The sequence below is a fragment of the Nonomuraea candida genome, from assembly GCF_000725485.1.
Classification (GTDB): domain Bacteria; phylum Actinomycetota; class Actinomycetes; order Streptosporangiales; family Streptosporangiaceae; genus Nonomuraea; species Nonomuraea candida.
This window is the reverse complement of sequence record NZ_JOAG01000024.1, coordinates 57087-107855: the sequence shown is the minus strand read 5'-3', so window position 1 is coordinate 107855 and position 50769 is coordinate 57087. Positions and strand designations below refer to the sequence as shown.

At 73.6% G+C, this 50769-nt stretch carries 53 protein-coding genes and 1 pseudogene (1 of these 54 cut by a window edge); 34 read left to right on the top strand and 20 right to left on the bottom strand.

Annotated elements, in window-relative coordinates; genetic code table 11:
• The coding region (locus IO39_RS54695) for a hypothetical protein (protein ID WP_211267131.1) at positions 1–214 on the bottom strand (214 nt) is incomplete at its 3' end.
• Positions 215–375: 161 nt separating this feature from the next.
• Here IO39_RS54695 and IO39_RS23620 point away from each other — a divergent pair.
• Positions 376–1770, top strand: a complete 1395-nt coding sequence (locus tag IO39_RS23620) for an FAD-dependent oxidoreductase (protein ID WP_084773363.1) — start codon at positions 376–378, stop codon at positions 1768–1770.
• A 62-nt stretch (positions 1771–1832) separates the two neighbouring features.
• Positions 1833–2213: an ArsR/SmtB family transcription factor gene (locus IO39_RS23615; RefSeq protein ID WP_043627180.1), complete on the top strand. Its 381-nt coding sequence runs from the start codon at positions 1833–1835 to the stop codon at positions 2211–2213.
• On the opposite strand, the gene IO39_RS23610 is transcribed toward IO39_RS23615, so the two are convergent.
• Both IO39_RS23610 and IO39_RS23605 read right to left on the bottom strand, forming a co-directional pair.
• Positions 2203–2622, bottom strand: coding sequence for a hypothetical protein (locus IO39_RS23610; protein ID WP_043627177.1), 420 nt, complete (start codon positions 2620–2622; stop codon positions 2203–2205). The genes IO39_RS23615 and IO39_RS23610 overlap by 11 nt on opposite strands.
• A 120-nt stretch (positions 2623–2742) precedes the next feature.
• Positions 2743–3558, bottom strand: a complete 816-nt coding sequence (locus IO39_RS23605) for an FHA domain-containing protein (protein ID WP_043627176.1) — start codon at positions 3556–3558, stop codon at positions 2743–2745.
• Between the two features lie 144 nt (positions 3559–3702).
• On the opposite strand from IO39_RS23605, the pseudogene IO39_RS57950 reads away from it, so the two are divergent.
• The 6 genes and pseudogenes from IO39_RS57950 to IO39_RS23575 form a co-directional block, all read left to right on the top strand.
• A pseudogene (locus IO39_RS57950) lies at positions 3703–4425 on the top strand (serine/threonine-protein kinase); the annotation flags it as partial.
• 8 nt (positions 4426–4433) lie between these two features.
• Positions 4434–5711 (top strand): WD40 repeat domain-containing protein, encoded by a 1278-nt coding sequence (locus tag IO39_RS57945; RefSeq protein ID WP_245642169.1) that lies wholly within the window; start codon positions 4434–4436, stop codon positions 5709–5711.
• 72 nt (positions 5712–5783) lie between these two features.
• Positions 5784–6125 carry an ArsR/SmtB family transcription factor gene (locus IO39_RS23590; RefSeq protein WP_043627170.1) on the top strand — a complete coding sequence of 114 codons (342 nt, stop codon included), beginning with the start codon at positions 5784–5786 and terminating at the stop codon, positions 6123–6125.
• A 16-nt stretch (positions 6126–6141) separates the two neighbouring features.
• Positions 6142–7248, top strand: a complete 1107-nt coding sequence (gene arsB / locus IO39_RS23585; protein ID WP_043627168.1) for an ACR3 family arsenite efflux transporter — start codon at positions 6142–6144, stop codon at positions 7246–7248.
• A complete protein-coding gene (locus IO39_RS23580) occupies positions 7241–7642 on the top strand; it encodes an arsenate reductase ArsC (RefSeq protein ID WP_043627165.1) in 402 nt (133 codons plus the stop codon). The genes arsB and IO39_RS23580 overlap by 8 nt, the downstream gene beginning before the upstream one ends.
• 361 nt (positions 7643–8003) lie before the next feature.
• Entirely contained in the window at positions 8004–8855 is an 852-nt protein-coding gene (locus IO39_RS23575; RefSeq protein WP_245642167.1) for an alpha/beta hydrolase, read from the top strand.
• On the opposite strand, the gene IO39_RS52880 is transcribed toward IO39_RS23575, so the two are convergent.
• A complete protein-coding gene (locus IO39_RS52880) occupies positions 8804–9292 on the bottom strand; it encodes a TetR/AcrR family transcriptional regulator (RefSeq protein WP_084773361.1) in 489 nt (162 codons plus the stop codon). The genes IO39_RS23575 and IO39_RS52880 overlap by 52 nt on opposite strands.
• 177 nt (positions 9293–9469) lie before the next feature.
• Here IO39_RS52880 and IO39_RS23565 point away from each other — a divergent pair, with 177 nt between their 5' ends.
• The 7 genes from IO39_RS23565 (at position 9470) to IO39_RS23535 (ending at position 15997) form a co-directional block, all read left to right on the top strand.
• Entirely contained in the window at positions 9470–9829 is a 360-nt protein-coding gene (locus tag IO39_RS23565) for a DUF1801 domain-containing protein (protein WP_043627159.1), read from the top strand.
• A gap of 258 nt (positions 9830–10087) precedes the next feature.
• Positions 10088–10747 carry a TetR/AcrR family transcriptional regulator gene (locus IO39_RS23560; protein WP_084773359.1) on the top strand — a complete coding sequence of 220 codons (660 nt, stop codon included), beginning with the start codon at positions 10088–10090 and terminating at the stop codon, positions 10745–10747.
• 331 nt (positions 10748–11078) lie between these two features.
• Positions 11079–11483 (top strand): GntR family transcriptional regulator, encoded by a 405-nt coding sequence (locus tag IO39_RS23555; protein ID WP_043627156.1) that lies wholly within the window; start codon positions 11079–11081, stop codon positions 11481–11483.
• A complete protein-coding gene (locus IO39_RS23550) occupies positions 11480–12370 on the top strand; it encodes an ABC transporter ATP-binding protein (protein WP_043627154.1) in 891 nt (296 codons plus the stop codon). The genes IO39_RS23555 and IO39_RS23550 overlap by 4 nt, the downstream gene beginning before the upstream one ends.
• Positions 12367–13422 (top strand): ABC-2 membrane transporter-related protein, encoded by a 1056-nt coding sequence (locus tag IO39_RS23545; protein WP_043627153.1) that lies wholly within the window; start codon positions 12367–12369, stop codon positions 13420–13422. Before IO39_RS23550 ends, IO39_RS23545 begins: the two co-directional genes overlap by 4 nt.
• A complete protein-coding gene (locus IO39_RS23540) occupies positions 13419–14834 on the top strand; it encodes a S41 family peptidase (protein ID WP_043627150.1) in 1416 nt (471 codons plus the stop codon). Before IO39_RS23545 ends, IO39_RS23540 begins: the two co-directional genes overlap by 4 nt.
• Before the next feature lie 11 nt (positions 14835–14845).
• Positions 14846–15997 (top strand): alpha/beta hydrolase family protein, encoded by a 1152-nt coding sequence (locus IO39_RS23535; protein WP_043627148.1) that lies wholly within the window; start codon positions 14846–14848, stop codon positions 15995–15997.
• A gap of 214 nt (positions 15998–16211) precedes the next feature.
• On the opposite strand, the gene IO39_RS52875 is transcribed toward IO39_RS23535, so the two are convergent.
• The 4 genes from IO39_RS52875 to IO39_RS23520 all read right to left on the bottom strand — a co-directional run bounded on the left by IO39_RS52875 (position 16212) and on the right by IO39_RS23520 (position 18770).
• Positions 16212–16445, bottom strand: coding sequence for an NADPH-dependent FMN reductase (locus tag IO39_RS52875; RefSeq protein ID WP_281200126.1), 234 nt, complete (start codon positions 16443–16445; stop codon positions 16212–16214).
• Positions 16442–17605, bottom strand: coding sequence for a DUF418 domain-containing protein (locus IO39_RS23530; protein WP_043627145.1), 1164 nt, complete (start codon positions 17603–17605; stop codon positions 16442–16444). Before IO39_RS23530 ends, IO39_RS52875 begins: the two co-directional genes overlap by 4 nt.
• A 434-nt stretch (positions 17606–18039) precedes the next feature.
• Positions 18040–18297: a hypothetical protein gene (locus IO39_RS23525; protein WP_157548800.1), complete on the bottom strand. Its 258-nt coding sequence runs from the start codon at positions 18295–18297 to the stop codon at positions 18040–18042.
• A 179-nt stretch (positions 18298–18476) separates the two neighbouring features.
• Entirely contained in the window at positions 18477–18770 is a 294-nt protein-coding gene (locus IO39_RS23520) for a hypothetical protein (protein WP_169789104.1), read from the bottom strand.
• A 1-nt stretch (position 18771) separates the two neighbouring features.
• On the opposite strand from IO39_RS23520, the gene IO39_RS23515 reads away from it, so the two are divergent.
• The 5 genes from IO39_RS23515 (at position 18772) to IO39_RS23495 (ending at position 23584) form a co-directional block, all read left to right on the top strand.
• Positions 18772–19323: a hypothetical protein gene (locus tag IO39_RS23515; protein WP_169789103.1), complete on the top strand. Its 552-nt coding sequence runs from the start codon at positions 18772–18774 to the stop codon at positions 19321–19323.
• A 106-nt stretch (positions 19324–19429) separates the two neighbouring features.
• A complete protein-coding gene (gene otnK, locus IO39_RS23510) occupies positions 19430–20665 on the top strand; it encodes a 3-oxo-tetronate kinase (RefSeq protein WP_043627135.1) in 1236 nt (411 codons plus the stop codon).
• 299 nt (positions 20666–20964) lie between these two features.
• Positions 20965–21759: an ABC transporter permease gene (locus IO39_RS23505; RefSeq protein ID WP_245642166.1), complete on the top strand. Its 795-nt coding sequence runs from the start codon at positions 20965–20967 to the stop codon at positions 21757–21759.
• Positions 21756–22544 carry an ABC transporter permease gene (locus tag IO39_RS23500; RefSeq protein WP_245642164.1) on the top strand — a complete coding sequence of 263 codons (789 nt, stop codon included), beginning with the start codon at positions 21756–21758 and terminating at the stop codon, positions 22542–22544. Before IO39_RS23505 ends, IO39_RS23500 begins: the two co-directional genes overlap by 4 nt.
• A gap of 71 nt (positions 22545–22615) precedes the next feature.
• Positions 22616–23584 carry an ABC transporter substrate-binding protein gene (locus IO39_RS23495; protein WP_043627236.1) on the top strand — a complete coding sequence of 323 codons (969 nt, stop codon included), beginning with the start codon at positions 22616–22618 and terminating at the stop codon, positions 23582–23584.
• Positions 23585–23750: 166 nt separating this feature from the next.
• Here IO39_RS23495 and IO39_RS59005 read toward each other — a convergent pair whose 3' ends face one another.
• A complete protein-coding gene (locus tag IO39_RS59005) occupies positions 23751–26546 on the bottom strand; it encodes a helix-turn-helix transcriptional regulator (protein WP_281200125.1) in 2796 nt (931 codons plus the stop codon).
• A gap of 102 nt (positions 26547–26648) precedes the next feature.
• Here IO39_RS59005 and IO39_RS23485 point away from each other — a divergent pair, with 102 nt between their 5' ends.
• From IO39_RS23485 to IO39_RS23475, 3 genes are all read left to right on the top strand, one after another.
• Positions 26649–27263, top strand: a complete 615-nt coding sequence (locus IO39_RS23485; protein ID WP_052423278.1) for a LysE family translocator — start codon at positions 26649–26651, stop codon at positions 27261–27263.
• A gap of 5 nt (positions 27264–27268) precedes the next feature.
• Positions 27269–27856, top strand: a complete 588-nt coding sequence (locus IO39_RS23480; RefSeq protein WP_043627132.1) for a TetR/AcrR family transcriptional regulator — start codon at positions 27269–27271, stop codon at positions 27854–27856.
• A 134-nt stretch (positions 27857–27990) separates the two neighbouring features.
• Positions 27991–28221 carry a hypothetical protein gene (locus tag IO39_RS23475; RefSeq protein WP_342671438.1) on the top strand — a complete coding sequence of 77 codons (231 nt, stop codon included), beginning with the start codon at positions 27991–27993 and terminating at the stop codon, positions 28219–28221.
• Here IO39_RS23475 and IO39_RS23470 read toward each other — a convergent pair.
• The 6 genes from IO39_RS23470 to IO39_RS23445 all read right to left on the bottom strand — a co-directional run bounded on the left by IO39_RS23470 (position 28218) and on the right by IO39_RS23445 (position 36421).
• Entirely contained in the window at positions 28218–29414 is a 1197-nt protein-coding gene (locus tag IO39_RS23470) for a hypothetical protein (RefSeq protein ID WP_043627130.1), read from the bottom strand. The two genes, IO39_RS23475 and IO39_RS23470, sit on opposite strands and share 4 nt — an antisense overlap.
• A 9-nt stretch (positions 29415–29423) precedes the next feature.
• Positions 29424–29804 carry a RidA family protein gene (locus IO39_RS23465; protein WP_043627126.1) on the bottom strand — a complete coding sequence of 127 codons (381 nt, stop codon included), beginning with the start codon at positions 29802–29804 and terminating at the stop codon, positions 29424–29426.
• A 9-nt stretch (positions 29805–29813) separates the two neighbouring features.
• Complete coding sequence (locus IO39_RS23460) at positions 29814–30890, bottom strand: alanine racemase (RefSeq protein ID WP_245642162.1); 1077 nt, start codon at positions 30888–30890, stop codon at positions 29814–29816.
• Positions 30891–30922: 32 nt separating this feature from the next.
• Positions 30923–32455, bottom strand: a complete 1533-nt coding sequence (locus IO39_RS23455; protein ID WP_043627123.1) for an N-acyl-D-amino-acid deacylase family protein — start codon at positions 32453–32455, stop codon at positions 30923–30925.
• Between the two features lie 8 nt (positions 32456–32463).
• Positions 32464–35661: a DUF4153 domain-containing protein gene (locus IO39_RS23450; protein WP_043627121.1), complete on the bottom strand. Its 3198-nt coding sequence runs from the start codon at positions 35659–35661 to the stop codon at positions 32464–32466.
• Positions 35662–35737: 76 nt separating this feature from the next.
• A complete protein-coding gene (locus tag IO39_RS23445) occupies positions 35738–36421 on the bottom strand; it encodes a response regulator transcription factor (protein ID WP_281200124.1) in 684 nt (227 codons plus the stop codon).
• A gap of 72 nt (positions 36422–36493) precedes the next feature.
• On the opposite strand from IO39_RS23445, the gene IO39_RS23440 reads away from it, so the two are divergent.
• The 3 genes from IO39_RS23440 (at position 36494) to IO39_RS23430 (ending at position 38784) form a co-directional block, all read left to right on the top strand.
• The gene (locus IO39_RS23440) at positions 36494–37348 is read left to right on the top strand and encodes an arylamine N-acetyltransferase family protein (RefSeq protein ID WP_043627118.1); all 855 of its coding nucleotides are present in this window, start codon (positions 36494–36496) and stop codon (positions 37346–37348) included.
• 51 nt (positions 37349–37399) lie between these two features.
• Positions 37400–38470, top strand: coding sequence for a protein kinase domain-containing protein (locus IO39_RS50895; protein WP_157548794.1), 1071 nt, complete (start codon positions 37400–37402; stop codon positions 38468–38470).
• 122 nt (positions 38471–38592) lie between these two features.
• Positions 38593–38784 carry a tail-anchor membrane protein gene (locus IO39_RS23430; protein WP_043627116.1) on the top strand — a complete coding sequence of 64 codons (192 nt, stop codon included), beginning with the start codon at positions 38593–38595 and terminating at the stop codon, positions 38782–38784.
• A 37-nt stretch (positions 38785–38821) separates the two neighbouring features.
• Here the strand turns inward: IO39_RS23430 and IO39_RS23425 are convergent, their stop codons facing one another.
• Positions 38822–39133 carry a DUF3817 domain-containing protein gene (locus IO39_RS23425; protein ID WP_043627113.1) on the bottom strand — a complete coding sequence of 104 codons (312 nt, stop codon included), beginning with the start codon at positions 39131–39133 and terminating at the stop codon, positions 38822–38824.
• 2 nt (positions 39134–39135) lie between these two features.
• Positions 39136–39921, bottom strand: a complete 786-nt coding sequence (locus IO39_RS23420; protein ID WP_043627111.1) for an SURF1 family protein — start codon at positions 39919–39921, stop codon at positions 39136–39138.
• A 106-nt stretch (positions 39922–40027) separates the two neighbouring features.
• Between IO39_RS23420 and IO39_RS56100 the strand changes: the two genes are divergently transcribed.
• Both IO39_RS56100 and IO39_RS23415 read left to right on the top strand, forming a co-directional pair.
• Complete coding sequence (locus tag IO39_RS56100; RefSeq protein ID WP_169789102.1) at positions 40028–40204, top strand: hypothetical protein; 177 nt, start codon at positions 40028–40030, stop codon at positions 40202–40204.
• Between the two features lie 137 nt (positions 40205–40341).
• Positions 40342–41796 carry a flavin-containing monooxygenase gene (locus IO39_RS23415; RefSeq protein WP_043627109.1) on the top strand — a complete coding sequence of 485 codons (1455 nt, stop codon included), beginning with the start codon at positions 40342–40344 and terminating at the stop codon, positions 41794–41796.
• A 95-nt stretch (positions 41797–41891) separates the two neighbouring features.
• Here the strand turns inward: IO39_RS23415 and IO39_RS23410 are convergent, their stop codons facing one another.
• Positions 41892–43667 carry a gamma-glutamyltransferase family protein gene (locus IO39_RS23410; RefSeq protein ID WP_439331480.1) on the bottom strand — a complete coding sequence of 592 codons (1776 nt, stop codon included), beginning with the start codon at positions 43665–43667 and terminating at the stop codon, positions 41892–41894.
• A gap of 47 nt (positions 43668–43714) precedes the next feature.
• On the opposite strand from IO39_RS23410, the gene IO39_RS23405 reads away from it, so the two are divergent.
• The 6 genes from IO39_RS23405 (at position 43715) to IO39_RS23380 (ending at position 49409) form a co-directional block, all read left to right on the top strand.
• Entirely contained in the window at positions 43715–44842 is a 1128-nt protein-coding gene (locus tag IO39_RS23405) for a sensor histidine kinase (RefSeq protein ID WP_043627217.1), read from the top strand.
• On the top strand, positions 44839–45486 hold the full coding sequence (locus IO39_RS23400; protein WP_043627106.1) for a response regulator transcription factor: 648 nt from the start codon (positions 44839–44841) through the stop codon (positions 45484–45486). Before IO39_RS23405 ends, IO39_RS23400 begins: the two co-directional genes overlap by 4 nt.
• A gap of 210 nt (positions 45487–45696) precedes the next feature.
• Complete coding sequence (locus tag IO39_RS23395) at positions 45697–46461, top strand: class I SAM-dependent methyltransferase (protein WP_043627104.1); 765 nt, start codon at positions 45697–45699, stop codon at positions 46459–46461.
• A 199-nt stretch (positions 46462–46660) separates the two neighbouring features.
• Complete coding sequence (locus tag IO39_RS23390) at positions 46661–46957, top strand: SHOCT domain-containing protein (RefSeq protein ID WP_211267130.1); 297 nt, start codon at positions 46661–46663, stop codon at positions 46955–46957.
• Positions 46958–47077: 120 nt separating this feature from the next.
• Positions 47078–47971 carry an urease accessory protein UreH domain-containing protein gene (locus tag IO39_RS23385; RefSeq protein ID WP_052423274.1) on the top strand — a complete coding sequence of 298 codons (894 nt, stop codon included), beginning with the start codon at positions 47078–47080 and terminating at the stop codon, positions 47969–47971.
• 55 nt (positions 47972–48026) lie between these two features.
• Entirely contained in the window at positions 48027–49409 is a 1383-nt protein-coding gene (locus IO39_RS23380; protein WP_043627101.1) for a tetratricopeptide repeat protein, read from the top strand.
• Between the two features lie 61 nt (positions 49410–49470).
• Here the strand turns inward: IO39_RS23380 and IO39_RS23375 are convergent, their stop codons facing one another.
• Both IO39_RS23375 and ald read right to left on the bottom strand, forming a co-directional pair.
• Positions 49471–49839 carry a VOC family protein gene (locus IO39_RS23375; RefSeq protein ID WP_043627099.1) on the bottom strand — a complete coding sequence of 123 codons (369 nt, stop codon included), beginning with the start codon at positions 49837–49839 and terminating at the stop codon, positions 49471–49473.
• A 79-nt stretch (positions 49840–49918) separates the two neighbouring features.
• Positions 49919–50769: the 3' portion of an alanine dehydrogenase gene (gene ald, locus IO39_RS23370; protein WP_043627096.1), read on the bottom strand. It continues 259 nt past the right edge of the window; only the last 851 of its 1110 coding nucleotides appear in the window; the start codon falls outside the window, past its right edge; it ends in the stop codon at positions 49919–49921.

Below are 50769 nucleotides of genomic sequence, written 5' to 3'. Positions count from 1 at the left end.
GCGGCGGGTGGGCGGGCAGCGAGTGGGCGGGCAGCGAGTGGGCGGGCAGCGAGTGGGCGGGCAGCGAGTGGGCGGGCAGCGAGTGGATCGCCATCGCGGGGTGTCCCCCACCGGCGCCGGCCTGCCGGAGGCCGCGCCACTCCGGCTCCGGCTCCGGCGACCTGGCGTGGCAGGGGCGGGAACGCCGGCCGCCCGCCGGTTCACGGGAAGGCATGGGTCAAGTCTGGCAGGCCGTTGATTAGGCGTACATCTAATTTGACATGTCTCTAATCAGTGGGGCATGCTACCGACTAATTCGACGGATATCTAAGCAGCCGGATCTCATCGTCCCGGCGTGCTCCGCCGAGCGGTAGACGACGATTCTGAGAGGCGACCATGAGTGACGGATGTTGCGGCGCCACCACGCCGCTGGAGGCCGAGCGGCCCACCCTGAAGAGCGACGGGCTGCCCGTGGTGGTGATCGGCGCGGGCCCGGTCGGCCTGGCCGCCGCCGCCCACCTGGCCGAACGCGGCCTCGACTTCCTCGTCCTGGAGGCGGGCGGGCAGGCGGGCGCGTCCATCGCCCGGTGGGGGCACGTGCGCGTGTTCAGTCCCTGGCGCTACAACATCGACGCCGCCGCCCGCCGCCTGCTGGACGCCGCGGGCTGGCAGGCCCCCGACGACGAGTGGCTGCCGACCGGCGCGGAGCTGGTCGAGCACTACCTCGCCCCGCTGGCCAAGGCGCTGGGCGACCGGGTGCGCCCGAACGCCAGGGTCGCCGGGATCACCCGGGCCGGCTTCGACCGGGTCAGGACCGACGGCCGGGAGAGCGTGCCGTTCCTGATCCGCCTGGCCGGCGGCGAGGAGCTGCACGCCCGCGCGGTCATCGACGCCTCCGGCACCTACGCCAGCCCCAACGTGCTGGGCGCGAGCGGCCTGCCGGCGCACGGCGAGGCGGAGGCGGCGGCGTTCATCGACCACGCGCTGCCCGACGTGCTCGGCGCCGACCGGGCCGCCTACGAGGGCCGGCGCACCCTGGTCGTCGGCGCGGGCCACTCGGCCGCGACCACGCTGCTGGCCCTGGCCGAGCTGCCGGACACGCCGATCACGTGGGCGATCCGGGCGGGCGAGGCCACCCGCGCGTACGGCGGGGGCGACGCCGACGCGCTGCCCGCCCGCGGCGCGCTCGGCACCCGCCTGCACGCGCTCGTGGAGTCCGGCCGGATCACCCTGCTGACCGGCTTCCACACCCACCGGGTGCGCAGGACGGCCGAGGGCGTCGAGGTGACCAGCCGCACCTCGTCCGGCGCGGAGCGGGCGATCACCGTGGACCGCGTCGTGTCGGCCACCGGCTACCGGCCGGACCACTCGATCGCCGCCGAGCTCCGCCTCGACCTCGACCCGGTCCTCGGCGCGACCCGCGCGCTGGCCCCGCTGATCGACCCGAACCGCCACTCCTGCGGCACCGTGCCGCCGCACGGCGTGGACGAGCTGGCCCACCCCGAGCCCGGCTACTACGCCGTCGGCGTCAAGAGCTACGGCCGCGCCCCGACCTTCCTCATGGCCACCGGCTACGAGCAGGCCCGCTCGGTCGTGGCGGCCCTCGCCGGCGACTGGGAGGCCGCCCGCGACGTGCGGCTCGACCTGCCCGAGACCGGTGTCTGCTCGTCGAGCCTGGCCGAGGCCCAGGAGCGGCGCGTCGGCCTGGCCACCGGCGTCGCGGGCGGCCTGCTGGCCGGCCCGCTGCCGCTCGTCACCGTCGCGTCGTCCGGCGGCGGCTGCTGCGGCTGACCCCCGGCGATCGGCGCGTCCCCTATAATTTCGACAGGTATCGAATCAGGAAGGGGAGCCGGATGGCCGCGACCACGACCCCGTGCTGTGCGCCGATCGCCCGTGAGCCGCTCTCGGAGCCCGACGCGGCCGACCTCGCGGTCATGCTCAAGGCGGTCGCCGACCCGGTCCGGCTGCGCCTGCTGTCGATGATCGGCTCCCACGCCGGCGGCGAGGCGTGCGTGTGCGACCTCACCGACGCCTTCGATCTGACCGCTCCGACCATCTCCCACCACCTCAAGGTGCTGCGCACCGCCGGCCTGATCGACGGCGAGCGGCGCGGCACCTGGGTCTACTACCGGATCGTCCCGGAGGCGGTGAACAGGCTGGGCGCCCTCTTCACGCCCCTGACCGAGCCGGCGCCGGCGGGGCCCGTGCCGGCGAGCCTGGCCGTCACCCGGTGAAGCGGATCGTCGCGCCGCGCTCGGTGACCGAGAGCACCCGGAACGACAGGCTGCCGCTGCTCCCCCAGCCGCCCTCCCCCAGGAAGACGTTGCCGCCGGTCATGTGGAGCTGACCGCGGATGCGGCGTACGGACGCCGTCCGCACGGCGACCGTGTCGGCGTCCACCTTGGAGACGCGGACCCGGGGGAAGCCGTACTTGCTGGATACGCGGAAGCTCACCGGCCTGGTGAAGGTGAACGTGCACTTCCCGTCGTAGCAGCCGCGCAGGCTGGGCTTCGCGGCAGTGGCAGCCCGGGTGGCGGCGTGAGTGGTGGCGTGAGTGGTGGCCTGAGTGGCGGCGTGGGCGGCGGCGGGGGTGGCGGCCAGTGCGCAGGCGAGGGCGAGGGCGGTGACGGAAAGCCGGTACATGGTCTCCCCTTTTTCGGATGCGTGGAGCCGTCGCGCCGTACGAGGCGTGGATCAGCCCGCGGGATGAGGTCTTTCTACCGCCCGCGCTCCGGGAGGGGTCCCGAGACCGGGGCGGCCGGCTCAGCCCGCGCAGCCCTCGGGTCGCGGGTCCGGCTCGTCGAGGAGCCGGAGGTCGGACGGGCCGATGGTGGCGGTGGCCAGCAGCGCGGTGATCAGGTTGTGGTTGAGCGTGTTCCCCAGCGGCGGCGGGATCTCCTCCTCCAGCAGCCCGGGCACGCGGGCGCTGAGCCGCTTGCGCGTCTGGGTGACGATGTGGGCCGCCCGTTTGGCGGTCCACTGCTCCCCCGGGCGGAGGCGGCCGAGCTCGTCGGCGACCTGGGCCCAGGTCAGCGGCTGCGGCCACGGCTCGGGCCGCAGGTAGCGCCGGCCCAGGCAGACCAGGACCAGGCGTTCGAGGGCGCTCAGGGGGTGTCCGGCCGGTTCGCGGGTGTCGGCCTCCTGGCGGGCCGGCGCGCCCGGGGCCGGCGGCCCCGTCACGATCCGCACTTCGAGCAGGTGCTCGTGCTCGGGCCCGACGATGAACAGCGGTGTGTACGCCACCGGCAACGCCACCTCGTGCCCGGTGAGCACCATCCGCCCGTCCGGCAGGCGGATGGGCAGGGCGCCCAGGTTGCGCAGCACCCACCGCCCGCCCTCGTGGCGGATCACACCGTGCCGCCGGCTCACGTACGGGTCGTCCGGGCCGACGCAGACGTGGACGTCGGGCTCGCACCGCCCGAACACCACCTCGAACCCGGCGTCGGGCGCGACGCGGATCCCGCCCCCGGCTCCCCTGACGTAGACGGTGCCGGGCACGGCCGGGGGAAGCCCGTCGGAGCCGCCACCGGCCGGCAGGAGATCGACCTTGCTCGCGGGCCTGCGTACCGTCCACGCCATGCCTCCGATCCTCCCCACCCGCCCCTGGCACGGTCAACGACCCGGCCCCGGATCGGGACCGGGCGTCGCGCCGCGCGGGCCGTTCCGCGAGAGTTTCCGGCCGCGAGCTTGTCGCGGGCACCCCGTCCGGGATCACAATGGCGCATGACCGACTTCATGCCGCTGATGCCCGGTGACCCTGAGCGACTGGCCGGCCTGGAGCTCCTCGGCCGGCTGGGCCAGGGAGGTCAGGGCGTGGTCTACCTGGCCAGGACCCCCATGGACGAGCGCGTGGCGGTCAAGTGGCTGACCCCGTCCGGCGACGGTGAGAGCGTCGAGCGGTTCCTGCGGGAGGCGGAGGTCGCCCGGCGGGTGGCCGCGTTCTGCACCGCGGCCGTGCTCAGCACCGGGGTCGAGCAGGGCCGGCCGTACATCGTCAGCGAATACGTCGCGGGCCGCTCGCTGGAGCGGGTCGTCAGGGAGGACGGCCCGCTCCAGGGCGGCGAGCTGGAGCGGCTGGCCATCGGCACCGCCACCGCGCTCGCCGCGATCCACGAGGCCGGCGTGGTGCACCGGGACTTCAAGCCCGGCAACGTCATCATGGGCGCGGGCGGGCCGCGCGTGATCGACTTCGGCATCGCGCGCACGCTCGGGCCTGCCACCATGACCAGCAGCACGCAGATCGGCACGCCCGCGTACATGTCTCCCGAGCAGGTCATGGGGCGCGGCGTGGGCCCGGCGGCCGACCTGTTCTCCTGGGCCGGGACCATGGTCTTCGCCTCCTGCGGGCGGCCGCCGTTCGGCAACGACGCGACGCCCGCCGTCCTGCACCGGGTGCTCCACGAGCGGCCCGACCTGGGCCTGCTCGACGGGCGGCTGGGCGAGCTGGTGGCGCGGTGCCTGGCCGGGGAGCCGGAGCTCCGGCCCAGCGCCATGGAGGTGATCACGTCCCGCCCGCCGCCGCGCCCGCCTCTCCACCCGCCGCGCCCACCCGCCATCCCGTCGGACCGCCCGCCGGCCGGCCCGACGGCCCGCCCGGGGGCCGCACTCGCCGCTCGCGCAAGCCGGTCCTCGCCGCCGCCGGAGCCCTGGTCGCCGCGGCCGCCGTGGTCACCGCGACGGTCGTGCCCGGCTGGCTGCGCGCGCCCACGCCCCCGGCGGTGGACGCGCCGCCGGGGCAGAAGACGGCCGCGGGCGGGGCGTCACGGGAGCCGGCCGCGGGCGGGGCGTCGCGGGAGGCGTCCCCGGGCTCACCGGCCGCCCCCGTCAAGACCAGACTGCCCGGCGGCGCGATCACCCTGTACGAGCGCCCGTCCGCCCCGATCACGCTGACGGCCTACGAGGTCTACGACGAGAAGCTGGACGAGGACGTCGACTATGCCCGGCGGTCGTTGCGGGGCACGTTCGACCGCTATCCCGGCAACGTGGACTCCCTGGTCTCCCCCGACGGCCGCTATCTCGCCGGCCGGCCCGACGACTACACCTCCGACGGCTACGACTCGATCCTCGTGACCGACCGGCAGGCGGGGTCGAGCTTCCGGGTCAAGACCGTGCGCAAGCCGCTCGACACCAGCATCCGCGCCTGGTCGAAGGACGGCTCGAAGCTGCTGCTCAACCTCGACAAGAAGACGGAGAACAAGCAGGGCGAGGACGTCTGGACCACCCTGGGCTTCGCCGTCCTCGACGTGGCCCGGGCCACGGTGCGGGTGGTCGAGGTGGCCGACGACACGATCCGGAGCGGCAACTTCGGCTGGGACGGCGCCGAGGAGGGCGTGGTCGCCTTCTACGGCGACAACGAGGGGCTGCGCTTCTTCGACGCCGCCGGCAGGCGCGTGCGCGACGTGCCGAAGGTGGGCCCGCCGGCGTCCGGCACCGTCGACCTCTTCTCGCCCTCGGGCGGGCGGTTCGTCACCGACTGTCCCGGCGACGACGAGGGGGACCACTGCCTCTGGGACACCGCCACCGGCAAGCGGGCGCACCGGTTCTCCTCCGACTGCGACAAGGTCCTCGGCTGGTACGACGAGTCGCACCTGTACTGCTGGGAGTACGACAACGGGCCCGGCCACGAGATCCGGGTCGTGGCGTTCGACGGCAGGCTGACCCACCTGCTGCTGGAGTCCGGCGACGGCATGGAGGTCTCCCCGTACTTCACGGTCACCCCCTCCGGCTCGTGAGTTCCCCCGCTCATAGATGTGTGTCAATATGACCGGGAACGACTTCGACAGCCGTCGATATCAGGAGGTCATGTGGAGCCACTGCGGATTCTGGACTGCAGCCCGCCGCTGGTGCGCGAGCAGCTCGACCCCGGCAGGGCCGCCGAGCTCGCCCGCGTCTTCAAGGCCCTGGGCGATCCGGTGCGGCTGCGCATCCTGTCGATCGTGGCCGGTCACGCGGGCGGCGAGGTGTGCGTCTGCGACATCACCGGCGCCTTCGACCTGACCCAGCCCACGATCAGCCACCATCTGAAGGTACTGCGCGACGTCGGCCTGCTCACCCACGAACGGCGCGGCTCCTGGGTCTACTACCGGCTCGTCCCCGAGAGCCTGAGCCGGCTCTCGGCGCTGCTGGACATCCCGGCCACGGTCTGAGCCGGAGAGGCACGCCATGTCAACGAACGCCGCCCGCGCCCCGCGCACGCCCGTGCAGGGGGTCACCACGGCCGTCGTCGGCCGATTGTCGGTTCTCGACCGCTTCCTGCCGGTGTGGATCGGCGCGGCGATGGCCGCCGGGCTGCTGCTCGGCCGCTTCGTACCGGGCCTGGACACGGCGCTGGAGGCGGTGAAGATCGGCGAGATCTCGCTGCCGATCGCGCTCGGGCTGCTGCTGATGATGTACCCGGTGCTGGCCAAGGTCCGCTACGACCGGCTCGGGGGCGTCACCGGCGACCGCCGGATGCTGGTCTCCTCGCTGCTGCTGAACTGGATCGCCGGCCCCGCGCTGATGTTCGCGCTGGCCTGGACCTTCCTGCCGGACCTGCCCGAATACCGCACCGGCCTGATCATCGTCGGGCTGGCGCGGTGCATCGCCATGGTGCTCATCTGGAACGACCTGGCCTGCGGCGACCGCGAGTCCGCGGCCGTGCTGGTCGCGATCAACTCGATCTTCCAGGTGGTCGCGTTCGGCGCGCTCGGCTGGTTCTACCTCCAGGTGCTGCCCGGCTGGCTCGGCCTGGCGGAGGCCGCCCTCGACGTCTCGATGTGGGACATCGCCCAGTACGTCCTCATCTTCCTCGGCATCCCGCTGCTGGCCGGCTACCTCTCCCGCGCCTGGGGCGAGCGCGCCAGGGGCCGGGCCTGGTACGAAGAGCGCTTCCTGCCGAAGGTCGGCCCCCTGGCCCTGTACGGGCTGCTGTTCACCATCGTCGTCCTCTTCGCGCTCCAGGGCCACACGATCAGCGAGCGCCCCCTCGACGTCGCGCGCATCGCGATCCCGCTGCTGGCCTACTTCGCCGTCATGTGGGGCGGCGCGTTCCTGCTCGGCCGGGCCGTCGGCCTGCCGTACGAGCGCGCCACCACGCTGGCCTTCACCGCCGCCGGCAACAACTTCGAGCTGGCCATCGCCGTGGCGGTCGGCGTCTTCGGCGTCACCTCGGGCCAGGCGCTGGCCGGGGTGGTCGGCCCGCTCATCGAGGTCCCCGTCCTGGTCGCCCTGGTCTACGTCAGCCTGGCCGGCCGCCGCCTGTTCCCCGTGAAGGAGCCCGTCCGTGACTGACAGGCCGAGCGTGCTGTTCGTGTGCGTGCACAACGCCGGGCGTTCCCAGATGGCCGCGGGGTGGCTGTCCCACCTGGCCGGCGACCGTGTCGAGGTCCGCTCGGCCGGCTCCGCCCCCGCCGGCCGGGTGAACCCGGTCGCGGTCGAGGCGATGCGGGAGGTGGGCGTGGACATCGCCGCCGAACGTCCCAAGGTCCTGACCACCGACGCCGTCGAGTCCTCCGACGTCGTCATCACGATGGGCTGCGGCGACGCCTGCCCGGTCTTCCCGGGCAAGCGCTACGAGGACTGGCAGCTCGACGACCCGGCCGGCCAGGGCATCGAGGCCGTCCGCAGCATCCGCGACCAGATCCGCGCCCGCGTCGCCGCGCTCATCGACGACCTGACCCGCTGACCCGCTGACCCGCCGGCTCATCAGCTCATCGGCGAACCGGCGGGGTCCGTGCGTTGCCCCCGCGACCTGCCGTCCATCCACACGGACCAGAGCCTGCACCAACTCCGCGCTCCCGCAGGACGGAAGCACCTGATGGAGCCCCAGGTAATCGTCCCGCCACCGTCACCGCCGGGGCCCCCGGGTCAGGTGCCGGGGAGCGTTCGCTACACTTACGGATCATGAGTTCCGTCATCCACAACTGGCAGGCCATCCGCACCCGGTCGGCGTTCTGACCCCTGAGGTGCGGCTCGTCGTCGCCACCGGGGTCACGCGTCCCCTGTTCGCCTCCGGATGACGAGGATTCTCTTTCATGTGCGCCACCATGCGCCCCACTTTCGTGTTCGTTCACGGCGGTTCCAGCAACGCCCGGGCCTGGGGGCCCCTGCAGAACGAGCTGGCCCTGCTCGGCCTCCGTTCGTACGCCGTCAGCCTGCCCGGCCACGGTGACCTCGCCGAGGCCCCGGCCGCCTACTACCGGATGCCGCAGGACCTCGCGGCACTGGCCGCAGCGCCCTCCCCGGCGCGCGCCGTCACGTTGCGCGACAACGTACGGCACGTGGCCGGCATCGTGCGCCGGCTCGCCGGGCACGGCCCGGTCGTCCTGGCCGGCAACAGCCTCGGCGGCCTGACCATCAGCGCCGTCGCCAACGCGGTGCCCGAGCTGCTCGACCGCGTGGTCTACCTCTCCGCGCTGTGCCTGAGCGACCCGGCCATGCTCACCGAGGCGTGGGAGGTGGCCGACGACAACCTGCTCGACGCCGCGTCGGCCCGGATCGCCGTGCCGGGCGTGCCCGACCCCGGCGTGGCCCGGCTCAACTGGCGCGCCGCCCACGCGGACCCGGAGCTGTTCGCCGAGCTGAAGGCCGCCATCATGGCGGACGCCACCGACCACCAGTTCCGGGTGCTGCTCGACTCGATGGACCCGGACGAGAACCACGCGGTGCTGACGCCCGAGGCGCTGGTCCGGGCCGACGCCTGGGGCCGGGTGCCGCACACCTACGTGCGGCTGTCCGAGGACCGCAGCATCACCCCGGCCATGCAGGACTACATGATCCGCCGGGCGGACGAGCTGACCCCGCACAACCGGTTCGAGGTGCACACCCTGGCGGCCTCGCACGTCGGCTACTTCAGCCGGCCGCAGGTCTTCGCGGAGCTGCTGGCCGGCCTCGCCTGACCCGCCCCGCGCCCCCGGCCGCCGACCTCGGCGCCCGGGGGCGCCCCGGCGCCTTCCTGCCTGAGAGGGGCCCTGCCCGAGACGGGCCCTGCTTCAAACAAGCCCTGCCTCAGACGGGCCCTGCTTTGCGTCGCCGTGTAGCGGCCCGGATGCTCGCGGGCGTAGTCGCGGTAGGCGTTCGCGTACGCCACCAGGGCGTCCTTGCCGGCCCGCCCGGCGGTGGCCTCGGCGATGCGGATGCTCTTCTCGTCGGCCGCCAGCAGCGCGATCCGCCCGCGCAGGTCCTCCAGGTTGCGTACGTGCACGTACAGGCTGGCGTCCTTCACCCCGAGCCGCCGCGCCACCGCCGACATGGTCACGCGGTCGAGCCCCACCTCGTCCGCCAGGTCGGCGCCCGCGAGCGTCACCCGATCCGCCGTCAGCCCGGCCCTCGCCATGTACGCACCAGCCTTTTCCTAGAGTCGTTCGACTATAGAGAACAGGAGCAGGTGATGCCTCGGCTCCCGAGGACGGCCGGCCCGGTGACCCTCCCTCAAGGGGCGGCCCCACGCCTCGGCGCGGGGTGCGCATTCTGGAAGATGCGGCCCTTCCGGGGCCGCTGCTAGCTTGGGAAAATGTCTAACTCGAAAAAGGTCGACGATTTCCTCGCCAAGCTGGACCACCCGCTGAAGGAGGAGATGAAGGCCATCAGGGCCATCATCACCGCCAATCCGAAAATCGAAGAAGACGTCAAATGGGGCGGCCCCAGTTTCGCCTACAAGGAGGAGCTGGCCACCTTCAGCCCTCGGGTCAAGGACGCCGCCGCGCTGGTCTTCCACCAGGGTTCCCTGCTGAAGGACGAGTCGGGCCTGCTGGAGCCCGGCCCGAAGGGCAAGGCCTACGCCAAGATCCGCAGCATGGGCGAGGTCAACGCCAACAAAGAGGCGCTCGAGCAGCTCGTCAACGAGTGGATCGAGTTGATGGACAAGAAGTGACCTCCGCTCGCCGGGCCGCGTGAGCGCGCGGAAACGGCTCAGACGACCATGATCCGGCGCCGCGCGTGCGACCGGCCTGACTGTCGACGTGCGCCGCCGCGGCCCCGGCGAGTGTGTACGTCCTCTCGACCGGATGTGCAGCCTTTCCCGGTCCGCTTGAGCACCCTCCTCCTGGCGTATAGTGGCGCGAGGTCGCCTTTGTGGGCGTGTGCCCACCATCGGCGACCGGGTGAGGGTGAGAGGCCAAGAGGACACACGATGCCGACAGGAATACACCTTCAGGATCCGCGCGAGCAGTTGTTCGGCGCCGCCGAGCAGATCCTCCTCCAGGAGGGCCCGAACGCGCTCACCAGCCGCGCGGTGACCGCCCGGGCCGGCTGCGCCAAGGGCGTCCTGCACCGGCACTTCGAGTCCTTCGACGCCTTCGTCGCGGAGTTCGTGCTCGACCGCATCGACCGGATGCGGGCCCAGGGCGCCGCGCTGCGCGGGACCGCGGGGACCGGCACCGTCGTCGGCAACCTCACCGACGCGCTGACCCGCCTGTTCGGCCCGCTCGCCGTGTCCATCGTCACGCTCGTCGTCTTCCACGACCAGGTGCGCGTGCGGCTGCGCGCCGCGCGCCCGGCCGGCGGCCTCCCGGTGCTGGGAGAGCTCGCGGTCATCCTGTCCGACTATCTCGCCGACGAGCAGAAGCTGGGCCGGCTCGCGGCCGGCGCCGACCTCGGCATGCTCGTCCCCACCCTGCTCGGTGCGTTGCACCTGCGCTTCGCCGGCGCGGACGGCCCGCCTCCCGGGGCGGACGACATCCGCGAGGTGGTCTCCTCGGTGTTCGCCACCGCCCTGACCACCACGGACCGAGCCACCGCAGACCGAGCCACCACGGACCGAGCCACCACAGACCGAGCCACCACGGACTGAGCCCCGCCCTTACGGCCGGGCGGTTCACCGCCCCGTTCTCCTTCACGCCCACGGTGCTCGCCGAGCAGTACGGCGGGCCGGCCTTCGTGCCCCGCTCGACCTGCTCCACCCCGCTGTGACCCGGCCGCCGGGGAGCACGGCGCCGGTGGCCGGTGGCGCGCCTCCGCCACGGAGCACGGCCCCGGTGGTCAGTCGTCCTTGGCGGCCGACAGGTCGAACTCCGGACTGCCCCTCCCGATCCCTTCCGGGGGCGGCGGCAGATCCGGCCCCGGCGGTCCTCCTTTATCCGCGTCGTATAGTGACGCTCCTAAAGTGCTAGGAGACTAGATAAATGGAGGAACCGTTGATCGAGTTCCATCTGGACAGCAGGTCGGGTCTCTCGCCGTACCAGCAACTGGTCCAGCAGGTACGCCACGCGCTGCGGCTCGGCGTCCTGCGCGAGGGCGACCAGCTGCCCACCGTGAAGGAGGTCGTCGCGCAGCTGGCGATCAACGCCAACACCGTGCTCAAGGCCTATCGGGAGCTGGAGCACGAGGGCCTGGTGGCCGCCAGGCCGGGGGTCGGGACGTTCGTGACGGCCCGGCTCACCGGCGCCTCGCTGGCCGCGCACGGCCCGCTCCGGCTGGAGCTGCGGCGCTGGCTGGCCAAGGCCCGCCGGGCCGGTCTCGACGACGAGAGCATCGAGGCCCTGTTCCTCACCACATTCCGGAACGCCGCCGAGGAGGACATAGCGTGACTTCCGTCCTGGAGGCCCAGGGACTGGGCAAGAGGTACGGCAAGCGCTGGGCGCTGCGCGAATGCACCATCGACATCCCGGCGGGTCACGTCGTCGGGCTCGTCGGGCCCAACGGAGCCGGCAAGACCACGCTGCTGAAACTCGCCTGCGGCCAGGTAGCGCCGACGACCGGCGGCATCACCGTGCTGGGCGGGCGCCCGGCCGGCGGTCGCGGGCAGCTCGCCAAGGTCGGCTTCGTCGCCCAGGACACCCCCGTCTACGCCGGGCTGAGCATCGCCGAGCACCTGCGGCTGGGGGCGCGGCTCAACCCCGGCTGGGACGCCGCGATGGCCCGCGAGCGCATCGAGCGGCTGGGCCTCGACCCCGCCCAGCGAGGGAGCAGGCTCTCCGGCGGCCAGCGCGCCCAGCTCGCCCTCACCCTGGGCCTGGCCAAGCGGCCCGAGCTGCTGGTCCTCGACGAGCCGGTCGCCTCGCTCGACCCGCTGGCGCGCAGGGAGTTCCTGCAAGGGCTGATGGAGGCCACGGTCGAGCACGGGCTCAGCGTCGTGCTCTCCTCGCATCTGGTCAGCGACCTGGAGCGGATCTGCGACTTCCTGATCGTGCTCGCCGGCTCGCGCGTGCGGGTGGCCGGGGAGGTCGACCGGCTGCTGGCCACCCACCACCGGCTCACCGGCCCGCGCCGCGACCCCGGCCGGTTACCCGCCGGCCAGCACGTGGTCTCCGCGCGGCACACGGACCGGCAGAGCACGTTCGTGGTGCGCACCGAGGGGCCGATCCACGATCCGGCCTGGATGGTGTCCCGGCTCGGCATGGAGGACCTCGTCCTGGCGTACATGGACGAGCGCCCCGCGCAGGGCCCGCGGGTGGCCCTGGAGGTGCGGCGATGATCTGGCTGACCTGGCGGCAGTTCCGCGGCTCGGCCGCGATGGTCGCCGCCGCCCTCGCCGCGCTGGCCGCCGTGCTGGCCGTGACCGGCCCCGGCCTCGCCTCCGGCTACGCCGGCGGGCTGGCCGAGTGCACCCCCGACGACACCTGCGCGCGCTTCTTCGACCGGTTCTTCGACGCCTACCACACCCCGTTCATGGCCGTCGGCCTCGTCGTGCTGGTGCTGCCCGCTCTCATCGGCCTGTTCTGGGGAGCCCCGCTGATCACCCGCGAGCTGGAGGCGGGCACGCACCTGCTGGTGTGGAGCCAGACCGTCACCCGCCGCCGCTGGCTGGCGACCAAGCTCGCGCTCACCGGCGCGGCCGCCACCACCGCCACCGGGCTGTGCGCGCTCGTGGTGACCTGGTGGTCCGACCCGCTGGACAAGTCGGCCCCCGCCGGTTACGCCCTGATGGACCCGCTGGTGTTCGGCGCGCGGGGCGTCGCCCCTCTGGGGTACGCGGCCTTCGCCTTCGTCCTGGGCGTGACCGTGGGCATGCTGGTGCGCCGCACCCTGCCCGCGATGGCCCTCACGCTGGCCGTCTTCGCCGCGGTCCAGCTCGCCATGCCGCTGCTGGTCCGCCCGCACCTGATGCCCCCGGTCACCGCGACCTTCGAGCTCGGCGACGCGAACGTGCAGAGCTTCGGCGTGCAGCGCGACGGAGGCGAGCGGCCGCAGGTCCTCCTGGACTCGGCGGTCCCCGGCCACATGGGCTCCTGGGTGCTGTCCAGTCACCTGCTCGACCCGTCGGGACGCGTGATCGCCGGCGCCGGAGAGTCGGCCACGATCGCGGTCTCCACCACGTCCGGGCCCTGCTCGCCGCAGCAGGTGGGACCGCAGGGCATGGCCGCGTGCATGGCGGAGATCAACCGGCTCGGCTACCGGCAGCTCGCCACCTACCAGCCGCTCGCCCGCTTCTGGCCCTTCCAGTGGATCGAGACCGGGCTCTACGCCCTGCTCACCCTGGGGCTGACCGTCCTGTCCTTCTGGTGGCTCAGGAGACGCGTGTCATGACCGCCGCCAGGGTCGTGGCCGCCGGGCTGGCCCTGCTGCTGGCGGCGGCCTGCACCGCGCCGGCGCCGCCCAGGAGCCAGGCGCGGGCGCAGGATCGCACGGTCTGCGCGCCGCCCCAGGGCCCGCCGGCCGCGGAGACGGCCACCACGGTCGACGTCATCGAGCAGGCGTACTTCTGCATCCTCGGCAACTACCACGGCGGTCCCGCCCTGGACGCTCGCGCGCTGCTGACCAGCGGTTTCGCCGCCCTGACCCAGGAGCTCAACCGCGCCGGGCGCGACCTGCCCGAAGCCGTCGCGCCGGCGCTGACCGGCGACCGCGCGGCGGACTGGGCCGCCTTCGAGGCCGCCTACCGGCGGATCACCGACCGGGCGCCCGGCCTGCGCGACCGGCTGGCCGTCGCCACCCTGGAGGCGATCGTGGCGGCGCTCGGCGACGACCACGTCCGCTGGGTCCGCGCCGCGAAGCAGCCGCCGGACTCCTACGACGGCGACGGCTACGGCCTGGGCCTCGTGGCCAGCGCCTACGGGCCGCAGGTGGACGGTGACCCCGGCGCCGCGCTCCCCCCGCTGTTCGTCACCGAGGTGCCGGGCGGCGCGGCGCGGAAGGCCGGGCTGCGCCCCGGTGACCTCATCGAGTCGGTCAACGGGTCGGCGCCCTTCATCGACGGGCGGGCCACGCCGGCGATCGCCGCCCTGTATCCGCGCCATCCCGAGGCGCGCCCGGTCGAGCTGCGGCTGCTGCGGCAGAGCACCGGCCGCCGCTGGACCGTCGCGCTCCGGCCCGGCCTCTACCCGCGCGATCCGGCCACGCTGCGGGTGGTGCGGTCGGAGCTGCTGGACGACGTCGCCTACGTACGGATGACCGGGTTCGCGCCCGACTCGGCGAACCGCGTGCTCAGGGCCATCGCCCGGCTGCGCCAGGGCCGCACCTTGGCCGGCGTCGTGCTGGACCTGCGCGGCAACGGCGGCGGCAGCCCGGTGGAGTCGACCCGGCTGCTGAGCGCGTTCGCGCACGGCAAGGTCACCGCCTACCAGTGCACGGTGGACGGCGCGTGCGCGGCCTCGCGGACCGACGACACCGTCGAGCTGGTCGGCCTGCCCCTGGCGGTGCTCGCAGACCGGGGCTGCGCCTCGGTCTGCGAGCAGTTCAGCTCGGCGATCAAGGACTGGCGGGCCGGGACGCTGGTCGGCACCAGGACCGCGGGCGTCGTCTCCGGGTCCGCGCAGGCGTACCTGCTGAGTGACAACACCCTGCTGAACTTCCCCGTCAGGCATCACCGGGGGCCGAACCGGGAGGTGATCGACCGGATCGGCGTGCCGCCCGACCACCACGTGCCCCCGACCCCGCGCGATGCGGCCGCCGGGCACGACGCCGCGCTGGCCAAGGCGCTGACCCTGCTGCGCACGTGAAGGGAGCACTCATGAGACAGATCCTGGCCGCCGCCGCGGGGCTGGCCGTGCTGGCGGCGTCCGCCTGCGCGGCGCCCCCGCCGCCGCGCGCCGCCGTCCCGCCGGCCGCCCCCGCCGGACCGGCCGTGCTGCCCGCGCCCACCGGCGCGCATCCGGCCGGCACGACCGTCCTGCACCTGACCGACACCTCGCGCCCCGACCCCTGGGACCCCGACGCCGGCGCCAGGGAGCTCAAGGTCACGCTGTGGTATCCGGCGCAACGGCGGGACGGGCGGCGGGCGGCGTACATGACGGCCAAGGAGTCGGAGCTCTTCCTGAAGGGCTCGGCGATCGCGGGCGTGCCGCCCGACACGCTGAGCAGGACGCGCACGAACTCCGTCACGGACGCCCGGCCCGCGGGCGGGAGGCTGCCGCTGGTGGTGTTGTCCCCCGGCTTCACCAAGCCGGTCAGCTCGCTCACCTCCCTGGCGGAGGAGCTGGCCAGCCGGGGGTACGTCGTGGCCGGCATCGACCACACCCACGAGAGCTACGCCACGACGCTGGCCGACGGGCGGGTGGCCGGATGTCTCGCCTGCGACGGCGACACCGACCCGGGCTTCGGCACGGGGGTGGTGCAGGGCCGGGCGGCCGACGTGTCGTTCGTGCTCGACCGGCTGCCGAAGGCATGGGACGGCGCGGGGGTGATCGACCGCTCCCGGATCGCGATGGTGGGCCAGTCGATGGGCGGGGCCGCCGCGGTGGCGGCCATGCTGGCGGACTCCCGCGTGCGCGCCGGGATCGACCTGGACGGCACCACCTACGCCCGGATTCCCAGGAGCGGGCTCTCGCGGCCGTTCATGTTCATCGGCTCGGCCCGGCACACGCCGGGCGGGGAGGCGGCCGCGTGGGAGCGGGACTGGCGGCTGCTGACCGGGTGGAAGCGCTGGCTGGTGCTGTCGGGCGCGGAGCACCAGTCCTTCACCGACCTCCCGATGCTGGCGGGGGCCCTCGGGATCAAGCCCGTCCGTGGCGTGCTGGCGGCGGCGCGGGGCGCGGAGCTGACCCGTACGTATGTGGTGGCCTTCCTCGACCGGCACCTGAAGCAGCGGCGGCAGCCGCTGCTGGACCGGCCGTCGGCCCGCCACCCCGAGGTGCGGTTCTGCTCGCCGCCCCGCTGCTCCTGAGCCCGCCGCCGGTGGGAGGTACCCGCCGGGCAGGGCGCCGCCCCGCAGCGTCGACCGCGCTCGGCCCGGCGGGGGACTGGGTGGCCCGGCTCGCGGGCCTTCCGGCGGGATGCGGCCGCGGCTGCGGCTTCGTCTCCCAGCGCATCGCGGCGCACCTCCTCTCGGGGATCGTGCTTGTCCAGAGAGGCGGCGTACAGGGATAAATACCTATAAATCAAGAATCGTTGCGTACGCCGGGGAACGAGCTGTTGTACTCCGGGGTCACGAACACGAACGCGTCCAGGGACGAGATCGTGGCCGACCAGCGCCTCGTGTGCTCGTGCCGGTAGTCGCCCGTGGCCGGGTGGCTCGGCTCGTCCAGGCGCGCGAGGTCGTGATCCATCAGATCGACCAGCTCGTTTGCCGCACCACCTGACGTGGCAGGTCCGCCGGTCTTGAGGTCTCTCAGGCCGGGGCGCGGGTGGCGCCGTTGGTGACGCGGCGCAGGACGTGCTCGACCGGGCCGTACCGGTGCGTACGCAGCCAGCGCGCGCTCAGCCAGAGCAGGACCGCGTAGATCACGGCCGCCACGCCCATCACCGCGATCGGCGGCAGCTCGCCCGCCAGCGCCAGGCCGTATCCCGTGAAGATCAGGCAGGCCAGCACCGACTGCCCGATGTAGTTGGAGGCCGCCACCCGCCCGGCCGGGGCCAGCGCGCGCCCGACCGAGGGGAAGCGCCGCACCACCCGCAGCAGGGTCACCACGTAGGCGGCGGCCAGCGGCACCGAGGTGACCGTGCTCACCGCCGCGCCCACCAGCTCCCACGCCCCCGGCACGCCCGCCGTCACGGCGAGCAGGACCCCGCCGGGCAGGCCGAGACCGAAGCCCACCCACTGGATCCGGGGCAGCAGCCGCGCCCACCGCTCGGGCTCCTCCAGCAGCCTGGACTTGCCGGCCGCCAGCCCGAACAGGAACATCGCCAGCGCCATCGGCCCCTGGAAGACCCAGACCATCGCCACGAGAGGCGGATAGAGCTCCGCCTGCAGGGTCAGGTAGTCGAGCGGCGTGCCGGTGAACAGCTCCATCGTGCGCGCCGCCGCCGCGGTGTCCGGCCGCGGCGCCCGGCCCGCCGCCGGGTCGAGGGTGGACAGCCACGCCAGCGCCGCCATCAGCAGGGCGATCACACCGACGATGGACGAGCCCACGACGACGGCGGTCTTCGGCCGGATGTTGCGCATGGCGAGCAGGATCAGGCCGAGCACGGCGTACAGGGTGAGGATGTCGCCGATCCACAGCAGCAGCCCGTGCGCCACGCCGATCACGAACAGCCCCAGGCACCTGCGCAGCGTCCTGGCCCGCACGCTCGCGCCCGCCCGCTCCGCCGAGCGCATCTGCAACGTGAAGGAGTATCCGAACAGGAACGAGAAGATGATGTAGAACTTCGTCAGCACGAACGTGGTGATCGCGAAGGCGACCGGCCCGTCGGGGATGGGCATGGCGCCGTTGGTGGCGTAGCCGGGGTCGGAGAAGTAGCCGATGTTCGCCGCCAGGATGCCCGCCAGGGCGAACCCGCGCACGACGTCCAGCTCGTGGACGCGGGTGCCGGGCGACGTGCGGAGTTCCGTCATGGCGCCGACGCTACGGAGGGCGGGTCCGGCGGGGCATCAGACCTTGGTCTCCGGCGGGCTGACCAAAGGAGCGGCGAGTGCCCGATGTGCCGGTTGATGGGGTAAATGGGGCAGAAGATCAGGGGCTGCACCACAATGGGGGCATGGCATACCCTCCGCAGCCTCCGCAACCCCAGCCTCGGCAGCCAGGGCCGTGGGGCGGCGTCCAGGGTCAGGGGGCGCCCCGGGGACACGAACCCGCGCCGGGCTACGAACCCTCTCCGGAGGGATACGCCCCCTCCCCTCAGGACTACGCACCCGCCCCGCAGGGGCAGGCGCCCACCGCGCCGGGGTACGCACCCACCACCCAAGGCCCCGCCCCCTCCCAGAGCCACGCCCCCTCACAGAGCCACGCCCCCTCACAGAGCCACGCCCCCTCACAGAGCCACGGCTCCTCACAGGGCCAGCGCCGGCCCCAGGAGCACGACCCCTTCCAGGGCTACGGGCAGCCCCAGGACTACGACCCGTTCCTGAACTACGGGGCGGCCCCGGGCCCGGACCCTCGGCAGCAGTCCGCCCCTGGACAGCCGGGACCCCAGCAGCCCGGCCCGGCCCAGCCCCACGGCCCCGGGCAGCAGCCCGCGCCTGCCCAGCCCCACGACCCGGGCGGCTTCCCCGGCCCGGCCCCGCAGCACGGCGCGTCGCCGCACCACGGACCGGGACCCGAGCACGGGCCGGGACCGCAACACGGGCCGGGCCAGCCTTACGGGCCAGGCCGGCCATATGGGCCGGGCCAGCCGCACGGGCCCGGACACCCGCACGGGCCGGGGTCGCAGCAGGTCGGTTACGGGCCGGGGGGAGCCGGGCCCGGCGGGCCGTACCCGCCGGCGGGTCACGGGGCCAGGCCGCCGGCCAGGAGCAACACCGCGCTGATCATCGGTCTGGCCGCCGGCCTGGCCGTGCTGCTGCTGGGCGGCGGCGCGTGGGGCGCGTACGCGTACCTGAGCGCGCCGGGCCCCGCGTCCCACGCCCTGCCCAGCACCGCCCCCACCGCCTCGGGCCCGTCCGCCTCGGGCCCGTCCACCTCGGGCCCGTCCACCTCGGGCCCGTCCACCGAGGCCCCCGAGAGCACGCCCCAGTCGCGGACTCCCGAGTCCGACCCACCCGCCTCCGCCGTACCCTCCACCGTGCCCTCCGCCGTGCCCTCCGCCGTGCCCTCCACGACGCCCACCGGCGCGCAGGCGACCTCCAAGCAGGCCCAGCCGGGCTCGCCGATCAGGCACACCGAGTTCGACGACTGGAACTTCGCCCTGGGCGCCATCAAGTTCAAGGCCGACAAGGTCGGCGGCTGGACCTACAGCTCGTGCACGGCGGTGGACGGTCAGGGCGTGCTGGCCAGGAACAAGTGCCAGCGGGCCGTGCAGCTCGCCTACTCCGCCTACAACGGCCATCTCAAAGCGGTCCAGATCCTGATGGCCTTCCCCAGCGACCGGGCCGCCAAGACCACGGCCGACCGCCTGTCCAAGCTGTCGTCCGACGCGGTCAAGTGGCGCCAGGACAAGGCGCTGACCAACTACGTCTACGGGAAGATCCTGTCGGGGGCGTCGAAGAAGTATGTGGTCGTCACGATCGTCACGGCGGACAAGTCGGCCCGTTCCATGGCCAAGAACTTCCACGCCTACCTGCAGACCGACCAGACCAGCTACTTCCTCATGCGCGACCAGACGATCACCAGCTGACCATTCCGCCACAAACGCATACGAGGTGGGTCGGGTCCGGACTGGACCCGGCCGATAACGTCGGCATCATGTTCGACTCGCAACCCGCCCGCGCCGAGGGCCGCCGATGATCGGCGCCATCGCGGACGACTTCACCGGCGCGACCGATGTCGCCGTGGCGCTGCGCCGCCGCGGCCTTCGTACCGTTCTGTACTTCGGCCTGCCGCCCCAGGGCGTCACGCCGCCCGAGCACGACGCCGTCGTGATCGCGCTCAGGACCCGCACGATCCACCGGGCGGACGCGGTGGCCAGGTCCCTGCGCGCGCTGCGCTGGCTGCGCGCGCACGGGGCGGCCGAGCAGGTCTACTTCACGTACTGCTCCACCTTCGACTCCACCCGCGACGGCAACATCGGCCCGGTGCTCGACGCGCTGGCGGACGCCATGGAGGCGCCCCTCGTCGCCATGACGCCGAGCTCGCCCGAGCACGGCCGCACGCAGTACAACGGCTACCTGTTCGTCGGCGACGCGCTGCTCGGCGAGTCCCACATGCGCCACCACCCTCTCACCCCGATGACCGACTCGTACCTGCCGCGCCTGCTGGAGGGTCAGAGCGCCTACCGCGCGGGGGTCGTGACGCTGCCGCAGGTGCGCGCGGGGCAGGTCGGGCGGCGGCTGGCCGAGCTGCGCGAGCAGGGCGTCCGGTACGTGTTCGTGGACGCCCTGGAGGACGACGACCTCATGCTGGCCGGGCGGGAGCTGGCCGGCCTGCCGCTGGTGGCGGGGGCGGCCGGGCTCGCGGGCGGGCTGGCGGCGGCCCGGGCGGCGGCCACGGGCCACGACGACGCGCCGGCCCCCGAGCCGTCGGGCCCGGCCGCGGTCCTCGCGGGCAGTTGCGCGGCCCGTACGCTCCAGCAGGTCGCCACCATGATCGAGGCGGGCAGACCGGCCTACCGGCTCGACCCGCTGGCCGACGGCGACGCCGACTCGCTCGCCCGGAACGCTTTGGCCTGGTACGACACCCTGCCTCCCGGGTCGGGCGCCCCGCTGATCTACTCGTCGCTGGAGCCGGCGAGGCTGCGCCGCGTACAGGACGCCCTGGGCGCCGAGCGGTCGGCCGCGATCCTGGAGACGGCCATCGGCCGGGTGGCCAGGGGGCTGGTCGAGCGGGGCGTCACCCGCGTGATCACGGCGGGCGGCGAGACCTCCGGCGCGGTCGTGACCGCGCTCGGCGCGCCCGGCGGCCTGATCGGGAACGAGGCCGCGCACGGCGTCCCGTGGATCTTCACCCCCGGCGGCCTCGCGCTGCTGCTGAAGTCCGGCGACTTCGGCGGCCCCGACCTGCTGCTGACGGCGTCACAGTGAGCGCGTGACGACCGCCGTCTCCCGGACTCGGAGAACAACCGCGGCAAATCACGGCGAACGCATGACGGCCGCCCCCGGTCGCGGAGAACCTCCGCGGCAAATCGCGGTGGACACATGACGGCCGCCCCTCCCCCGGATATGAGGAACGAAGCGCCTGCGGCCGGCACGCGGAAAATCGTGTCTCGCCGACGCCGGTAATTGATCGTTACTCTGACTCCATATTCGCCGACTCGGAGGAATATGGAGAGCTTTATGGCATTTCACCTCAACGGGGCGTCCCTCCCCGGCGGGACGCCCCGTTGATCCCCCGGCTCACCCATCGGCGGCCTTTCGACAGCGCGTTGTTCTGCGGTCTCCTCGGCGTGGCCGGCCTGCTGTGCCTGGCGGAGGCGGCCGGCCGCCTCGGGCTCGTCTCCCCCGCGCAGTTCCCGCTCGCCTCGTCCGTACTGGTCACCGCCGCGGGGCTGGCGGCCGACCCCGAGTTCCTGCTCGACGTCGCCGCCACCTTCGCGGGATGGGCGCTGGGGCTGGCGCTGACGGTGGCGCTGGCCGTGCCGGCGGGGCTGCTGCTGGGCAGCGTGCCGCCGATCGAGGCGGCGCTGCGGCCGGTGATCGAGTTCCTGCGGCCCATCCCGTCCGTGGCGCTCATCCCGCTGGCCGCGTTCGTGTTCACCGAGCGACTGGACATGAAGGTCGCGATCATCGTGTACGCCTCCACCTGGCCGATCCTGATCAACACCATGTACGGCCTCAGAGAGGTCGATCCCCTGGCCGAGGAGACCCTGCGCGCCTTCGGCTTCGGCCGGCTCGCGGTGCTGCTGCGCGTCTCGCTGCCGAGCACGGCGCCGTTCATCGCGACCGGCATCCGGGTGTCGGCCACGATCGCGCTCATCCTGGCCATCAGCACGGAGCTGCTCGCGGGCGGCTCCGACGGGATCGGCACCTTCATCATCCTGGCCGGCAGCAGCCCCGACGGCCTGACGCTGACCGTGGCCGCCACCGTGTGGGCGGGGCTGCTCGGCGTCGCCACCAACGGCGCGTTCGTCTGGGCCGAGCGCCGCCTCTTCCACTGGCGCCCGGGAGCGGCCCGGTGACCGGGCGGCTGGTCAGGGGGCTGGCGCGGTGGTGGGTCGTACCGGTCGTGCTCGCCGGGTGGGAGCTGGCCACGCGCTCGATGGGGCACCCGTTCTTCCCGCCGCCGTCGGCGATCGCCGTACGGATGCGCGAGTTGTGGTTCACCGGCCCTGCGGCCCGGCTCTGGCTGAACGACGTCGCCCTGGCCAACTTCCCGCCGAGCCTGGGCCGGCTGCTGGCGGGATGGCTGCTGGCCGGGGTCGTGGGGGTGGCCGCCGGCGTGGCGCTCGGGCGCTCGCCGCTGCTCTACCGCTTCCTCGACCCGGTCATCCAGTTCGGCCGGGCGCTGCCGCCGCCCGCGCTGCTGCCCATGTTCCTGGCGCTGTTCTCGACGGGCACGCGTATGCAGGTCGCCACGATCACGTTCGGCATCGTGTGGCCGGTGCTGTTCAACGCGGCGGACGGGGCGCGCAACGTGGAGCCGTTGCACCTGGAGACGGCGCGGGTGTTCGGGTTCCCGGCCGGCCGGCGGCTGCTGCGGGTCATCCTGCCGTCGGCCGCGCCGAAGATCGTCACCGGCCTGCGGCTGAGCCTCTCGCTCGCGCTGATCCTCATGGTCATCGCGGAGTTCTTCAGCACCGAGGGCATCGGGTTCCAGTTGCGGGCGGCGCAGCGGGCGTTCGACCTGCCGGGCGTGTGGGGGGCGATCGCCCTGCTCGGCATTTTGGGATATCTGCTGAACCAGGGCTTTCTGGTGCTGGAGAGACGCCTGCTCATCTGGCAGGACGCCGCGAAAAGCCCATGACCTTCCCGACGGCCGACGGATAAGCTCAAGAATCTCGCCTTACCGGATGCGTTTCCCCTTTTGGAGTGGGCATGTTGGCTTTCCGGCGCGTCTCCCTGATCGTCCTCACCACATTACTGATCGGTTCCTGCGGCTCGGGAGGTGATTCGGGTGGGCAGGCAAATGGATTAGAAAAGACCGAAATAACGATCGGGATGTTGCCGCTGCCCGAGGTGGCCCCCATCCAGCTCGCCATCGACAAGGGCTACTTCGCCGCCGAGGGGCTCAAGGTCCGGACCGAGCTCATCGCGGGCGGCGCGGCGGCCATGCCCGACCTGGTCTCGGGCAAGCTCGACATCATGCACAGCAACTACGTCTCCGCGCTGCTCGCCGCCGCCAGCGGCAGCGTCAAGATCAAAATCGTCGGAGACGCGTACGTCGCCAAGCCCGGCAACTTCACCCTCATGACCAGGGAGGACTCCCCGATCACCGAGCTGTCGCAGCTCAAGGGCAAGACCATCGGCGTGAACACGCTCAACAACGTCGCCACGCTGACCGTCAGCGCCGTGCTGAAGCCCGTGGGGCTGCGGCCGGAGGACGTCAAGTTCGCCGAGCGGCCCTTCCCGGAGATGGCCGGGGCGCTGCAGAGCGGGCAGGTGGACGTCGCGTTCCTGCCCGAGCCGTTCAGCCAGGCCGCGGCGGGCACGTTCGGGGCGGTCGCGTTGGCCGAGCCCTTCGCCGGGACGACGGCCGACTTCCCGATCGCCGGCTATCTCGCCACGGAGACCTTCGCCCAGGACAACCCGAAGGTCGTCGCGGCCTTCCAGCGGGCCCTGCGCAAGGGCGCCGAGCTGGCCCTGTCGACCCCGGCCGAGGTCGCGCCGGCGCTGGAGAAGTACACGAAGATCGACCGGGACACGGCGGCCGGCATGAAGCTCGGCGGCTTCTCCACGGCCGTTGATCCCGCGCGGGTGCAGCGGGTGGCGGACCTCATGCTGGAGTTCGGCTACCTGAAGCAGAAATTCGACGTCACCGGCCTCGTGGCCGAAGGCGCCTCCTGACCCCGGACGACCGCCCCATGGGACCGCCCTCCGGACGGCCGGCCCTGAGGCCGGCCCCGGACGACCGGCCCCGGCGAGTGATCCCGGCGAGTGACCTCTGCACACGGCCTCCTCACCCGCTCTGGAGCGCCTGCCCGCCCCGGAGCGCCTGCCCGCTCTGGAGCGGCTAGTCCAGCAGCCCCCGCTCCCGGGCCACCGCCGCGGCGTGCGTGCGCGTGGACACCTCCAGCTTGCCCAGGATGTTGGAGACGTGCACGCTCACCGTCTTCTGCGCGATGAACAGCCGCTGCGCGATCTCCCGGTTGGTCAGCCCCTCGGCGACCAGCCGCAGCACCTCGGCCTCCCGCGCGGTCAGCGAGCCGCCCTCACCGGCCGGCCCGTCACCGCCGGCGGCGCCGGAGGCCGGGCCGGCGGCCGCGCCGCGTGACCCGGCGCCGAACCGGGCCCGCCGCCCGAACTCCAGCAGCGCGTTCTCCAGCGGCACGGCCCGCAGCTTGCCCGCCGTCTCACGGGCCAGCTCCCACTCCGCCTGCGCCGCCTCCCGGTCGCCCGCCGCCAGCAGCGCCTCGGCCAGCCGCCATCGGGCGCGCGCGGTCTCGTACACGAAGCCGAAGCCGAACGCCTCGACCACCCGGCGGCACAGCTCGACGTCGAACCGCCCGTGCACGCGGTGCCACTCGGCCTCCACCCGCAGCTCCCACGCCCGCCCCTCGGGGCCCAGGTAGCCGCCCTGCCCGATCGGGCCGCCCTCGACGGCCACCCGCGCGTGGGCGCGCAGCTCGTCGGCACCCTCGGTGGTGCCCAGCTCGGCCAGCGCCCACAGCCCGATGGCGGCGATGCGCAGGTTGGTGGCGTCGCCGTCGACCTGATCGGCCATGATCGCGCGGACGTGTTCCAGCGCGGTCGCCGGGTCGCCGCGCCAGATCGCGTGCTCGGCCGCCAGGCCCCGGGACATGTAGGAGACCAGCTCGTCGGACCAGAACGGCCGCAGCCAGCTCAGCCGCCCCTCGACCGCGGGCAGGCCCCGCGCGACCTCGATGAACAGCGCGAACGACGACAGGGTCGCCTCCGGCACGGTGCCCACCCGCGTGCCGAAGCCGGCCGCCACGGCCTCGGCCTGGTCCCACTCGCCGGCCACGTAGTGGATGAGGAAGCGCAGGAAGCGCAGGTCGGTGCCGTAGGTGCTCCACTTGAGCCCGTGTTCGAGCGCGATGCGGATGCCCTCGTCGGCCACCTCGGCGGCGTGGTCGAGCACGCCCTGCTCGTAGTGGATGCGGGCGTGGTGGAAGCGGGCCCGCAGGTTCATCGCCAGGTCGCCGGTGCGCCGGGCCATGCCGGCGTCGACCAGCTCGTGGGCCCGGTGCAGGTCGCCGCGGAGCTCGACGAACGTGGCCAGCGTGAGCATCGCGCCCACCTCGGCGTCGTCCGCCCCGGCGGCGCGGGCGGTCTCCAGCGCCCGGGCGCACAGGGCCTCGACCTCCTGGTGGCGCGGGCTCCACAGCAGCGTGCGGGCGTAGGTGGCCAGCGCGCGGGCGAGCTCGGCCTGGTCCTGCGCGCTCTCGACGGCCCGCTCGGCCGCCGCGATCGCCCCGGCCCGGTCGTCGGTCTCGTAGAGGTAGTAGGCCAGCCGCTCGCTCACCTGGGAGGTCTGCGGCAGCGCGCGGAGCTGGACCACCGCCCGGTGCTTGTCGCCGCTGTCGGCGGCCATGATCGCGCTGCGGAAGGCCAGCTCCACGCGGCCCTCCCCGGCCAGCCGGGCCGCGTCGTCCACGCGGTCCCACAGGCCGAGCGCGCGGTCGTAGTGGCTGTGGGCCTCGGCGGGCGCGCCCACCCGCTCGGCCTGCCTGCCCGCCTCGGCCGAGGCCGCCAGCGCGCCCGCCAGGTCGTGGCCGGCCAGGTGGTGGTGAGCCAGCTCGGCGGGAGAGGTGAGCAGGCGGGCGAAGGCGGCGTGGAGCCTGGTGCGCTCGCCCGGCAGCAGGTCGGTGTAGACGGCCTCCTGCAGCAGGGCGTGGCGGAAGGAGTAGCCGTGGCCGCGGACCTTGAGCAGCCCGCGCGAGACGATCTCCCTGACCGCCTCCTCGAACTCGGCCAGCGGCAGCCCCGCGACCTCCCGCAGCAGCTCGTCCTCCACGCTGCGCCCGGCCACGGCGGCGGCCCGCAGCACCCGCTGCCCGGCCTCCGACAGCACCTCGACCCGGGACATCAGCAGGCTGGCCAGCCCGTCGGGCAGGCTGTCGCCCTCGGCCATGGCCGCGTGGAGCTCCTCGGCGTAGAACGGGTTGCCGTCGGCGCGGGAGACGATGAGACCGAGCTCCTGGGCGTCGACGTCGCCCAGGCTGGCGACGTAGTCGGCCATCTCGCCGGAGCCCAGCGGCCGCAGCTCCACGCTCATCACCGTGGGCAGGCGCTTGAGCTCGGCCAGCACGGAGCGCAGCGGGTGGCGGCGGTGCAGGTCGTCGGTGCGGTAGGTGCCGACGACGCAGACCCGCTCGCTCTGCACCATGCGGCTGAGGAAGACCAGCAGGTCACGGGTGGAGCGGTCGGCCCAGTGCAGGTCCTCGATCACGAACAGCACCGGCTGCACGTCGGCGAGCAGCCCGAGCAGCGAGCCGAACAGCCGCTGCTGGGTGAGCCCGGCCGACGGCGCGCTCTCGGTGCCCGGCAGGAGCTGGCCCAGCATGGGGTGGGCGGCGGCGGCCTCGCGCACGGCCGGCTCGGCGCCGCGCAGCGCGTCGGCCAGCGGCAGGTAGGGCAGCGCGTCGCCGAGCTCGGCGCACTGGCCGACCAGCACGTTGAAGCCGCGCTCGCGGGCCTCGGCGGCCAGCTCGGTGACCAGCCTGGTCTTGCCGATCCCCGCGTCGCCGCCGACGAGCGCCACCCCGGCCAGGCCCTCGGCGGCGGAGGTGAGGACCTGGACCAGCCCGGCCAGCTCTGTGGAGCGCCCGACGAGAAGACCGTTCACGCCTGAAACTATGCCACGCCCCTCCGACAAAGCATTGGTCCGGGAAATCAGCTCTGAATTGGCCTTCTTCGACATACCAAAACCATCTTACGCTGCTGCTTTGTGATTCCCCCAACGACTTTCGCGCTGTTCGTGACGGCCTCGCTCGCCCTGGTGCTCATCCCGGGGCCGAACCATCTCTACATCGCCGCCCGGGGGCTCGCCCAGGGCCGGGCGGCGGGCCTGGCCAGCGCGTTGGGCGTGGAGCTGGGCACGCTCGTGCACATCGCGGCCGCCGCGGCGGGCCTGTCGTACGTGATCGCGCGGTCGGCCACGCTGTTCGCGATCATCAAGTGGGCCGGCGTGGCCTACCTCGTCTACCTCGGCATCCGCGCGTTCACCGGCAAGGACGCGGGCACGGACAGGCCGGAGCCGCAGCCGCTGCGCAAGGTGTTCCTCGAAGGCGTGCTGGTCAACGTGCTCAACCCCAAGGTGGCGCTGTTCTTCCTGGCGTTCCTGCCGCACTTCGTGACCCCGGAGGCGGGCCCGCCCGCCCTCCAGGTGACGGTGTTCGGCCTCACGCTGCTGCTCCTGGGCCTGATCTCGGACATCGTGTACGCCTTCACCGCCGGCGCCCTGGCCCGCCGCCTCGAACGCGGCGCCAGGACCCTGCGGCACATCAGCGGCGTCGTCTACCTGGGCCTGGGCGTGGCCACGGCGTTCGCCGGGCGAGAATGACCCCTATGGCGCCGAGGAAGCAGCAGGAGATCTTCGATGCGACGTTGCGGCTGGTCGCCGAGCGGGGCTACGACGGGCTGACCGTCGAGGGGGTGGCCGAGCGGTCGGGCGTCAACAAGACCACGATCTACCGGTGGTGGCCGTCGAAGGCGGCGCTGCTGGCGGCGGCGCTGGTCGAGTCCGACGTGCTGGCCTTCGAGGCGCCCGACACGGGGAGCCTGCGGGGCGACCTCGTGGCCCTGGTGGAGGGCGTGCGGCGGCTGCTGACCGAGCCGCCGGGCAGCGACGTCGCGGTGGCCGCGCTGGGCGCCGCCGTGCGCCATCCGGAGCTGGACGCGCGGCGCTTCTTCGCCGACAGGTTCGCCAGGGAGCGGGAGATCTTCGAGCGCGCGGTGCGCCGGGGCGAGCTGGCGGAGTCGGCGGACCCGATGCTGATCGTCGACCTGCTGGCCGGCGCGGTGTGGACGCGGGCGGTCTTCCGCGGCCTGCCGGTGCACGACGGCTTCGCCGCGCAGGCGGTCGCGACCGTCCTGGACGGGGTGGCCGGCGGCGTGCCGACCCGTGACCCTTTCCATGACGGTCGGCATCGGTGATATCACCCGTCATTCCCGCACGCCATTGATGGCCCCTACCTCCGCCGAGATGCTGCTCGACGCCGCTCGCCCGCCTGCACGCGCCGATCGGCTACTTCATCGGCGGGCCGAGCGACATCGCCTACGACAACGCCATGGACGACTGGAACCGCCTGCCGGCCGGGCTGCCCGCGTTCATGGGCAACCTGGACGTGGGACACTTCGGCACCTACGCCCAGCCCAACGGCGGCGAGTTCGGCCGGGTGGGCGCGGCCTGGCTGAAGTGGCAGCTCAAGGGCGACGCCACGGCCAGGGCCGTGTTCGTCGGGCCGGCCTGCGGGCGCTGCTCGGGCCCCTGGCAGGTCCAGCGCAAGAACCTGGGCTAGAGGGCCTCCGCCAGGGCGGCCGGGATGCGGTCGAGCACCGGGTGCGGCGCCAGCCCGTACGCGTAGAAGTCGACCGCCATCGCCCCGGCCGCCTTGGCCGCGCGGGCCTTGGCCACCAGCCGGTCGGTGGAGTCGCTGTCGGGGTGGCCGGGCCGCAGCACGGCCCGCACCTCGCGGTCCTTGCCCACCGACCGCAGGTAGGCGCCCACGTCGTCGGCCACCCGCGCCGCGTCGCGGGCGTAGGCGGGCACGCCGAACGCCGGCACGAGGTCGCCCAGCGCCACCAGGTCGACGCCGAACTGCCACGCGTCGTGGGCGGCCAGGCCGGGCGCGGGCAGCCCGTCGGCGTGGCCCTTGACAGCGCCGGTCGCGTCCACGAAGACCAGCTTGGAACCCTCGTCGGCGACCGCGAAGGCCACCTCGGACACCAGCGTGGTGACGGTCTCGGAGCGGGCGCGGGCGTAGGCGACCACGTCGGGCCCCGCGTACGCCGTCAGCGCCGCCCTGGTCACCTCGCCCTGGGCCGGCGGGTCGCCGTCGAAGACGCCGCCCACGACCCGGGCGCACTCGTCGCGCGCCACCTCGGCGTTGACGCCCAGGTCGGTGGCCCGCCGCAGGCAGTAGTCGCAGAAGCAGAGCCCGAACAGGTAGGCGTCCATCGGCCCGAGCGGCACGTACGAGCGCTGCGGCTCGATCGGCCTGAAGTGCAGCGACTCGGCCACCACGCTGTCGACCCCGAGCCTGGCCACCGCCCGGGCCAGCGCGACGGCGTATTCGCGCACGTCGGGATGGGCGGGGCACAGGTCGGTGAGCGAGCCGCGGTCGCCGAAGCAGTCGCGCACGGTCACGTCGGGATGGCGGGTGCCGAGCGTGGCGTTGCGCAGGAAGACCGTCCAGCCGTGGAGCTTCATGGACCGTTTCGCGCAGGCCTCGCGCAGCCCGTCGAACACGTCGGTGTAGCCGGGCACGGGCGCCAGCCGGAGCCCGTCGAACAGCTCCGGCGGCGGCGTGAAGTGCGCTCCGTCGTGGCGCAGGGTCAGCCTGGACAGCCCGTGCGGGGTGATGTCGCGGGAGGCGTGGTGCACGGCGCCGACGGTGACGCCGGACACGCCGTACGCGCTGATCCTGTCGAGCACCCGCTCGACGCCCTCGCCGCGCAGGTCCTCGGCGAAGACGTACACCGAACTGTCCACGGCACGACCCTAAGCGCTCTTGTGAGCGACGAAGTCGATCTCCACCAGGATGTCCATCAGCTCGGAGCCCACCGTCGTGCGCACCGGGTAGGGCTGGTTGAAGTACGACTTGTACACCTCGTTGTACGCGGCGAAGTCGCGCTTGACGTCCTGGAGGTGGACCGTGGCCTTGACGACGTCGTCGAAGCCGAGCCCGTGCGCGGCCAGGATGGCGCCGAGGTTGCGCATGACCTGGTGGGTCTGGGCGGCCACGTCGTCGCCGACGACCTCGCCGGTGTGGGGGTCGAGCGGGCCCATCCCGGAGGTGAAGACGAAGTCGCCCACCACGAGACCCTGAGAGTAGGCGCCGACGGGGGCGGCGCCCTCCGTGGTCCTGAGCTCCTTTTTCACGAGATCTCCCTAGAAGTTGGTACGTATGGTGCCAACGACACGGTAGTCCCGGTCCACCAGCGGGAGAACGCGCCATTTGTCGAACGCCGTGCACGGGTGGGAGATGCCGAAGGCCAGCAGGTCGCCGGGCTTGAGCCCGGCCGCGCGCACCACGGTGTGCTGGTCCTGCATCTTCACGACCGTGACGCCGCCGCGGCGCGGGATCGGCAGCCCCTCGTCGTAAGGGGCGTCGCGCTTGCCCATGCCCACGATCGCCAGCTCCGGCTCGGGCACCGACAACACGTGCGCCCACACCTCCAGCGCCGGGCGCAGCTCGCCCTCGATGCGGTTGAACGGCGTGCGCTCGCGGTAGTAGCCGTCGTCATGGGTGACATAGGCGCCGCTGCGCAGCAGGATGCGGGCCTGCGCGGCGACCAGTTCGCGGCCGATCACGTCGAACCACTGGCTGCCGCCCACGGTCAGAATGGGGTTCCTGACCCGGACGTATTCGACGGCCTCCTGCAGCGCGTCCAGATATTTCCGGACCTCTTCGGCCGTACGCAGGCCGCCCTCGTAACCGGCGACCCCGGCCAGCTCCACGCCGGGCGTGGCCTGCGCGTAGGAGGCCACCTCCAGCAGCTCGTCGAGGGACCGGCACCCGGCCCGCCCGCCCTCGTGCCCCAGCTCCACCAGGACCCGGAACGGCCGGGCCCCGGCGTGCGCGGCGAGGATGTCGATCCCGGCCCTGGAGTCGGCGAAGCTCAGGAACTCGAACTCCGGGTCCCGCTCCAGCTCGTGGGCGGCCCAGGTGAGCCCCGCCGGATCGACGACCTGGTTGGCCACCATGATCCGGCCGGCCCCGAAGCCCCTGACCACGGCGGCCTGCCGGGTCGTGGCCACGGTGAGGCCCCAGGCGCCCGCCGCGAGCTGCATCGCGGCGATCTCGGGCGACATGTGCGTCTTGGCGTGGGGCGCCAGCTCCATGCCGTGATCGCGCACGAACCCCGCCATCGTGGCGATGTTGTGCTCCAGCGCGTCCCGGTGCACCACCATGGCGGGGAATTCGAGCCCGCCGTCGAAGACCGATTGGCCGAGAATCGCCGGCACAACACCCCCTTCGTCCGGTCTGACCTTATCGCTCAGGAGGCCCGCAGCGCGCGCCCCGGTGTGGCCCCGGTCAGCTCTCCGCCCGCCAGCACCGGCACGCCGGCGACCAGCACGTCGCCGACCCCCTCGGCGAGCGTGCGCGGAGCCGCGTACGTCGCCCGGTCGCCCACCTTGCCGGGGTCGAGCACCACCACGTCGGCGGCGTAGCCGCGGCGGATCAGCCCCCGGTCGCCCAGCCCGAACCGCCGGGCCGGCCGCGCGGCCAGGTGCAGCGAGGCGTTCGCCCACGTCCAGTCGCCCAGCTCCCTGACGTGCCGGCCGAGGTATCGGGCGAAGGCCCCGAAACCGCGCGGGTGCGGGTGGCCGCCCACGTAGATGCCGTCGGAGCCGCCGGTGTGGGCGGGGTGGCGCAGCATCTGGCGTACGGAGTCGTCGCCCTGCGGTCCCTCGTCGGGCCGCGCGATGACCACCCCCGCCTCCAGCCGCGTCTCGACCAGCAGCCGCCGGCAGAACGCGGCCGGCGCGGACCCCGCCCGCTCGGCGGCTGCCTCCAGGCTCAGCCCCTCGGCCCATTCCAGGCCGGGCGCGTGGGAGATGGTCAGCCGGGGCCAGACCTCGCCCAGCGTCGGCCACCAGTCGTCCAGCTCGTCGGAGGCGATCATCTTCATCGCCGTCTCCGGCTCGGCGCCCGGCACGGACGGCGGCAGCGCGACCATCGCCAGGATCGTGTTGCCGCGCTGGTAGGGGTAGGTGTCGAAGGTCAGGTCGACGCCCTCGCCGAGCGCCCCCTCGACCAGCGGCAGCAGCACGCCGGCCGGCCCGTGCAGATGCGAGACGTGCACGCGCGCGCCCGAGCGCCGCGCGATCTCCAGGACCTCGGCCATGCCCTCGCCGGCCCGCTCGCCGTAGGCGCGCATGTGGGTGACGTACGGGAGCTCGCCGAGCGGCGCGCACAGGGCGGCCAGCTCCTCGGCGTCGGCGTAGCGGCCCGGCAGGTATTCCAGCCCGCTCGACAGCCCCACCGCGCCCTCCGACAGCCCCCGCTCGACGTGGCGCAGCATCGCGGCCAGGTCGTCGCGCCCGGCCCGCTCGGGCGAGGGCCCCATGACGTCGTAGCGGATGGTGCCGTGGGGCAGCAGGTATGCCGTGTTCAGGGCCACGGCCCGGTCGTAGCCGGCGAGCAGCTCCGCCACGGTCAGCGGGCCCTCGGCGGTGAGGGCGCCGTTGACGGCGGCGAAGTAGCGGGAGGCGTAGGCCACCGTCGCGGCGGAGCCCGGCGCGAAGGAGAGGCCGTCCTGTCCCAGCACGAACGTCGTGACGCCCTGCCGCAGCGCCGCCAGCTGCACCGCCGGGTCGAACACGGCCGCGTCGCCGTGGGCATGGCAGTCCACGAAGCCGGGCGTGACGAGCCGCCCGGTCGCGTCGATCACGGTGGGGGCCCAGGCCCCGGGGAGTCCGCCGAGCACTGCGATCTTGTCATCCACGATCGCCACATCGGCCCGGTAGGGAGGGGCGCCCGTGCCATCGAGCACCTCTCCGCCGGTGATCAGAACGTCGAAGCTCACCCCTGGATTCAATCAGAGCGGTGCCCTGCCGCGAGGTCACATCGCGCCACCTCACGCACGGGATGTTCGGCCAGCAGTTCGCGGGCCTGCCAGCGGGCCAGGTTCCAGCCGTTCCACGGGTCGGGCCGGTCCAGCCCGTTGGCCCGCACCACGGCCGTCAGCACGCAGCTGCGCTGCGGCTCCGGCAGCCGGTCGAGCGCCGGCACCGCCTCCGCGCCGAGGTCGCCGAGGTAGTCGGAGTCCATGTTCGTCACGCCGCGCACCTGCACCTGCGTCTCGGCCACCCGCAGGTCGGGGTTGACCAGCGCGAACGCCCCCAGCCCCAGAGCGGTCACCAGCACGACCGTGCGGGGCAGCCAGCCGGAGCCGCGGCCCGTCAGCCGCGCCGCGCCCGCCAGCAGCACCAGCGCGAACAGCGCGCCCAGCCACCACACCGCGGCCTGCACCGACAGCCGCAGCCGGGACAGGCCGTAGGCGTCGGTGTAGAGGTTGATCCGGTGCAGGGCGGAGACCAGCACCACCATGGTCAGCCCGCACAGCAGGCCGAGCAGCACGGCCAGCGCCCAGCGCTCGCGCCGCTCCACCCTCAGCAGGCCCGCCGCCACCGCCACGACGCCCAGCACGAACACGCTGACCACCACGAGCTGGAAGAAGCCCTGCCTGGCGTACTCGGCGTAGGTCAGCCCCGCCGTCCGCAGCACCAGCCTGTCCCCGCCGAACAGCACGGTGATCTGCACCGCCACGAACGCCGCGAACAGCAGGTTCACCGCCGTGAGCGGCACCAGCCAGACGCTCCTGCTCACCCGGAACCTGGTGTCCGGCCCCACCGGGTCCACGACGGGCCGCAGCGCGACCAGCACCGCCGCCGCCGGCAGGACCGCGAACAGCGCGAACAGGAAGATCCGCAGCGGGATCGACTCGGCCCAGTCCGGCGCGGTGGTCAGCCGCTCCACGTACGCGGCGAACACCGCGTCGGCCGAGGCGAACAGCAGCCCGAACACCAGCAGCAGCACCGCCGTGATACCCAGCGCGGCCAGCGTCGGCAGCACCCGCCGCCGCGCCGTCAGCCGCTTGATCGGCTGCGCCAGGAACCACGGCACCGGCCCGAGCGCGAGCAGCACGGACATGCCGCCCCTGATCACGCCCAGCCAGCCCGTCCCCGCCCCCGAGACGGCCAGCGCGCCCAGCCCGGCCCCCGCCACGAGCAGGATCCCGACCAGCCAGTCGGCGTCGCGCACCGCGGCCATGGAGACCAGCCAGTACGCGGTCACCCCGAACGCCACCGTCCACGGCGTCACCCGCCGCGCCACCGCCGGCAGCGCCGCCGCGCCCAGCACCATCGCGACCAGCACGATGCCCAGCCCGATCTGCGCGTCGGGCAGCGCGACCGCCGCGAACACCCCGGCCCCCGCGGCCGCCGGCAGCAGCCAGCGGGGCGCCTCGGGCAGCTCGGGCCTGGGGAAGAGCGGCGGCGGCACGTAGGCCGGCGGCGCTCCCCCCTGCCCCCGGTACGGCGCCGCCCCCTGGTAGCCCGCCCCCTGGTAGGCCGCCCCCTGGTAGGCCGCGGCCGCAGCCCGCCGTCCCGCCCCGGCTCCCATGGCGGCGCCGAGGCTGCCCATGAGGGCGACACACCCGATCAACGTCACGAGGGCCAGCCCGTCGCCCACGGTCACGCTGGCGAGCACGGCGGCGAACATGCCCACCAGGAACCCGACGAGCATCCCGGTGACCCCACCACCGATCATCCTCGCCAGGCTCCCCACCGGCAACGGAGCCCCCGGCCGATGCCCCCGGACCTGCGTCCCCCCGGCCCCGGGCCCCGCCGCGACGCCGGGTGCGGCGGCGGTCGCGGACTGGGTGGTCGCGACGGCCGCGAGGTCCGCCAGGGCTTCGCCGGCGCCTCCGGCCACGGCGACTCCGGCCCCGGAGCCGGCCGTGGACGCGGAGGCGGATCCGGCAGCCGCGGCGGTCGTGGAGGCGGCCGGGGAATCGCTCGGCGCCGGGGCGGTAGGTGCCGGGGCCGCGGTGGCGTCGGCCGTGGCCGTCACCGGTGCCGGGGTGGGCGCGGTGTCCTCCGGAGCGACTCGCGCTGCGGGGTCCTCCGGAGCGCGTCGCGCCGGCTCCTCGCGCGCCGGCGGCTCCTCCGCCGTGGCGTCGTGCGCCGGCCGCTCCTCGTCCCCCGTGCCGTGCCCGGCCGGCAAGGGCCCGTCAGCCATCCTCGTCCTCCCAGGTAGCTCGACGACCATCCGGCATCCGGCGCAGTCGTCGATGTGAATGGATCCCCCGTGCAGCTCGACGATCTCCTTGACGATGGCCAGCCCCAGCCCGGCTCCCCCGGCGTCGGCGGCCCGCCCCGCGTCCAGCCGGGAGAAGCGCTCGAACACGCGACCCCTGGCCGAGGCGGGGATGCCGGGCCCCTGGTCGGCGACCGCGAGCCGGACCCCGGCCCCCTCGGGAGCGCTGTGCACGGTCACCACCCCGCCGGGCGGGCTGTGGCGTACGGCGTTGTCGAGCAGGTTCGCCAGGACCTGCGCCAGCAGGTCGGGGTCGGCCCGCACCGCCAGGTCGGCGGGGACCGACGGCCGGATCGTCACGTCCTCGCGCGCCAGCGCCGCCTCCCGCACCGCCTGCTCGACGAGCGGCGCCAGCTCGACGGCCTCCGGCTCGATCAGGCGGGTGCCCGAGTCGAGCCGCGACAGGTCCAGGAGCTGGGCGACGAGACGGCCGAGACGTTCGGTCTGGGCCAGCGCGGTGCGCATGGTGACCGGGTCGGGCGCGGAGACGCCGTCCACGACGTTCTCCAGGACCGCGCGCAAACCGGTGATGGGGGTGCGCAGCTCGTGGCTGACGTTCGCGACCAGCTCGCGCCGCTGGCGGTCCACCTCGCCGAGGTCGGCGGCCATCGCGTTGAACGCCCGGGCCAGCTCGCCCACCTCGTCCCGCGAGGTGGCGCTGACGCGCAGGGTGTAGCTGCCCTTGGCGATGGTCTGGGCGGCGCGGGCCATCTGGCGCAGCGGCTTGGTCATGCCCATGGCCAGCACCTGCACCATGATCAGCGCCAGCACCACCGCGACCGCGATGCGCACCTCGCGGGAGAAGCCGGAGTTGATGCCGACCTCGTTCACCACGAACGCGGTGCCCACGGCGAGCACGATCACGATGCCGAGCTTGACCTTGATCCGGCCGAGAAAGTCGAGAGGGTTCATCGCCGCACCGCGCCGGTCTCCGCACCGTTCACGGCCGCGCCGGTCATCGCCGCGCCGATCGTCCGCCGCAGCGTGCTCATCGTCGTACCAGGGCGTAGCCGACGCCGTGCACGGTGCGCACGACGTCGGAGCCCAGCTTGCGGCGCAGCGCGCGGACGTGACTGTCCACGGTCCTGGTGGCTGCGGCCTCGGAGAAGCCCCAGACGTCCGACAGCAGCCGGTCGCGCTCGAAGACCTGCCCGGGCCGCTCGGCCAGGCGGCGCAGCAGGTCGAACTCGGTCCTGGTGAGCTGCGCCTCCGCGCCGCGCACGAACACGCGCCGGGCCGCGGTGTCGATCTCGACCTCGCCCACCCTGATCACCGTGTCCTCGGCCGCGAGCTGGGCCGCCCGCTCCACCCGCCGCAGCAGCGCGTGGATCCTGGCCACCAGCTCGCGCATGCTGAACGGCTTGGCCAGGTAGTCGTCGGCACCGACGCCCAGCCCGACGAGCACGTCGGTCTCCTCGCCGAGCGCGGTCAGCATGAGGACGGGCACCGGCCGGGCCGCCTGCATCCTGCGGCACACCTCCAGCCCGTCCATGCCGGGCAACAGCCGGTCGAGGATCACCAGGTCGGGTTCCGCGCTGCCGTACTGGACGAGGGCGTCCTGCCCGTCGCCCGCCACCCTGACGTCGAACCCCTCGGCCGCCAGCCTGTTCCGTACGGCCAGCGCGATCGTCACGTCGTCCTCGACCACGAGGATGCGTCGCTGCTCTGCCACGTACGAAAGCCTAGAAGCGGCCTGTGCAGACGACACTCCTAAATTCGTGCACATACGGTGCAGACTTGGCGCGTGAACACTGCCGGATACCTCCGCCGCCTCGGCCTGGCCAGCCTGCTCGACGCCCCCGCCGGCTCCGGCGCCCTGCGCGCGCTGCACGTCGCGCACGTGGAGAGGGTCGCGTACGAGGCGCTGGAGATCTGGCTCGGCCGGCCGACGACCGTCGATCCGCTGGAGTCGGCCGAGCGGGTCATCCGGGGCCGCGGCGGCTACTGCTACCACCTCAACGGCGCCTTCTCGCAGCTCCTCATCGCGCTCGGCTACCGGGTGACCCGGCACGTGGGCGGCGTGCAGAAGCGCGGCGGCGAGCCCGGCGTGAGCGGCAACCACCTGGTGCTGACCGTGCGCGGCCTGCCCTCCGAGGCCAACCCGGGCGGCGAGTGGCTGGTGGACGTGGGGCTCGGCGACGCCCTGCACGAGCCGCTGCCGCTGGTGGCGGGCGTCTACCGGCAGGGCCCCTTCGCGTACGTGCTGCGCCCGTCGGAGGTCGCGCCCGGCGGCTGGCGGCTCGACCACGACCGCACCGGCTCGTTCGAGGGCATGGACTTCGGCCCGGACCCGGTGGAGATGTCGGCCTTCACGGAGATGCACCACCAGCTGACCACGTCCCCGGAGTCCGGGTTCGTGCGGACGGCCGCGGTGCACCGGCGCGACGCGTACGGGGTGGACAGCCTGCGCGGGCTGCACCTGACGCGGCTCGGGAACGGCGCGCACACGGTGACGCTGGGCACCGCGCGCGACTACTACGCGGCCCTGGCGGACGTGTTCCTGCTGCCGCTGGACGACGTGAGCGGCGCGGAGAAGGACCGGCTCTGGCGCAAGGTGCACGAGTCGCACGAAGCCTGGCTGGCCGGCGACGCCTCCTGAGGGACGTGCCGATGGTCACGTCGCGTTCCTGGCTATATCGTGCACGTGGACATGGGTGAGACCAGGAAGCTGAACGGTCGTTACCGGTTGCTCAACCCCCTGGGCGCCACCGGCTCCGTCCGCCTGGCCTTCGACGAGACCGAGCACCGCGACGTCGCGGTCAGGCGGCTGCGCGTGCCGCCCGAGCTGCGCGACGCCGCCCTGTTCGAGGGGCGCAGGGCCGCCGGGCTGCGCCACCCGTTCGTGGCGCGGGTGCTCGACGTGCTGATCGAGGACGGCGCGCCCTGGCTGGTCATGGAGTTCGTCTCGGGGGCGTCGCTGGAGCGGACCGTGCGCTCGCGCCGCCCGCTGCCGATCGCGCAGGCGGCCAGGGCCGGGGTGTGCGTGCTGTCGGCGCTGAGCGCGGCGCACGAGGCGGGCATCGTGCACGGGCGGGTCGATCCCGGCAACGTGCTGCTGACGCCGACCGGGCGGGCGGTGCTCACCGGGTTCGGCTCCCCCAGTCTCAGCATGTTGCCGTCGGCCGACCTGTGGTCGCTGGCGGCCACGCTGCACTTCGCGGTCGAGGGCCGCCCGCCGGGCCAGGTCCCGGCCGAGGGGCCCGACCCGTTCCGGTCGCTGATCAGGGCGATGCTGCATCCGGCGGGGCCGCCGCCGCTCGACGTCGTGCGCGAGACGCTCGACCGGCTGGCGGTGGACCGGCCGCTGGACGCGGTGGTCGCGGCGTCGGGGCCGCTGCCGCCGGCCGAGGTGGCCGTGATCGGGCTGGCCGTGCTCGACCGGCTGACGGCCTCGGGCGGATTCCACGGCGGCGTGCAGCCGGGCAACGTGCTCATCGACGACTCGGGGCGGGCCCGGCTGACGCCGCTGACCCGGGCGGGCACGCTGCCCGCCTACACCGCGCCGGAGGGCGCGGCGACGCGGGCCGCCGACCTGTGGTCGCTGGGGGCCACGCTGTTCACGGCCGTCGAGGGCGTGCCGCCCGCGCCGGGGGCGCCGCTGGCCCGGGCGGGGGCGCTGGCCCCGATCCTGTTCGCGCTGCTGTCCGGCGACCCTTCGGAACGTCCCACACCGGACGAGCTGCGCCGTGACCTGCTGGCCGTGGCCGAGGGGCGGGCTTGACCCCGCGCACAACGATTGCGATACATCGCGTTGTGGAACCACAGGGGTGGGTCCACTCGTTGGGCAGGAGACGCAGAATGTGGAAGAGGCGGGGCGCGCGCTCCGCGTTCGGAGGATTGAGGATGTCGCCCATACAGAAGTACGCCATCGGCGCAGGCGCCGCCGTACTGCTCTCGTGGATCTTTCTTCCCGGGTGGCTCACCCTGCTGGTCGTCCTCGGCGTGGTCGCCGCCCCGGTGGTCGGCTACCTGATGCTCGACCCGTCGCAGCGCGAGCGGCTCAAGAGGGCGCGCAGGCGCGGGATCGGCAGCTGAGCCCCCGGCGGCGGGGGCCCGGGGACCTCGGGCCGGGTCAGGCCTCCGCCGCGGCCGGCGCGTTCAGCACGCGCTGGGTCACCTTCCGCTCCACGTAGAACGACAGGAACGGCACCGTGCCGCCGAGCATGATGCCCAGCATGTACGGCCATGACCAGCGCGCCTTCATGCCCAGGTTCATCACCGCGATCAGATAGATCATGTAGAGCCCGCCGTGGATCGGGGCGATGATCTTCGACAGGGCGGCCTGGTCGAAGCCGTAACGCAGCACCATGCCGACGCAGAGCACGAGCAGCATGACGCCGACCACGTACGCGAGCACCCGGAAGGGTTTGAGAGCCGATTCCACCGTTAACCTTCCAGAACCATCTCAGGGGACGACTTGCCGCGGTCCCGGTCGCTCCGCACGGCGTCGCGTACGAAGTGGAACCACATGAAGACGGCGAATCCAGCGAAGATCCACCAGTTGGCGGCGTATGCCAGGTTACGCCACGTGAGGGTGCCGCCGACCACCGGCGGATCCACCTTGACCTGCGTCAACGCGCCCGAGGGCGGCTCGGCCACGACGAAGCCGGTGCGCACCTGCTGCCCGCTCCACAGGTTGACCAGCTCGCCCGTGGAGACCGTCTGCACCTGGCCGGCGGGCAGCGCCTCGGCGCGCCGCTGCACACTGTCGGTGCCCTGCTGCGGGCGCAGCCGCCCGGTCACCGTGACCCGGCCCTCCGGCACGGCCGCCACGGCGGGGTCGTCGGCCTTGGCCGACCAGCCGCGCACGACCGGCACGAGCGTGCCGTCGTCGAGCTTGAGCGGCGTGAGCACCCAGTAGCCGTGGCCGCGCGAGACGTTGCCGCCGGGGGCGTCGACGTCGGCGCGCCGGTCGGCGACCAGGAGCTGGCGGCCGGCTTCGTAGACGCCCTCCGCGGTGACCCGGCGGCCCACCGCCTCGCCGCTCATCTGGGCGGCCACCTGGGCGAGCGTGCCGACGGCGACGGGCGCGGGGTCGGTGGCGGCGTGCGGCTTTCCCGAATCCTGGAAGACGCCGAGCTGCCAGCGCCCGAGCAGGATGAACGCCACGAGGACCCCGATCGTGAGCAGGTGCAGCCCCAGCAGCCGGGGCGAGAACAGGGTCCTGAGCATGCCTTTAAAACTATCCGCCCGGTGGGGTGGTTCCCCAACCAGCCCACACCTACAGATCCCACCAAAAGACGCAAACGGAACAGGGGATCACGCTAGGCTGCTCCCCATGTCTGACCAGCAGCACATCGACCCGGCGGGCAACACCCAGGCTTTCCGCGCGTTCGCCAACGCGCGGGAGCAGGAGAACACGGCCCCGCCCAAGAAGTCGCCCCTCGTTCCCGTCATCGCGGTGGTCGTCGCGCTCGTGATCGTCGGCGTCGCCGCCTTCCTGCTGCTCCAGTAGGCATACCGGCAGCTTCCACCCGCCGCGGGGGCCGTGGCGGGTCTTCGTCGTTCCCGGAGACATTCGTTCTGGACCGGACGGGAGACGCTGACTATATTGGACCAATCGTCCAATAAGCGACGCTCCCGGGAGGACCAGTGGGTGAGCCAGGGATCGTGATCGTCGGGGCCGGATTCGCCGGGATCTGCATGGGCATCAAGCTCAAACAGGCCGGCTACCACGACTTCGTCATCCTGGAGAAGGCCGCCGAGCCGGGCGGCACGTGGCGCGACAACACCTATCCCGGCTGCGCGTGCGACGTGCCCTCGCACATGTACTCGTACTCGTTCGCGCTGAATCCCGGCTGGTCGCGCATGTTCGCGCCGCAGGAGGAGATCCGCGACTACCTGCGCTCCTGCGTCGCCGCGTACGGCCTGACGCCCCACATCCGGTACGGCGCGCAGGTCGCCTCCCTGGAGTACGACGACGCCGCCCGCGCCTGGACCGTCACCACCGAGGCCGGCGGCGTCCTGCGCCCGAACGCGGTCGTCTCGGCCATCGGCGCCCTCCACATCCCGAAATTTCCGGAAATTGCGGGGCGGGAGTCGTTCGCCGGTCCCGCCTTCCACTCCGCCGCGTGGGACCACTCGGCCGACCTGACCGGCAAGCGCGTCGCGGTCATCGGCACCGGCGCCTCCGCCATCCAGTTCGTCCCGAAGATCGCCCCGGCCGCCCGCCACCTGACCGTCTTCCAGCGCACGGCCCCCTGGATCCACCCCAAGCCCGACTTCGCCTTCTCCCCCGCCGCCCGCCGCCTCCTGCGCCTGCCCGGCGCGGCCCGGGCCCTGCGCGCCGGCATCTACTGGGCCCTGGAGAGCCGCGCCGCGGGCTTCGCCGTGGACCCCCGGCTCATGAAGCCCCACGAGCGCCTCGCGCTGCGGCACCTGCGCGCGCAGGTCCCCGACCCCGGGCTGCGCCGCGCCCTGACCCCCGACTATCTCATCGGCTGCAAGCGCGTCATCGTCTCCAGCGACTACTATCCGGCCCTGACCAGGGAGAACGTCTCCCTGGTCACCGACGGGGTCACCGAGATCCGCGAGCGCTCGCTGGTGGACGCCACCGGGACCGAGCACCCGGCCGACGTCATCGTCTACGGCACCGGCTTCAAGGTCACCGACGCGCTGGCCGAGCAGCGCATCATCGGCAGGAACGGCCTGAAGCTCCAGGACGCCTGGCGCGACGGCATCGAGGCCTACCACGGCATCGCCACCGCCGGCTTCCCGAACCTGTTCTTCCTGCTCGGCCCCAACACCGGGCTCGGGCACAACTCGGTCGTCTTCATGATCGAGTCGCAGGTCCGCTACGTCATCGAATGTCTTCGCCTGCTCTCCCGCACCCAGGCCAGGGCCCTGGACGTGCGGCCGGAGGCGCAGCGCGCGCACAACGACCGGCTGCGCGCCCGGCTCGACCCCCTGGTCTGGAACGCGGGCGGCTGCCGGTCGTGGTACCTGGACGAGCACGGCGTGAACCGGACGATCTGGCCGGGCTTCAGCTTCGAGTACTGGGCGCGCACCCGGAGGGTGCGGCCCGGCGCGTACGAGCTCATCTACTGAGCGCGCCCGCCCCGGGCCCTCGTCCCCGGGCCCTCGTCCCCGCCCCTGCTCGTCCCGGGCTCTGTCCGTCCCGGGCCCGATCGTCCCGGGCGGGCTCATCTCCTGGGCGAGACCACCAGCGCGCTGCCGCCGCCCCGGCGGGCCGGCTCGGCCACCGCCTGGATCCGGCCCCTGCCCACGAACTCCAGCGCCGTGGCCGCGCCGATCTCCGGGTTGGGCGCGAAGCTGTGCCCCCGGGCCTCCAGCTCGGCCTGGTGCGCGGCCAGGAACGCCGGCTCGGCCTGCGTCTGCGCGGTGTTGCGCTGGGTGGCGCGCGGCGCGGCCACCGCCTCGGGCAGGCTCATGCCGAACTCGTAGCGGTTGACCAGGATCTGCAGCACGGTCGTGATGATCGTGGAGCCGCCGGGCGAGCCGGCCGCCAGCACCGGCCTGCCGTCGTCGAACACCAGCGTCGGCGCCATCGACGAGCGCGGCCGCTTGCCGGGCCCCGGCAGGTTCGGGTCGCCGGGCGCGGGGCCGAAGGTGAAGTCGGTCAGCTCGTTGTTGAGCAGCACGCCACGGCCCGGCACGACGATGCCGTTGCCGCCGGTGGACTCGATGGTCAGGTTGTAGGCGACCACGTTGCCCCACCGGTCGGCCGCGACCAGGTGCGTGGTCTCGGGGCCCTCCTGCGCGACCGGGGCGGCCTGGCCGGCAGGCCGGGCGCACGGCCCGTACGAGCCGTCGGGGTCGCCGGGCGCGGCCGGGTGCGCCATGGCGCGGTCGCCGATTTGGCAGGCCCGCTCCTTGGCGAAGCCGTCGGACAGCAGCTCCCGCAGCGGCACTCCGGGGATGTCGCCGACGTACTTGCCGCGGTCGGCGAAGGCCAGCCGGGACGCCTCCAGGTACTCGTGCAGGCCGACCTCCGGCAGCGCCTCCAGGATGTTGAGCGCCTCGCCGACGGTCGAGCCGCCGGAGGAGGGCGGGGCCATGCCGTACACGTCGAGGCCCCGGTAGGAGACCTTGGTGGGCTCGCGCAGCAGGGCGCGGTAGGCGCGCAGGTCGGACAGCTCCATCAGGCCCGGCCGCACGTTGCGGGTGCTGCCCGGGGTGAGCGGCGGCTTCTTGACCGTGGCCACGATCTCCCTGCCGAGCTGCCCGCCGTACAGCCAGGCGGGGCCGCGCCGGCCCAGCTCGCGGTAGGTGGCGGCGAGCTCGGGGTTCCTGAAGACCGAGCCGACGGGCGGCGGGGCGCCGCCGGGCAGGTAGAGCTTGGCCGTGCTGGCGATGTCGGCGAAGCGGGCGGCGTTCGCGGCGGTCTGGTCGTGGAAGGTCTGATCGACCACGAAGCCCTTCTCGGCCACCTCGATCGCCGGCTGGAGCGCCTGCCTGAGCGACATCGTGCCGAACCTGCGCAGGGCCAGGTCCCAGTTCGCGACCGTGCCGGGCACGCCCGCCGACAGGCCGCTGGTGACGCCCTCCTCGAACGGCACGCCCTCCAGCGAGGTGGCCGTCATGGCGCGGGGCGCGGTCTCGCGGCCGTCGATCGTGAAGACCTTCCGCTTCCCGGCGTCGTAGTAGACCATGAAGCCGCCGCCCGCCAGGCCCGCGGAGTAGGGCTCGGTGACGCCCAGCACCGCCCCGGCCGCGACGGCGGCGTCCATGGCGTTGCCGCCCCTCCTGAGCACGGCGATGGCGGCCTTGCTGGCGTCGAGGTCGACGGTGGCGACGGCGCCGCCGTACCCTTCGGCGACGGGGACCTTCTGCGGTGGCCGTGCCTGCGCGGCGGGCGCGGGCACGAGCGAGACGAGGACTGCTGCTGCGGGAATGATCGCACGGCGCATGGTCTCCACGATGGCCCAGCTACGCCCGTCGTGGTAGGGCCTCCTCACACAAAGGGATGATGTGCTGGTCAAAGGGGTGATCTAGCGTGGGTGAGGTGCGCACCAAGTACGTTTTCGACCCCTACCTCGCCCTGATCGTGGCCGTGGGCCAGCTCGTGATCGGCCGGGGCGCCTCCTGGGGTCAGGCGGACACGCGCGAGCCGCTCGACCCCTACGCGTACGCGCTGCTGCTGGCCGGCCCGCTGGCGATCCTGCTGCACCGGCGCTTCCCGCTGCTCACCACCGCCGTGGCGCTGGGCGCCTGCGACCTGTTCCTGATCGGCGGGTACGCCTACGGCCCCAGCTTCATCAGCCCCGCCGTGCTGCTGGTCCTGCTGGTGCTGCGCGGCCGGCGGCTGATGGCCTGGTTCATGGCCGGGATGACGCTGCTGTCGTTCCTGGCCTACGCCTGGCTGGTCGGCAACCGCGACCCGCTGCACAGCGTCTGGATCCTGACCTCCATCATGCTGCTGATGGTCGTGGCCGAGCTGGTCAGGACCGTCAGGGAGCGCCGGGCCGAGCGCGAGCGGATCGCCGAGGAGGAGGCCAGGCGGCAGGCCAGCGAGGAGCGCCTGACCATGGCGCAGGAGCTGCACGACGTGCTGGCGCACAACATCTCGCTCATCCACGTGCAGGCCTCGACCGCGCTGCACCTCATCGACGCCAACCCCGAGCAGGCCAGGACCGCGCTGGCCACGATCAAGACCGCCTCCAAGGAGGTGCTCGGCGAGATGCGCTCGGTGCTGAACGTGCTGCGCGAGGGCGCCCCGCGTTCCCCCACCGCCGGGCTCGACCGCCTCGACGAGCTGATCGAGCGCTCGGGGCTGAAGGTGACGCTCAAACGGGTCGGCTGCCGGCCGCTGCCCTCGCAGGTGGAGCGGGCGGCGTACCGGATCGTGCAGGAGTCGCTCACCAACGCCGGCCGGTACGCGCCCGGCTCGCAGGTGCGCGTGCGCCTGGAGTACGGCGAGCGGGAGCTGACCGTCCAGGTGACCGACAGCGGCGCCCCCACCGCGGCCGTGCTGACCGACGGCGACACCGCGGCGGCGGTGCCCGGCAGCGGCAACGGCATCCCCGGCATGCGCGAGCGGGCCTCCGCGCTTGGCGGCACGCTGGTCGCCGGCCCCACCGGCGCCGGCTTCCAGGTCGAGGCCCGGCTGCCCCTACCCGAGGAGACCTCATGATCAAGGTTCTGCTGGCCGACGACCAGGCGCTGGTCCGCGCGGGCTTCAAGGCGCTGCTCGACGCCCAGCCGGACATGACCGTGGTGGCCGAGGCGTCCGACGGCGCGGAGGCGGTCCGGCTGGCGGGCGAGCACCTGCCGGACGTCGTGCTCATGGACATCCGCATGCCGGGCACCGACGGCCTGACCGCCACCCGCCGGATGCCGCCGGGGCCGCACATCATCATCCTGACGACGTTCGAGCTGGACGAGTACGTCTTCGAGGCGCTGCGCGGCGGCGCCAGCGGCTTCCTGGTCAAGGACACCGAGCCGGCCGAGCTGATCCAGGCGGTGCGGGTGGTGGCGGCCGGCGAGGCGCTGCTGTCGCCCAGCGTGACCCGCCGGCTGATCGCCGAGTACGCCTCCCGAGCCAAGGCGCCCGTCGCCGCCGACGGCCTCGACCAGCTCACCGAGCGCGAACGCGAGGTGCTCGCCCTGGTCGGGACCGGGATGACGAACGACGAGATCGCGGCCAAGCTGTTCATGTCGCCCGCCACGGCGAAGACTCACGTGAGCCGGGCCATGATGAAGCTGCACGCCCGCGACCGCGCCCAGCTCGTCGTCATCGCCTACGAGTCGGGCCTGGTCAAGCCGGGCTGGTTGTGACGCCCGTCAGGGACCGCCGCCCGCTGGGCCAGGCGCAGAGACGCCGAGGCGCCCCGCCACCTGGTGCTCAACCTCCTGGCGCGCAAGCAGCCCGACCCCGTGGCGCGGCTCATCGACCAGCTCGGCATCGACCGGGCGGCCGTGAGCAGCCGCATCGCCGCATGACGAAATCCGGTTGATCGCGGGCCCGGCCGCTGCCATGGTCGGAGGATGCGGCGCACCTACGACGATCTGGTACGCGAGGCCAACGCCGCCTCCGTGGCCGGCTGGGACTTCTCCTGGCTCGACGGCCGGGCCACCGAGGAGCGGCCCTCCTGGGGCTACACCCGGCTGCTGGGCGAGCGCATGGCGGGGGTGCGGGCCGCGCTCGACATCCAGACCGGCGGCGGCGAGATCCTGGCCGGTCTGCCGAAGCTGCCCCCGGTCACCGTGGCCACCGAGTCCTGGCCGCCCAACCTGGCCCTGGCCGCCGCCCGGCTGCGCCCGCGCGGCGCCCGGGTGGTGGCCGACGACGAGGAGCCGCGCCTGCCGTTCGCCAGTGGCGTCTTCGACCTGGTGAGCAGCCGGCACCCGGTGGAGACGTGGTGGGAGGAGATCGCCCGCGTGCTGCGGCCCGGCGGCACCTACTTCTCCCAGCAGGTCGGCCCGTGGAGCGTGACCGAGCTGACCGAATACTTCCTCGGGCCCCACGAGGGCGGCCACCGCGACCCTGGGCTGGCCGCGGCTGCGGCCGGGGCCGCCGGGCTGAAGGTCGTCGACCTGCGCTCCGAGCGGCTGCGGATGGAGTTCCGCGACATCGGGGCGGTGATCTACTTCCTGCGCAAGGTGATCTGGATCGTGCCCGGCTTCTCCGTCGAGCGCCACGCCGACCGGCTGCGCGAGCTGCACGACCGGATCGAGGCCGAGGGCCCGTTCGTGGCCCACTCCTCCCGCTTCCTCATCGAGGCGAGGCGGAGCGACGACCCGGCCGCGTGACGCCGCGTGACGCCACGTGACGCCACGTGACATGGCGACCGGCGCCTGACGGACGAGGGCCAGGCGGCCCGCTACGACCGTCGTCGTACGCCCGGCCCGCCCCGCGCACTCCGCACGGAGCAGCGCGGGCAGGGCCCGCGGGGCGATGCGCCGCGCGATCCTCCGGCGGACCCTGGAGTCACACGTCAAGGAGGAGAACATGAACGCTCTGATCATGCCGGGACCGCACTGGGGCGCGGCCGGAGGCATCGCGCCCGTCTTCCCCATCATCTGGGCCGCGCTCTGGATCGGCTTCCTCGCGCTGGCCGTCGTGGGCTGGCGCAAGGGCTGGTGGGGGCCGCGCCGCGCGCAGGCCGCCACCGCGCCCGCCGCCTCACCCGCCGCCTCGCCCACCGCCTCGGCCGAGCAGATCCTGGCCGAGCGATACGCCCGGGGCGAGATGACGGACGAGGAGTACTTCGAGCGGATGAGTGTGCTCAGGGGCGCTTCGTCATAAACGTCACCGTGAGTGCGACAAGTGTCACTGGCCGCAGCCGTAGGGCCGCGTTACTTTTCGAGTACCGGCCCGAAAGAGAGTGGGGGCGAGAATGCGGTCCATCGCCAGGTTCTGCGGCCAGTGCACCCCCTGAGCACCGACGCCCTCACCCTGCTGGCCGGCGGTCTGGCCGCCGGCCTGGTCGCCGGCACCGCCACGTGCACGGCGGCGCAGGGCGGGCTGCTGATGGGCCTGGCCGACGGCCGCCCCGGGCGCGATCCGGCGGTGCTGGGCTGGTTCCTGGCGGGGCGGCTGGCCTCGTACACCGCGATGGGGGCGCTGCTCGGGCTGCTCGGCTCGGTGGTCAGCCTGCCGCCCCAGGCTCGGGCGGTGCTGCTCGTCGTGGCCGGCGTCACGGTCGTCGGCTTCGCGATCCGGCTCATGCGCCACCAGGGCTGCGCCGCGCCGCCGCCGCGGGCCCCCTCCCGCTACCGCGCGCCCCTGCTGGGCGCGGCCACCGTCCTGGTGCCCTGCGGGGTGACGCTCGGCGTCCAGCTGATCGCCGTCTCCAGCGGCTCGCCGCTGGCGGGCGCGGCGGCCATGGCGGGGTTCGTGGCCGGCACCGCCCCGGCGTTCGCCCTGCTCGGGTACGTGCTGCGGCGCGTCTCCCGCACCCGGCTGGCCCGCCTGGCCGGGGTCGTGGCCGTCGGCGCCGGCCTGTGGACCGCCGCGGCCGGGGTCAACCTGGGCGGCTGGATCTCCGCCCCCGCCCCCGCCGCGGCCGGCCCGGGAGCGCTGTCGGTGACCGTGTGGGCCACCCGCGAGGGCTACCGGCCGGCCATGGTGACGGCGCGGGCGGGCGTGCCCGTCGAGGTGGTCTTCAAGCGGGCAGACCAGGGCTGCACCGGCACCGTGGCGATCGCCGGGCGCGACGTGGCGCTGCCGGCCACCGTACGGTTGCCGCCGCAGCCGCCCGGCCTGCTGCGTTACGCCTGCGGCATGGGAATGTACGCGGGCTTCATCAACTTCTCGTAGAACCTTGTCCGTGATTACGGTTCGCGATCGGCCGATCACATGCCAGTCTGTCGCCATGCCCTGGGAAGAGGAGGTGGCGGCGGCCGTACCGGCGCCGCGGGTGGGAGACGAGCCCGAGCTGCTGGCCGCCGCGCGGGCGGGTGACGCGCTGGCGGCGCACCGGCTCGGCAAGCTCTACGCCCAGTCCGGCGACCGCGCCGCGGCCCGGCTCTGGTGGGAGCGGGCCGCCGCGGGCGGCAACGTCGACAGCGCGTACAACCTGGGCATCTGGCACGAGAAGCACGGCAGCCTGGAGGACGCGGTCACCTGGTACGAAGCCGCCGCCAGCACCGGCGACGCCGAGGCCGCCACCAACCTGGCCCTGCTCCTGCTGGAGCAGCGCGGCGACGCCCCGGCGGCCAGGGTCTGGTTCGAGAGCGCGGCCGGCGCCGGGTCCCGGACGGCCGCCCGCAGGCTGGCGCTGATGTGCGAGGAGGCCGGCGAGCTGGGCACGGCGCGCGAGTGGCACCGCAGGGCGGCCGAGCGCGGCGACGCGGCCTCCGCCTACGACCTGGGGTTCCTGGCCTACTGCTCCGGCGACGAGGCCGAGACCCTGCACTGGTGGGAGTGCGCGGCCCGGGGCGGGCACGCCGACTCGGCGTACTGCCTGGGCCTGTTCCTGCACGCCAGCCGCGACCCGGAGGGGGCGGAGGCGTACTACCGGCTGGCCGCCAGGAGCGAGCATCCCGGCGCGGCCTCGCGGCTCGGCGGCGTGGCGCTGTCCAGGGGCGACCTGCGCACCGCGCGGGCCTGGTTCGAGCAGGCGGCCGGGGCCGGGCGCGCCTACGACCAGCGGATGGCCGGGTTCGTCTGCGTGGAGCTGGGCGACACGGCCGCGGCCAGCCACTGGTTCGGCCGGGCGGCGGCCGCGGGAGACGCCGAGTCCGCCTTCGACTACGGCCTGCTGCTCATCGCCGAGTTCGGCGACCTGGCGGGCGGGCGCCACTGGTTCCGGCAGGCCGCGCGGGCCGGGCACCACGAGGCCGCCGTGGAGCTGGGCGGGCTGCTGGCGGTGGCCGGGGAGCACGGCGAGGCGCAGGCGTGGTTGTCGGACCCGCCGCCGCCCTCCCGGGGCCGTCCCGCCGAGCCGGAGCTGACCGCCAGGGCGGAGCTGGCCGCCGCCGCCATCGGGCGCGGGGGCGGCGTGCCGCCGGCCGTGGCGGACCTGGCCGAGGTGCTGGGCACCTGGGACCTGGTGACCAGGCCGCTGCACGACCACTCCGACGTGCTGGCGTGGCTGGCGGAGCGGAGCGGGGTGCACCCGAGCGCGGTCGAGCACCTGGCGTCGGTGCGGGGCACGCTCGTGCGGCCCGGCAGCGCGCCGTGGCCGAGCCCCGGCGAGCTGCAGCACGTGCTGACCACGGCCCGCGACCTGCGGCGGCGGCTCGGCGTACGGTAGCGGACGCCTGTCCCGGCCGCCCGGACGTGACCTCGGCGGGGTTCCGGGCGCGGGCGGGCGCTCAGCGCTGGCCCAGGTGGAACAGGTGGCCCTCGTCGTCCTTGAAGACCGCCGACCAGCCCCACGGCTGCCGCGAGGGCGGCTGGGTGAACTCCACGCCGCGCGCCACCAGCTCCTCGTGCGTCTTGACGATGTCGTCGGCGTGGAACATCACGTAGCCCGGCAGGTCCTCGGCCGGTGCGGGCCGGCCGGGAGCGGCCTGGTGGACGACCAGGCGGGTGCCGCCGCCCGGCGGTTGGAGCTCGATCCAGCGGTGCTCGCCGTACGGCATGTCGCGGGCGACCACGAAACCGACCTTGCCGGTCCAGAAGTCGAGCGCCCGCTGCTGGTCCTCGACGTAGATGGTGACCTGGCTGATGCCGAGCGTCATCGCTCCTCCTCGGGTGGACTCCCGGCCCATTGTGCCAACGGAGGGCACGGCCGGCGCGGCAGCCGCGCCCTCCCCTGTCTCAGGCCACCTCGGAGACCGGCGTGTACGGCAGGCCGAGCGCCTGCGCGACCGGCTCGTTCGTCAGCCGCCCGCCGTGCGTGTTGAGCCCGCCCGCGAGCCCGGCGTCGGACTTGACGGCCTCGCGCCAGCCCAGGTTGGCCAGCTTGACCGCGTACGGGAGGGTGGCGTTGGTCAGGGCGTACGTGGAGGTGTTGGGCACCGAGCCCGGCATGTTGGCCACGCAGTAGAAGACCGACTCGTGCACCTTGTACGTCGGGTCGGCGTGCGTGGTCGGGCGCGAGTCCTCGAAGCAGCCGCCCTGGTCGATGGCGATGTCGACCAGCACGGAGCCCGGCTTCATGCGCGCGACCAGGTCGTTGGAGACCAGCGTCGGGGCCTTGGCGCCGGGGATCAGCACCGCGCCGATGACCAGGTCGGCGTTCAGGACCTCCTGCTCGATGGCGTACGAGGTGGACACCAGCGTCTTGAGCCTGCCCTGGTAGATCGCGTCGATGAAGCGCAGCCGGTCGATGTTGGTGTCGAGGACGGTGACCTCGGCGCCCATGCCGACGGCGATCTGCGCGGCGTTCAGGCCGGAGACGCCGCCGCCGATCACGGCGACCTTCGCCGGCGCCACGCCGGGCACGCCGCCCGGCAGCACGCCCCGCCCGCCGTTGAACCGCATCAGGTTGTACGCGCCCACCTGCGGCGCCAGCCGCCCGGCGACCTCCGACATCGGGGCGAGCAGCGGCAGCGCGTTGCCCACCTGGACGGTCTCGTACGCGATGCCCGTCGTCTTCGCGCGGAGCAGCGCGTCGGTGCAGGGGCGGGAGGCGGCCAGGTGCAGGTACGTGAACAGCACCAGGCCCT

Excerpts from the sequence above, each read along its gene's own strand:
- IO39_RS23620 (WP_084773363.1), top strand. The coding sequence starts at position 376 with ATGAGTGACGGATGTTGCGGCGCCACCACGCCGCTGGAGGCCGAGCGG.
- IO39_RS23615 (WP_043627180.1), top strand. The coding sequence starts at position 1,833 with ATGGCCGCGACCACGACCCCGTGCTGTGCGCCGATCGCCCGTGAGCCG.
- IO39_RS23610 (WP_043627177.1), bottom strand. The coding sequence starts at position 2,622 with ATGTACCGGCTTTCCGTCACCGCCCTCGCCCTCGCCTGCGCACTGGCC.
- IO39_RS23605 (WP_043627176.1), bottom strand. The coding sequence starts at position 3,558 with ATGGCGTGGACGGTACGCAGGCCCGCGAGCAAGGTCGATCTCCTGCCG.
- arsB (WP_043627168.1), top strand. The coding sequence starts at position 6,142 with ATGTCAACGAACGCCGCCCGCGCCCCGCGCACGCCCGTGCAGGGGGTC.
- IO39_RS23575 (WP_245642167.1), top strand. The coding sequence starts at position 8,004 with ATGCGCCCCACTTTCGTGTTCGTTCACGGCGGTTCCAGCAACGCCCGG.
- IO39_RS52880 (WP_084773361.1), bottom strand. The coding sequence starts at position 9,292 with ATGGCGAGGGCCGGGCTGACGGCGGATCGGGTGACGCTCGCGGGCGCC.
- IO39_RS23565 (WP_043627159.1), top strand. The coding sequence starts at position 9,470 with ATGTCTAACTCGAAAAAGGTCGACGATTTCCTCGCCAAGCTGGACCAC.
- IO39_RS23560 (WP_084773359.1), top strand. The coding sequence starts at position 10,088 with ATGCCGACAGGAATACACCTTCAGGATCCGCGCGAGCAGTTGTTCGGC.
- IO39_RS23555 (WP_043627156.1), top strand. The coding sequence starts at position 11,079 with ATGGAGGAACCGTTGATCGAGTTCCATCTGGACAGCAGGTCGGGTCTC.
- IO39_RS23545 (WP_043627153.1), top strand. The coding sequence starts at position 12,367 with ATGATCTGGCTGACCTGGCGGCAGTTCCGCGGCTCGGCCGCGATGGTC.
- IO39_RS23540 (WP_043627150.1), top strand. The coding sequence starts at position 13,419 with ATGACCGCCGCCAGGGTCGTGGCCGCCGGGCTGGCCCTGCTGCTGGCG.
- IO39_RS23535 (WP_043627148.1), top strand. The coding sequence starts at position 14,846 with ATGAGACAGATCCTGGCCGCCGCCGCGGGGCTGGCCGTGCTGGCGGCG.
- IO39_RS23530 (WP_043627145.1), bottom strand. The coding sequence starts at position 17,605 with ATGACGGAACTCCGCACGTCGCCCGGCACCCGCGTCCACGAGCTGGAC.
- otnK (WP_043627135.1), top strand. The coding sequence starts at position 19,430 with ATGATCGGCGCCATCGCGGACGACTTCACCGGCGCGACCGATGTCGCC.
- IO39_RS23495 (WP_043627236.1), top strand. The coding sequence starts at position 22,616 with ATGTTGGCTTTCCGGCGCGTCTCCCTGATCGTCCTCACCACATTACTG.
- IO39_RS23480 (WP_043627132.1), top strand. The coding sequence starts at position 27,269 with ATGGCGCCGAGGAAGCAGCAGGAGATCTTCGATGCGACGTTGCGGCTG.
- IO39_RS23475 (WP_342671438.1), top strand. The coding sequence starts at position 27,991 with ATGGACGACTGGAACCGCCTGCCGGCCGGGCTGCCCGCGTTCATGGGC.
- IO39_RS23450 (WP_043627121.1), bottom strand. The coding sequence starts at position 35,661 with ATGAACCCTCTCGACTTTCTCGGCCGGATCAAGGTCAAGCTCGGCATC.
- IO39_RS50895 (WP_157548794.1), top strand. The coding sequence starts at position 37,400 with ATGGGTGAGACCAGGAAGCTGAACGGTCGTTACCGGTTGCTCAACCCC.
- IO39_RS23430 (WP_043627116.1), top strand. The coding sequence starts at position 38,593 with ATGTCGCCCATACAGAAGTACGCCATCGGCGCAGGCGCCGCCGTACTG.
- IO39_RS23420 (WP_043627111.1), bottom strand. The coding sequence starts at position 39,921 with ATGCTCAGGACCCTGTTCTCGCCCCGGCTGCTGGGGCTGCACCTGCTC.
- IO39_RS56100 (WP_169789102.1), top strand. The coding sequence starts at position 40,028 with ATGTCTGACCAGCAGCACATCGACCCGGCGGGCAACACCCAGGCTTTC.
- IO39_RS23400 (WP_043627106.1), top strand. The coding sequence starts at position 44,839 with ATGATCAAGGTTCTGCTGGCCGACGACCAGGCGCTGGTCCGCGCGGGC.
- IO39_RS23395 (WP_043627104.1), top strand. The coding sequence starts at position 45,697 with ATGCGGCGCACCTACGACGATCTGGTACGCGAGGCCAACGCCGCCTCC.
- IO39_RS23390 (WP_211267130.1), top strand. The coding sequence starts at position 46,661 with ATGAACGCTCTGATCATGCCGGGACCGCACTGGGGCGCGGCCGGAGGC.
- IO39_RS23380 (WP_043627101.1), top strand. The coding sequence starts at position 48,027 with ATGCCCTGGGAAGAGGAGGTGGCGGCGGCCGTACCGGCGCCGCGGGTG.
- IO39_RS23375 (WP_043627099.1), bottom strand. The coding sequence starts at position 49,839 with ATGACGCTCGGCATCAGCCAGGTCACCATCTACGTCGAGGACCAGCAG.